This window comes from Bradyrhizobium sp., assembly GCF_027307225.1.
Taxonomy (GTDB): Bacteria; Pseudomonadota; Alphaproteobacteria; order Rhizobiales; family Xanthobacteraceae; genus Bradyrhizobium.
Map to the genome: position 1 here is coordinate 54,682 of NZ_DAHUXJ010000078.1, position 55,722 is coordinate 110,403.

General features: G+C 62.2%; 55 protein-coding genes and 1 riboswitch (2 of these 56 cut by a window edge). Of the genes, 27 read left to right on the plus strand and 28 right to left on the minus strand.

Annotation, left to right across the window (positions count from 1 at the left end; all coding sequences use genetic code 11):
• Both gcvH and gcvT read right to left on the minus strand, forming a co-directional pair.
• Positions 1–136, minus strand: the 5' end (the start) of a protein-coding gene (gene gcvH / locus M6D32_RS13545; protein ID WP_298256914.1) for a glycine cleavage system protein GcvH. Its footprint begins 230 nt before the window's first position; the window shows 136 of its 366 coding nt (coding positions 1–136); the start codon lies at positions 134–136; its stop codon lies beyond the left edge, outside the window.
• Between the two features lie 9 nt (positions 137–145).
• Positions 146–1,303, minus strand: a complete 1,158-nt coding sequence (gene gcvT, locus M6D32_RS13550; RefSeq protein ID WP_298256916.1) for a glycine cleavage system aminomethyltransferase GcvT — start codon at positions 1,301–1,303, stop codon at positions 146–148.
• Positions 1,304–1,445: 142 nt separating this feature from the next.
• Positions 1,446–1,535, minus strand: a riboswitch (glycine riboswitch).
• A gap of 187 nt (positions 1,536–1,722) precedes the next feature.
• Here gcvT and alaS point away from each other — a divergent pair.
• A complete protein-coding gene (alaS, locus tag M6D32_RS13555; protein ID WP_298256918.1) occupies positions 1,723–4,437 on the plus strand; it encodes an alanine--tRNA ligase in 2,715 nt (904 codons plus the stop codon).
• Positions 4,438–4,443: 6 nt separating this feature from the next.
• On the plus strand, positions 4,444–4,926 hold the full coding sequence (locus M6D32_RS13560; RefSeq protein ID WP_298256920.1) for a GNAT family N-acetyltransferase: 483 nt from the start codon (positions 4,444–4,446) through the stop codon (positions 4,924–4,926).
• A gap of 233 nt (positions 4,927–5,159) precedes the next feature.
• Here the strand turns inward: M6D32_RS13560 and ilvD are convergent, their stop codons facing one another.
• The 5 genes from ilvD to M6D32_RS13585 form a co-directional block, all read right to left on the minus strand.
• A complete protein-coding gene (gene ilvD / locus M6D32_RS13565; protein WP_298256922.1) occupies positions 5,160–7,001 on the minus strand; it encodes a dihydroxy-acid dehydratase in 1,842 nt (613 codons plus the stop codon).
• Positions 7,002–7,148: 147 nt separating this feature from the next.
• The gene (locus M6D32_RS13570; RefSeq protein WP_298257067.1) at positions 7,149–7,619 is read right to left on the minus strand and encodes a DUF3455 domain-containing protein; all 471 of its coding nucleotides are present in this window, start codon (positions 7,617–7,619) and stop codon (positions 7,149–7,151) included.
• 37 nt (positions 7,620–7,656) lie between these two features.
• The gene (locus tag M6D32_RS13575) at positions 7,657–8,868 is read right to left on the minus strand and encodes an NADP-dependent isocitrate dehydrogenase (RefSeq protein WP_298256924.1); all 1,212 of its coding nucleotides are present in this window, start codon (positions 8,866–8,868) and stop codon (positions 7,657–7,659) included.
• A 273-nt stretch (positions 8,869–9,141) separates the two neighbouring features.
• Positions 9,142–10,869, minus strand: a complete 1,728-nt coding sequence (locus M6D32_RS13580; RefSeq protein ID WP_298256926.1) for an alpha/beta fold hydrolase — start codon at positions 10,867–10,869, stop codon at positions 9,142–9,144.
• A gap of 388 nt (positions 10,870–11,257) precedes the next feature.
• On the minus strand, positions 11,258–11,434 hold the full coding sequence (locus tag M6D32_RS13585; RefSeq protein WP_298256928.1) for a hypothetical protein: 177 nt from the start codon (positions 11,432–11,434) through the stop codon (positions 11,258–11,260).
• A 398-nt stretch (positions 11,435–11,832) separates the two neighbouring features.
• Here M6D32_RS13585 and M6D32_RS13590 point away from each other — a divergent pair, with 398 nt between their 5' ends.
• Both M6D32_RS13590 and M6D32_RS13595 read left to right on the plus strand, forming a co-directional pair.
• Positions 11,833–12,117, plus strand: coding sequence for a hypothetical protein (locus tag M6D32_RS13590; RefSeq protein ID WP_298256930.1), 285 nt, complete (start codon positions 11,833–11,835; stop codon positions 12,115–12,117).
• 696 nt (positions 12,118–12,813) lie between these two features.
• Positions 12,814–14,007: a TrmJ/YjtD family RNA methyltransferase gene (locus M6D32_RS13595; protein ID WP_298256932.1), complete on the plus strand. Its 1,194-nt coding sequence runs from the start codon at positions 12,814–12,816 to the stop codon at positions 14,005–14,007.
• A 135-nt stretch (positions 14,008–14,142) separates the two neighbouring features.
• Here M6D32_RS13595 and M6D32_RS13600 read toward each other — a convergent pair whose 3' ends face one another.
• Complete coding sequence (locus tag M6D32_RS13600; RefSeq protein WP_298256934.1) at positions 14,143–14,460, minus strand: DUF1476 domain-containing protein; 318 nt, start codon at positions 14,458–14,460, stop codon at positions 14,143–14,145.
• A gap of 307 nt (positions 14,461–14,767) precedes the next feature.
• Here M6D32_RS13600 and purC point away from each other — a divergent pair, with 307 nt between their 5' ends.
• The 4 genes from purC to purL all read left to right on the plus strand — a co-directional run bounded on the left by purC (position 14,768) and on the right by purL (position 19,052).
• A complete protein-coding gene (gene purC, locus M6D32_RS13605) occupies positions 14,768–15,535 on the plus strand; it encodes a phosphoribosylaminoimidazolesuccinocarboxamide synthase (protein WP_156898738.1) in 768 nt (255 codons plus the stop codon).
• A 10-nt stretch (positions 15,536–15,545) separates the two neighbouring features.
• The gene (gene purS / locus M6D32_RS13610) at positions 15,546–15,788 is read left to right on the plus strand and encodes a phosphoribosylformylglycinamidine synthase subunit PurS (protein WP_298256937.1); all 243 of its coding nucleotides are present in this window, start codon (positions 15,546–15,548) and stop codon (positions 15,786–15,788) included.
• Between the two features lie 341 nt (positions 15,789–16,129).
• Positions 16,130–16,834, plus strand: a complete 705-nt coding sequence (gene purQ, locus M6D32_RS13615) for a phosphoribosylformylglycinamidine synthase subunit PurQ (RefSeq protein WP_298256939.1) — start codon at positions 16,130–16,132, stop codon at positions 16,832–16,834.
• Between the two features lie 7 nt (positions 16,835–16,841).
• Entirely contained in the window at positions 16,842–19,052 is a 2,211-nt protein-coding gene (purL, locus tag M6D32_RS13620; RefSeq protein WP_298256941.1) for a phosphoribosylformylglycinamidine synthase subunit PurL, read from the plus strand.
• A 2-nt stretch (positions 19,053–19,054) separates the two neighbouring features.
• Here purL and M6D32_RS13625 read toward each other — a convergent pair whose 3' ends face one another.
• The gene (locus M6D32_RS13625) at positions 19,055–20,257 is read right to left on the minus strand and encodes an acyltransferase (protein ID WP_298256944.1); all 1,203 of its coding nucleotides are present in this window, start codon (positions 20,255–20,257) and stop codon (positions 19,055–19,057) included.
• A gap of 255 nt (positions 20,258–20,512) precedes the next feature.
• Between M6D32_RS13625 and M6D32_RS13630 the strand changes: the two genes are divergently transcribed.
• Positions 20,513–20,686 carry a DUF1328 domain-containing protein gene (locus M6D32_RS13630; protein WP_298256945.1) on the plus strand — a complete coding sequence of 58 codons (174 nt, stop codon included), beginning with the start codon at positions 20,513–20,515 and terminating at the stop codon, positions 20,684–20,686.
• Between the two features lie 22 nt (positions 20,687–20,708).
• Here the strand turns inward: M6D32_RS13630 and M6D32_RS13635 are convergent, their stop codons facing one another.
• Positions 20,709–21,068, minus strand: coding sequence for a DUF427 domain-containing protein (locus tag M6D32_RS13635; RefSeq protein WP_298256947.1), 360 nt, complete (start codon positions 21,066–21,068; stop codon positions 20,709–20,711).
• Between the two features lie 151 nt (positions 21,069–21,219).
• Here M6D32_RS13635 and M6D32_RS13640 point away from each other — a divergent pair, with 151 nt between their 5' ends.
• Both M6D32_RS13640 and M6D32_RS13645 read left to right on the plus strand, forming a co-directional pair.
• On the plus strand, positions 21,220–21,453 hold the full coding sequence (locus tag M6D32_RS13640; protein WP_298256949.1) for a BolA family transcriptional regulator: 234 nt from the start codon (positions 21,220–21,222) through the stop codon (positions 21,451–21,453).
• Positions 21,454–21,508: 55 nt separating this feature from the next.
• Positions 21,509–22,714 carry a low temperature requirement protein A gene (locus M6D32_RS13645; protein WP_298257069.1) on the plus strand — a complete coding sequence of 402 codons (1,206 nt, stop codon included), beginning with the start codon at positions 21,509–21,511 and terminating at the stop codon, positions 22,712–22,714.
• 3 nt (positions 22,715–22,717) lie between these two features.
• Here M6D32_RS13645 and egtD read toward each other — a convergent pair whose 3' ends face one another.
• Positions 22,718–23,689 carry an L-histidine N(alpha)-methyltransferase gene (egtD, locus tag M6D32_RS13650; RefSeq protein WP_298256951.1) on the minus strand — a complete coding sequence of 324 codons (972 nt, stop codon included), beginning with the start codon at positions 23,687–23,689 and terminating at the stop codon, positions 22,718–22,720.
• Between the two features lie 210 nt (positions 23,690–23,899).
• Positions 23,900–25,126, minus strand: coding sequence for an ergothioneine biosynthesis protein EgtB (egtB, locus tag M6D32_RS13655; protein WP_298257070.1), 1,227 nt, complete (start codon positions 25,124–25,126; stop codon positions 23,900–23,902).
• A 337-nt stretch (positions 25,127–25,463) separates the two neighbouring features.
• Between egtB and grxD the strand changes: the two genes are divergently transcribed.
• From grxD to M6D32_RS13670, 3 genes are read left to right on the plus strand one after another with little or no spacing between them, the layout of a single operon-like run.
• Positions 25,464–25,796: a Grx4 family monothiol glutaredoxin gene (grxD, locus tag M6D32_RS13660; RefSeq protein ID WP_298256953.1), complete on the plus strand. Its 333-nt coding sequence runs from the start codon at positions 25,464–25,466 to the stop codon at positions 25,794–25,796.
• Positions 25,796–26,338: an O-acetyl-ADP-ribose deacetylase gene (locus M6D32_RS13665; protein ID WP_298256955.1), complete on the plus strand. Its 543-nt coding sequence runs from the start codon at positions 25,796–25,798 to the stop codon at positions 26,336–26,338. Before grxD ends, M6D32_RS13665 begins: the two co-directional genes overlap by 1 nt.
• 46 nt (positions 26,339–26,384) lie before the next feature.
• Positions 26,385–27,662, plus strand: coding sequence for a serine hydrolase domain-containing protein (locus M6D32_RS13670; protein ID WP_298256957.1), 1,278 nt, complete (start codon positions 26,385–26,387; stop codon positions 27,660–27,662).
• Positions 27,663–27,666: 4 nt separating this feature from the next.
• Here M6D32_RS13670 and M6D32_RS13675 read toward each other — a convergent pair whose 3' ends face one another.
• The 5 genes from M6D32_RS13675 to purB form a co-directional block, all read right to left on the minus strand.
• A complete protein-coding gene (locus M6D32_RS13675) occupies positions 27,667–28,737 on the minus strand; it encodes a threonine aldolase family protein (RefSeq protein ID WP_298256959.1) in 1,071 nt (356 codons plus the stop codon).
• A gap of 185 nt (positions 28,738–28,922) precedes the next feature.
• Entirely contained in the window at positions 28,923–29,540 is a 618-nt protein-coding gene (gene rpsD, locus M6D32_RS13680) for a 30S ribosomal protein S4 (protein ID WP_298256961.1), read from the minus strand.
• Positions 29,541–29,751: 211 nt separating this feature from the next.
• Positions 29,752–30,486, minus strand: coding sequence for an acyltransferase (locus M6D32_RS13685; RefSeq protein ID WP_298256963.1), 735 nt, complete (start codon positions 30,484–30,486; stop codon positions 29,752–29,754).
• Between the two features lie 111 nt (positions 30,487–30,597).
• Entirely contained in the window at positions 30,598–31,395 is a 798-nt protein-coding gene (murI, locus tag M6D32_RS13690; RefSeq protein ID WP_298256965.1) for a glutamate racemase, read from the minus strand.
• 146 nt (positions 31,396–31,541) lie between these two features.
• Positions 31,542–32,849 (minus strand): adenylosuccinate lyase, encoded by a 1,308-nt coding sequence (purB, locus tag M6D32_RS13695; protein WP_298256967.1) that lies wholly within the window; start codon positions 32,847–32,849, stop codon positions 31,542–31,544.
• A gap of 411 nt (positions 32,850–33,260) precedes the next feature.
• On the opposite strand from purB, the gene M6D32_RS13700 reads away from it, so the two are divergent.
• A complete protein-coding gene (locus M6D32_RS13700; RefSeq protein WP_298256969.1) occupies positions 33,261–33,857 on the plus strand; it encodes a TetR family transcriptional regulator in 597 nt (198 codons plus the stop codon).
• A gap of 17 nt (positions 33,858–33,874) precedes the next feature.
• Here the strand turns inward: M6D32_RS13700 and M6D32_RS13705 are convergent, their stop codons facing one another.
• Both M6D32_RS13705 and M6D32_RS13710 read right to left on the minus strand, forming a co-directional pair.
• Positions 33,875–34,525, minus strand: coding sequence for a response regulator transcription factor (locus tag M6D32_RS13705; protein ID WP_298256971.1), 651 nt, complete (start codon positions 34,523–34,525; stop codon positions 33,875–33,877).
• 6 nt (positions 34,526–34,531) lie between these two features.
• On the minus strand, positions 34,532–35,899 hold the full coding sequence (locus tag M6D32_RS13710; protein WP_298256973.1) for a histidine kinase: 1,368 nt from the start codon (positions 35,897–35,899) through the stop codon (positions 34,532–34,534).
• A gap of 250 nt (positions 35,900–36,149) precedes the next feature.
• Between M6D32_RS13710 and M6D32_RS13715 the strand changes: the two genes are divergently transcribed.
• The 3 genes from M6D32_RS13715 to M6D32_RS13725 are packed head-to-tail and all read left to right on the plus strand — an operon-like array spanning position 36,150 to position 38,201.
• A complete protein-coding gene (locus M6D32_RS13715) occupies positions 36,150–36,914 on the plus strand; it encodes a MotA/TolQ/ExbB proton channel family protein (RefSeq protein ID WP_298256975.1) in 765 nt (254 codons plus the stop codon).
• On the plus strand, positions 36,904–37,575 hold the full coding sequence (locus M6D32_RS13720) for a hypothetical protein (protein WP_298256977.1): 672 nt from the start codon (positions 36,904–36,906) through the stop codon (positions 37,573–37,575). The genes M6D32_RS13715 and M6D32_RS13720 overlap by 11 nt, the downstream gene beginning before the upstream one ends.
• Complete coding sequence (locus M6D32_RS13725; RefSeq protein WP_298256979.1) at positions 37,572–38,201, plus strand: hypothetical protein; 630 nt, start codon at positions 37,572–37,574, stop codon at positions 38,199–38,201. The genes M6D32_RS13720 and M6D32_RS13725 overlap by 4 nt, the downstream gene beginning before the upstream one ends.
• 18 nt (positions 38,202–38,219) lie before the next feature.
• On the opposite strand, the gene rpe is transcribed toward M6D32_RS13725, so the two are convergent.
• Positions 38,220–38,921 (minus strand): ribulose-phosphate 3-epimerase, encoded by a 702-nt coding sequence (gene rpe / locus M6D32_RS13730; protein WP_298256982.1) that lies wholly within the window; start codon positions 38,919–38,921, stop codon positions 38,220–38,222.
• Positions 38,922–39,165: 244 nt separating this feature from the next.
• On the opposite strand from rpe, the gene M6D32_RS13735 reads away from it, so the two are divergent.
• Positions 39,166–39,540, plus strand: a complete 375-nt coding sequence (locus M6D32_RS13735) for a hypothetical protein (protein ID WP_298256984.1) — start codon at positions 39,166–39,168, stop codon at positions 39,538–39,540.
• A gap of 38 nt (positions 39,541–39,578) precedes the next feature.
• On the opposite strand, the gene M6D32_RS13740 is transcribed toward M6D32_RS13735, so the two are convergent.
• The 7 genes from M6D32_RS13740 to M6D32_RS13770 all read right to left on the minus strand — a co-directional run bounded on the left by M6D32_RS13740 (position 39,579) and on the right by M6D32_RS13770 (position 48,783).
• Complete coding sequence (locus tag M6D32_RS13740) at positions 39,579–40,574, minus strand: P1 family peptidase (protein WP_298256986.1); 996 nt, start codon at positions 40,572–40,574, stop codon at positions 39,579–39,581.
• Positions 40,575–40,628: 54 nt separating this feature from the next.
• Complete coding sequence (locus tag M6D32_RS13745; RefSeq protein ID WP_298256988.1) at positions 40,629–43,409, minus strand: PAS domain S-box protein; 2,781 nt, start codon at positions 43,407–43,409, stop codon at positions 40,629–40,631.
• Positions 43,410–43,668: 259 nt separating this feature from the next.
• The gene (locus M6D32_RS13750) at positions 43,669–44,787 is read right to left on the minus strand and encodes a branched-chain amino acid ABC transporter substrate-binding protein (RefSeq protein ID WP_298256990.1); all 1,119 of its coding nucleotides are present in this window, start codon (positions 44,785–44,787) and stop codon (positions 43,669–43,671) included.
• Between the two features lie 181 nt (positions 44,788–44,968).
• Positions 44,969–45,709 (minus strand): ABC transporter ATP-binding protein, encoded by a 741-nt coding sequence (locus M6D32_RS13755; RefSeq protein WP_298256993.1) that lies wholly within the window; start codon positions 45,707–45,709, stop codon positions 44,969–44,971.
• On the minus strand, positions 45,706–46,536 hold the full coding sequence (locus M6D32_RS13760) for an ATP-binding cassette domain-containing protein (protein WP_298256995.1): 831 nt from the start codon (positions 46,534–46,536) through the stop codon (positions 45,706–45,708). Before M6D32_RS13760 ends, M6D32_RS13755 begins: the two co-directional genes overlap by 4 nt.
• The gene (gene livM, locus M6D32_RS13765) at positions 46,533–47,858 is read right to left on the minus strand and encodes a high-affinity branched-chain amino acid ABC transporter permease LivM (protein WP_298256997.1); all 1,326 of its coding nucleotides are present in this window, start codon (positions 47,856–47,858) and stop codon (positions 46,533–46,535) included. Before livM ends, M6D32_RS13760 begins: the two co-directional genes overlap by 4 nt.
• A gap of 10 nt (positions 47,859–47,868) precedes the next feature.
• Positions 47,869–48,783, minus strand: coding sequence for a branched-chain amino acid ABC transporter permease LivH (locus M6D32_RS13770; RefSeq protein WP_298256999.1), 915 nt, complete (start codon positions 48,781–48,783; stop codon positions 47,869–47,871).
• A gap of 336 nt (positions 48,784–49,119) precedes the next feature.
• On the opposite strand from M6D32_RS13770, the gene M6D32_RS13775 reads away from it, so the two are divergent.
• Positions 49,120–49,284, plus strand: a complete 165-nt coding sequence (locus M6D32_RS13775) for a hypothetical protein (protein WP_298257001.1) — start codon at positions 49,120–49,122, stop codon at positions 49,282–49,284.
• A 467-nt stretch (positions 49,285–49,751) separates the two neighbouring features.
• Positions 49,752–50,276, plus strand: coding sequence for a hypothetical protein (locus M6D32_RS13780; protein ID WP_298257003.1), 525 nt, complete (start codon positions 49,752–49,754; stop codon positions 50,274–50,276).
• Positions 50,277–50,330: 54 nt separating this feature from the next.
• Here the strand turns inward: M6D32_RS13780 and pcaD are convergent, their stop codons facing one another.
• Positions 50,331–51,113: a 3-oxoadipate enol-lactonase gene (gene pcaD / locus M6D32_RS13785; RefSeq protein WP_298257005.1), complete on the minus strand. Its 783-nt coding sequence runs from the start codon at positions 51,111–51,113 to the stop codon at positions 50,331–50,333.
• A gap of 354 nt (positions 51,114–51,467) precedes the next feature.
• On the opposite strand from pcaD, the gene M6D32_RS13790 reads away from it, so the two are divergent.
• The 6 genes from M6D32_RS13790 to M6D32_RS13815 all read left to right on the plus strand — a co-directional run.
• On the plus strand, positions 51,468–51,914 hold the full coding sequence (locus M6D32_RS13790; RefSeq protein WP_298257007.1) for a carbon monoxide dehydrogenase subunit G: 447 nt from the start codon (positions 51,468–51,470) through the stop codon (positions 51,912–51,914).
• A gap of 219 nt (positions 51,915–52,133) precedes the next feature.
• Positions 52,134–52,619 carry a (2Fe-2S)-binding protein gene (locus M6D32_RS13795; RefSeq protein WP_298257009.1) on the plus strand — a complete coding sequence of 162 codons (486 nt, stop codon included), beginning with the start codon at positions 52,134–52,136 and terminating at the stop codon, positions 52,617–52,619.
• Positions 52,620–52,657: 38 nt separating this feature from the next.
• On the plus strand, positions 52,658–53,464 hold the full coding sequence (locus tag M6D32_RS13800; protein ID WP_298257011.1) for a xanthine dehydrogenase family protein subunit M: 807 nt from the start codon (positions 52,658–52,660) through the stop codon (positions 53,462–53,464).
• Positions 53,465–53,491: 27 nt separating this feature from the next.
• Entirely contained in the window at positions 53,492–54,400 is a 909-nt protein-coding gene (locus M6D32_RS13805; RefSeq protein WP_298257013.1) for a MoxR family ATPase, read from the plus strand.
• Positions 54,401–54,444: 44 nt separating this feature from the next.
• Positions 54,445–55,641, plus strand: coding sequence for a VWA domain-containing protein (locus M6D32_RS13810; protein WP_298257014.1), 1,197 nt, complete (start codon positions 54,445–54,447; stop codon positions 55,639–55,641).
• Between the two features lie 25 nt (positions 55,642–55,666).
• Positions 55,667–55,722, plus strand: the beginning of a protein-coding gene (locus M6D32_RS13815) for an XdhC family protein (protein ID WP_298257015.1). Its footprint extends 268 nt past the window's final position; 56 of the gene's 324 nt are visible here — the first part of the coding sequence; its start codon is at positions 55,667–55,669; its stop codon lies beyond the right edge, outside the window.

Consider the following 55,722-nt stretch of genomic DNA (forward strand, 5'->3'; position numbering starts at 1 on the left):
GGGTGCGGCCGACCTTCGGCAGTTCGACGAACACGACATCGCCAAGCTGCGATTGCGCGTAATCCGTCACGCCAATGGTGGCGACGTCGCCTTCAATGCGGAGCCATTCGTGGTCGGCGGTGTAAAGCGTCGTCATGCAGGGTCCTCAGCGTTTATAGGTATTGGGAACGAAGGGCGTCGGCGTCACGCGCAGCGCGAGGCGCTGACCGCGTACTTCCGCAAAAACAACCGTGTCGGGCGCGGCATGCGATGAAGGCAGATACCCCATCGCGACCGGCGCATTGAGGCTGGGTGCAAAGCCGCCGGACGTGACCTTGCCGATTACTTGCAGTGAGGTCGCATCGGCAAACAGCAATGCACCTTCACGCACTGGCGCGCGGCCATCGGGTTTCAAGCCAACCCGGCGGCGCGGCGCGCCGTGCTCGAACTGCTTCAGGATCTGATCCGCGCCGGGAAAGCCGCCCGGGCGTGCGCCGCCCTTGCGGCGGCTCTTTTGAACGGACCATTCGAGCGCGCCCTCAACCGGTGTCGTCGAAGGATCGAGATCGTGGCCATAGAGACAAAGCCCGGCCTCGAGCCGCAGGCTGTCACGCGCACCGAGTCCGACCGGCAAAACTGCTTCGTCGGCCAGCAACTCCTTGGCAAATTCTTCGGCCGCTTGCGCCGGCACCGAAATCTCAAAGCCATCCTCGCCGGTATAGCCGGAGCGGGAGACGAAACAGTCGAGGCCGGCGAGACGGCGCGCTCCCGCGTCCATGAATTTCATCGCGGATATTTCGGCGTCATATTTCGCCAGCACCGATTCGGCCTTCGGCCCCTGCAAGGCGATCAGCGTGCGATCGCCGAGCGGCTCGATCGCGCAGAGATCGGAAAGATGGCCGCTCAGCAGCGCTTCGTCGTCGGCCTTGCAGGCGGCGTTGACGACGACAAACAGGTGATCACTGAGGTTCGCGACCATGAGGTCGTCAAGGATGCCGCCGGCTTCGTTGGTAAATTGCGCATAGCGCTGCCGCCCTGCGGGCAGCGCCAGAATGTCCTGCGGCACCAGCCGTTCCAGCGCGCGCGCGGCGTCCTCGATGCGGCCGGATTTCGGCCGAAGGGCGATCTGGCCCATATGGGAAACGTCGAACAGCCCGGCGCTCGTGCGCGTGTGCAGATGTTCCCGGAGGACGCCGGGCCCAAACTGCACCGGCATGTCATAGCCGGCGAACGGGACCATCTTGCCGCCGCGCCCAAGGTGCAGCGCGTAGAGCGGCGTTTGCTTCAGGGGAGGCGGGGAGACGGAAACCTCGGGTATCAGCATCACGGAGCCCTCGTGGATTCCAGGAGGGGTGATTCCCTCCAAGGATCCCAAAAGCCCCATCTGTCGCTGTGCCTGAGAGTATTATCCCGTCGGCGGGCACGTCCGGGATCAAACCCGGCAAGTGCCTCTTTCCAGATGTATCGACGTCACGCGGTCCTTTTGCCTGAGAGTTTCCGGGGCGGTTGCTCCTTCGGCGCCGGCCTTATCGGCCGGTCTCTCCCGACGTGACGATGGCAAATAGATAAGCGAAAAAGACGGTTAGGCCAAGCCCGTCAAGGCGAGGCTGCGCCGCTATCAACGTCAAATAGGAGGCAATAGCGCCAAGTCCCTGATCTGTTTGCACTGTTTCTGGACACGGCTTTCCCCCTTGTCTAAAAGCGTTCTCGCCGAGTTCCCGAACAAATTCGCGATTGGACCCTATGAGCGGCGTTAACGAAATCAGGTCGACTTTCCTTAAATTCTTCGCCGACAACGGCCACGAAATCGTGTCGTCGTCGCCGCTCGTGCCACGCAACGACCCGACGTTGATGTTCACCAATGCCGGCATGGTGCAGTTCAAGAACGTCTTCACCGGCGTCGAGAAGCGGCACTATCAGCGCGCCACCACCTCGCAGAAATGCGTGCGCGCCGGCGGCAAACACAACGACCTCGACAATGTCGGTTACACCGCGCGCCATCTGACCTTCTTCGAGATGCTCGGCAATTTCTCGTTCGGCGACTACTTCAAGGAGCGCGCGATCGAGCTCGCCTGGAAGCTGATCACCAAGGAATTCGCCCTGAAGAAAGACAAGCTGCTCGTCACCGTCTACCACACCGACGACGACGCGGCGGCGCTGTGGAAGAAGATCGCGGGCTTCACCGACGATCGCATCATCCGGATTCCGACCTCGGACAATTTCTGGGCGATGGGCGATACCGGTCCTTGCGGTCCCTGCTCGGAGATCTTCATCGACCGCGGCGAGCATATCTGGGGCGGTCCTCCCGGCAGCCCGGAAGAGGATGGCGACCGCTTCCTCGAATTCTGGAATCTCGTCTTCATGCAGTTCGAGCAGGTGACGCCCGAGCAACGCCTCGACTTGCCGCGTCCCTCGATCGATACCGGCATGGGGCTCGAGCGCATGGCCTCGATCCTGCAAGGCGTCGAAAGCGTGTTCGAGACCGATACGTTCCGTCACCTGGTTGAGGCAGCGGCGTCCGCGCTGGGCCAAGGTCCGGGCAAGGACAACATCGCCTCCTACCGGGTGATCGCCGATCACCTGCGTGCCTCGTCGTTCCTGATCTCGGACGGTGTGCTGCCCTCGAACGAAGGCCGCGGCTATGTGCTGCGGCGGATCATGCGCCGGGCGATGCGCCATGCGCAGCTTCTGGGCGCAAGCGAGCCGCTGATGCATCGCCTGGTCTGGGCGCTGGTGCGCGAAATGGGCCAGGCCTATCCGGAACTGGTGCGCGCCGAAAAGATGATTGAGGAAACACTGCAGCAGGAAGAGACCCGCTTCCGCAAGACGCTGGACCGGGGACTGGCGATCCTCGACGAGAAGAGCGCGGGTCTGAAGAAGGGCGACATGTTCGACGGCGACACGGCCTTCACGCTCTACGATACCTACGGTTTCCCGCTGGATCTGACGCAGGACGCGTTGAGGTCGCGCGGCATCGGCGTCGATCTGGTATCGTTTGACGATGCGATGGAACGCCAGCGTCAAAAGGCGCGCGCATCGTGGGTCGGAAGCGGCGATACCGCCAGCGAAGCGATCTGGTTCCCGCTGCGCGAGAAACTCGGCGCCACTGAATTCCTGGGCTACGAGACCGAAACCGCAGAAGGCGTGGTCGGCGCGCTGGTGAGGGACGGCGCGGCGGTCGATCAGCTCAAGCCAGGGGAGAGCGGCGCGATCGTGTTGAACCAGACACCGTTCTATGCCGAGTCCGGCGGTCAGGTCGGCGACCTCGGCGTGATGCTAGGGGAGGGCGTCCGCGTCCGCGTCACCGACACGCAAAAGAAAGCAGGCGATCTCTTCGTTCACCTCGGCACTGTCGAGCAGGGTACGCTGAAAGCCGGCATGGCGTTACAGCTCGATGTCGATCATGGCAGGCGTTCGTCGATCCGCGCGCATCATTCGGCAACGCACATCCTGCACGAGGCGCTCCGCCAGGTGCTCGGCGACCACATCGCCCAGCGCGGTTCGCTGGTCGCACCCGACCGGCTCCGCTTCGACTTCGTACACCAGAAGCCGATCACGCCGGAAGAACTCGCCCGTGTCGAGGACATCGCCAACAACGTGGTGCTCGAGAACGACGAGGTCACCACGCGCCTGATGGGCGTGGACGAGGCCCGCGAAGCCGGCGCCCGCGCATTGTTCGGCGAAAAATATGGCGACGAGGTCCGCGTGGTCTCGATGGGCAAAACTGCGCGCGAGCACGGCCAGAACGCACTTGGCTGGTCGGTCGAGCTGTGCGGCGGCACGCATGTCAGGCGCACCGGCGATATCGGGCTGATCTCGGTGACATCAGAAAGCGCGGTGGCTTCCGGCGTTCGCCGCATCGAAGCGCTGACCGGAAATTACGCGCGCAAGCACGCCAACGACGCCATGCAACTGGCGAAGAATGCGGCCTCTGAGCTGCGTGCTCCGCTGGAAGAAATGCCGGCGCGCATCGCAGCGCTGATGGACGAGCGCAAGAAGCTTGAGCGCGAATTGTCGGATGCGCGCAAGAAGCTCGCGATGGGCGGCGGCGTTACGGGTACCTTTTTGACTTCCGAAGCGCCTGACACGGCGGATTTTCGAGGACAGGTTGGAGACGGGATAATACTTGTTGGAGAAGTTAGGTTTTTCCGACGCTCTGTTAGCGGAATCGAAATGAAGGACCTCAAGAGCCTCGCGGATGAAGGAAAAAGGTTGGTTGGGTCCGGAGTTGTCGCGATTGTAAATACTGCTGGCGACGGCAAGGCCGGCGTCGTCGTCGGCGTCACGTCCGATCTCACCGCGCGCTATAACGCGGTCGATCTTGTGCGCGTGGCGTCCGAGGCGCTTGGCGGCAAGGGCGGCGGCGGCCGGCCCGACATGGCGCAGGCCGGCGGTCCCGACGGTGCCAAGGCGAATGCCGCGCTCGCTGCGATCGAAAAGGCCATGGCGGGGGCGTGACTTGTCGTGCTGACCATCAGGCGCGCCGCACCGGATGATGCGCAGGCAATCGGCGCCGTGTTCGACGCGGCCGTGCGCGAGGGATGGAAGTATCTCGGCGAGCTTGCGGCGCGGCCCATGTTTCCGCCGCAAGAATGGGACGAAGAGGTTGCCAAGCACGCGCCGCCGAATGCGCTGCTGGTTGCGACAAATGAGGCGGATCGTTTGATCGGCTTCGTTGCCGTGCACCCCCCTGAGGGGGAAATGTACCTGCTGTTCGTGCATCCCGATCACGCCGGCCGCGGCGTCGGCAGGGCGTTGCTGGAAGCAGCGCACGAGATACTTCGCTCAGCAGGCTGCCGCGAAGCCTATCTCTACACCCACGAGCAGAACGAGCGGGCGATTGCCGTCTACGAGGCCGCCGGATATCGACGTGACGGTACGGTACGCGAGTCCGAATTTCGTGGTGTCCATCAACGAGAGCCGCGACTGGTGAAGACGCTGAGTTGAGTTTGAAGCGGCGGGGTATGGGGCTTCTTACCTTCTCCCCTTGCGGGAGAAGGTGGCGCGGACGTTCGTCCGCGCCGGATGAGGGGTCTCGATCCGCGAATTTCTTACTTTGATGGAGCGTCGCTGGTGGAGGCAAACCCCTCACCCGAGCGTGTCGATGTCCACCATCGAACTGCCCTCTCCCGCAAGGGGAGAGGGCTCAACGACTGGCAGCGCGGCTGTTATATCCCGGATCAATCCTTCACCACACGTACCGCGCCGCGGGCGGCGCTGGTGGTGAGCGCCGCATAGGCCTTCAGCGCGGTTGAAACCTTGCGGGCGCGCTTGGCCGGCTTCCAGGCGTTCTTGCCCTTGGCCAGCATCGCTTCGCGGCGGCGCTTCAACTCGGCCTCATTGACCGCGAGGTTGATCGAGCGCGAGGGGATGTCGATCTCGATGATGTCGCCGTCCTGCACAAGACCGATCAGGCCGCCTTCCGCCGCTTCGGGCGAGACGTGGCCGATCGAAAGTCCTGACGAGCCGCCCGAGAAGCGGCCGTCGGTGACGAGCGCACAGGCTTTGCCGAGGCCCTTCGACTTCAGGTAGCTGGTCGGATAGAGCATCTCCTGCATGCCCGGTCCGCCGCGCGGGCCTTCATAGATAATGACGACGATGTCGCCGGCCTTGATCTTGTTGGTGAGGATCGCCTCCACCGCGGCATCCTGGCTTTCCAGCACGCGCGCCGGGCCGGAAAACTTCAGGATGCTGGCATCGACGCCAGCGGTCTTCACGATGCAGCCGTCGACGGCGAGATTGCCATGGAGCACGGCAAGACCGCCGTCTTTGGAATAGGCGTGTTCGGCGCTGCGGATGCAGCCTGAGGTGCGATCGAGGTCGAGCTCCTCGAACCGCTTGTTCTGGCTGAACGCCTCCTGCGTCGGCACGTTGCCGGGCGCGGCCAGATAGAACTTGCGCACGCTTTCGCTCCTGGTGCGGGTGATGTCCCAGCGCTCCAGCGCCGCCGCCAGCGATTTCGAATGCACGCTCGGCAGGTCGGAATGGATAAGGCCGGCGCGATCCAGTTCGCCCATGATCGCCAGCACGCCGCCGGCACGGTGAACGTCTTCCAGATGCACGTCGGCGACAGAGGGCGCGACCTTGCAAAGCACCGGGACTTTCCGCGACAGGCGATCGATGTCCTTCATCGTGAAGGGCACTTCGCCCTCATGGGCGGCGGCGAGCAGATGCAGCACGGTGTTGGTCGAGCCGCCCATGGCGATATCGAGGCTCATGGCGTTCTCGAACGCCTTGAAGTTCGCGACGTTGCGCGGCAGCACGCTGGCGTCGTCCTGCTCGTAATAGCGCCGGGCGAGATCGACGATCAGATGGCCGGCCTCGACGAACAGGCCCCTGCGGTCGGCATGGGTCGCCAGCACCGAGCCGTTGCCGGGCAGCGACAGGCCAAGCGCCTCGGTCAGGCAGTTCATGGAATTGGCGGTGAACATGCCCGAGCAGGAGCCGCAGGTCGGGCAGGCCGAGCGTTCGATCACCTCGACCTCGGCGTCGCTGACGGTGTCGTCGGCGGCGGCCACCATGGCGTCGATCAGGTCGACCGAGCGGGCCTTGCCCTTGATGTTGACCTTGCCGGACTCCATCGGTCCGCCGGAGACGAACACGGTCGGGATGTTCAGCCGCAGCGCGGCCATCAGCATGCCGGGCGTGATCTTGTCGCAATTGGAGATGCAGACCAGTGCGTCGGCGCAATGGGCGTTGACCATGTATTCGACGCTGTCGGCGATCAGCTCGCGTGAGGGCAGGCTGTAGAGCATGCCGTCATGGCCCATGGCGATGCCGTCGTCGACCGCGATGGTATTGAATTCCTTGGCGACGCCGCCGGCGTTCTCGATCTCGCGCGCCACCAGTTGCCCGAGATCCTTCAGATGCACGTGGCCGGGCACGAACTGGGTGAATGAATTCGCGATCGCGATGATGGGCTTGCCGAAGTCCTCGTTCTTCATGCCCGTGGCGCGCCACAGGCCCCGGGCGCCTGCCATGTTGCGGCCGTGGGTGGTGGTGCGGGAACGATAGGCGGGCATGGATTCCTCCTGGGGGTGTCGCGTTCCCCGGATGCTGCGCAGCGCTCTTGCGGTGCGCTGCTGATCCGGGGTCCACGCAATGTCGTTGGTTCCCGGCGTCTCGCGTAGCGGCATTACATGCCGCTACGCGTCCGGGACACGAGAGAGTTAGCTGTTCTTCAGGAACACGTATTCCGCGGAGTAGGGTGCCGATTTGAAGGTGCCGGCCTTGTCGCAAGCTCCTTCGAGCTTGCCGCCTTTGGTGTTGATCCGCTGCACCGTGGTGACGCCCGACAGCACGCCCTTGCCGTGCGAAGCCGTGACTTGCAGCTTCAGCCAGGGAATGTCGTTCGCTGTGGCGGCGGGCGCGCTGCCGGCGGACTTGGCGGTGACAGAGCTGCCGTCGACGTGCTCCCACGTTGGGCCGGCATAGTGCCGGCCGACCGTCTTGCCATCGACCAACAGGCTCGCGATCGGTTCACGAAATGCCCAGGCGAGCTTGCCGTCGGCGGTGGCCTTGCATTCGTAGACCTGTGCGCCCTCGGCATGGGCAGTGAGGATCACGGTTTCTCCCGGCGCCGCGATGGCGTCAGGAAGCTTCGTCTCAGCCCGCGCGCTCACATCCAGACCAGAGAGCAGGAGGAGGGCAAGAGCGGCTTTTCGGATTCCCGACACGTTACGCCATCGCCTTGGTGAGGTTGTCGGCGACCTTATCGAGGAAACCGTTGGTCGAGAGCCAGCGCTGGTCGGCGCCGACGAGCAGCGCAAGATCCTTGGTCATGAAGCCGGCTTCAACCGTGTCGACGCAGACCTTCTCGAGCGTGGAAGCGAACTTCGCCAGCTGCGCATTGTTGTCGAGCTTGGCGCGGTGCGACAGGCCGCGCGTCCAGGCGAAGATCGAGGCGATCGAATTGGTCGAGGTCTCCTTGCCCTTCTGGTGCTCGCGGTAGTGGCGGGTCACCGTGCCGTGGGCGGCTTCGGCTTCCACCGTCTTGCCGTCGGGGGTGAGCAACACGGAGGTCATCAGGCCGAGCGAGCCGTAACCCTGCGCCACGGTGTCGGACTGCACGTCGCCGTCGTAGTTCTTGCACGCCCAGACATAGCCGCCGGACCACTTCAACGCAGCCGCGACCATGTCGTCGATCAGGCGGTGCTCGTAAGTGAGCTTCCTGGCCTCGAAATCCTTCTTGAACTCGCGGTCGTAGACGTCCTGGAAGATGTCCTTGAAGCGGCCGTCATACACTTTCAGGATGGTGTTCTTGGTCGAGAGATAGACCGGGTAGTTGCGCATCAGGCCATAGTTGAGGGAAGCGCGTGCGAAATCGACGATGGAGTCGTCGAGATTGTACATTCCCATGGCAACGCCGGAGCCCGGCGTCTTGAAGACTTCCTTCTCGATTACCGAGCCGTCCTCGCCGACGAATTTCATCGTCAGCGTGCCCTTGCCGGGAAACTTGAAGTCGGTAGCACGGTACTGGTCGCCATAGGCGTGGCGGCCGATGATGATCGGCTTGGTCCAGCCGGGCACCAGCCGCGGCACGTTCTTGCAGATGATGGGTTCGCGGAAAATGCAGCCGCCGAGAATGTTGCGGATGGTGCCGTTGGGGGACTTGTACATCTCCTTCAGGCCGAATTCCTTCACCCGTGCCTCGTCCGGGGTGATGGTGGCGCATTTGACGCCGACGCCGACCTTCTTGATGGCATTGGCAGCATCGACGGTGACCTGGTCGTTGGTCTTGTCGCGGTATTCCATTCCAAGATCGAAATACATCAGGTCGATGTCGAGGAACGGATGGATCAGCTTGTCCTTGATGTACTGCCAGATGATCCGGGTCATCTCGTCGCCATCGAGTTCGACGACGGGGTTGGTCACCTTGATTTTTGCCATGGGGGGCCTTTTTGGAATCGCGCGTGAGAGCGGAATTGATTTGCCCCCGCGCTATAGCACCGCGCGAGCGGCTGTAAAAGCTGAGCCGCTATGCAGGTTTGAGCCCGTCTTTGGGAGGTCTTATCCCTCCCCCCACGAGCGTAAGCGAGTGGTGGGGAGGGTCGATGCGAGTGAAGCGAGCATCGGGGTGGGGGGCGTGAAAAAAGCCCCCACCCGACCATCGCTTTCGCGATGGCCACCCTCCCCACGCGTTCCGCGGGGGTGGGATGAGAGTCAAAACGCCGCCTGGGTGGCGGTGCCGGCCACCACATACCAGGTGACGAACAGGCCGCAGATCAGGGCGCCCGGCAGGCTCGAACCGGTGCGCCGCCAGGTGAAGGTCGCGATAACAGCGACAATCGCCAGCAGCGGCACGAACTGGATCGCCACGATCGTCGACAGCGGCACGAAGCCGGGATCGGGGATCGGGTTGAACAGTTTTCCCGACAGCCACAGCGTCAGGTATTGCGCGCCGACCAGCACGATGAAGCCAAGCGTCATGGCCAGGATATTGGTCAGATAAAGCGCGCCGCGCGAGGCGCCGACCGTGGAGAAATTGCGGTGCAGGACATGCAGCGCGATCACGAAAAACGCCGTAATCGGCAGGAGATAGATCAGGAAGATCAGGAATTGCTTCGCGCTCATCAGTTTCAGGGCGACAATCCAGAAACGGAAGTCGGTCGTGAAAATGAGGCCGGACAGCCAGAGCGCGGCGTAGCCGGCCACGACCGTGATCAGCGCGATCAGGACCGACGGTCCGATGATCCCGGCCCGCCGCGCGCGTTTCGGCGCAAAGGGCATCAAAGCGAGCGCGATCAGGCCATTGATCGCGGCCCAGACCAGGATCTGGTTGGTGATGCCCTGCGGCAGGAAGCGCGAGGGGGCGACGAAAGTGCCGCCCAGCGCGAACGCCGGATAATAAGTCAGCGCCGGGATGAAGGCCGATAGCAGCAGGGCGGCGAGCCACCGGCCACCCGTGGTGGACGTTTCCTTCTGCACGAAACCATCGGCCGGCTGCGGCAGCCTCAGGCGAGCGAAAGCCGGCGCTTCGACGAGCCCGTCAAACATTCCGAGCAGCAGGGCAACAAAGCCGATCGCCGCGATCAGCGTGCCCAGTTCTTTCCGGAACCAGATCTGGTCGCTGGAGGGACGCGGCGTTCCACCCTTCAAGGTCCGCGCAAACCAATCGAGGCTGTAGCCGATGGCTTCCTTCGAGATATGTTCGGCCGGATGGGTCATCGCGGGCGCATACAAGACGCGCGCGGTGCCCTGCGCGACATCGCCATATTGCTTGCCGGGTTCGACCGCGCCTTGCGTGCCGAACAACGCCCAGAGTTTCGGGCTTTGCATGACGTCACGGGCGCGCTCGACGCCCCACATCAGGGTCGAGAATTCTTCATACTGTGCGAAAACCAGCGCCATATTGCGGGGCCAGGACGTCGTTCCTTCGGCGGCGAAGGGTTTGCCCGTGGACGAGCCCTCCAGCACCATCGATCTGTAGTCGTTGGGCATCGCAGCGGCGGCGGCCAGCACCGTCCAGCCGCCCATCGAATGACCCTCGAGCCCGATATTGTCCTTGTCGACAAACGGAAGACCGCGCAGATAGGCAAGACCGTCGGGGCCGCCGAATCCGTTGGCGAAGGCCGGAGGGTCGCTGTAGCCATGGCCGGTCTGGTCGAGCGCCAGCACGACATAACCGCGGCGGGCGAATTCGATGGCAAAGCCGTCCTGGGTTTCGCGCGAATTGATATAGCCGTGAACCGCGAGAATGCCGGGCGCCGGGAGTTGGGGCGTTGCGTTCGGCGGAATATAAAGAAGGGCGCTCATGGTGTTGCCCTTGACGCCGGTGAACCTGATATCGCGGACTTGAATGCCGCCGGAGGTTTGCGTGAAGTGTGCCAGCGCACCGCCCGCTAAAATCAAAACCAATCCGATAATCGCCAGAGTCCATCTGCGATGCATGGCCGCCCTCCCTTGAATCTTCCCCGATCGTTGAACGATCCCGATCTTTGATGCGTCGGGTGCGTTTTTATTTCGGGAGAGAGCCTAGCCGAAAGCAAAACGCGCGCAAGCGACGTTGTGGCATTCCACATTGCGGCTCAGACAAAAAAAGTGGATCGGCCGGCTCAAGAAATTTCGCCAAGCGAAATGTGAAGCGATCAAGACTCTCTCGCGTCGTCATTCCGGGGCGCGTCGAAAGACGCGAACCCGGAATCCATCGTACCGCACGAATGGTGGAGAAATGGATTCCGGGCCTGCTCCTTCCGCGCAAAACAGCTTCGCTATTTTGTCGCGACGGCGCATCCCGGAATGACAGATCGAGCAGCCGATGGCTCGACGGGGGCGCGGCTTACGTCCGAAACAGCGCGAAGTAGATCACGTACAGCCAGCCCAAAATGCCGTCGATGATCGCCCAGAGGATCGAATGGTTGTTGGCGTACGATATCGCGATGGCAAGAGCGCTGCCAAAGCCAACGCCATACTTCGCACCCTCTAGTCGAATTCCGTAGTAGCGATTTCCGTTCATGTTGCTGCCCTCTCAGCCAAGGTGGGTATTCATAAACTTCGGTCATGTCGGCTTCGCGCCATTTAGCAGGCACCCGCGGCTGGTTGATGTCCGCTTTGCCCTGAAATGACAACACGTCCGTTCCCCGGATGCTGCGCAACGCCTTAAGCGCGTTCACGCGCGTCGTGGACGCGCTATGGTGTTGCGCTGCTGATCCGGGGTCCATATTCCCCCATCTCTGTATTAGGTCCCGGATCTGCGTCGCATCACAAGAGATGCTGCGCCGCGTCCGGGACACGCGATCGAGCAAGACAGGGGAACACCAGATAGTTTCCCTCAAACTCAAAAAGAATCCGCATCGGTTCCGGCAACGACCTCTTTTCGCGGATGTTGAACCTCCTGTTGAAAGGAGCAGTCTCATGCGGAAAATCATCTTGACGCTTGCAGCTATAGCGGCTGTCGGAACTGCGGCTGTTGCGCCAGCAGAGGCCCGTGGCCTCGGCAGAGGCGCTGCGATTGGTGCCGGCATTGCGGCCGGTGCAATAGGCGCCGCAGCGGCGGGCGCGGCTTACAATAATGGCTATGGCTACGATTATGGCTATGCCTCTGGCGACGGATATTACGCCGACCCCGGCTATGGTTATTACGATGACGGACCGGCCGTCTATCATCGCCGGGTCTATCGCCACTACGACAACTGGTAAGACGGAAGAGCCCGGCTTCGGCCGGGCTTTTCTTTGTTTGGCGCAGTGGCAGCCGGGTCACCGGGCCACAGATCGCTTGACAGGTTTCTCCGCAACCCAGGTGATTTGCCCGTCGTGTTAATCTGTCGCAGGCATTTTCGCTTGCGTCGTCGGGCAAATCATTTTTAGAAGCCTCGCCGTCTCGCGCCCCTGGATTGAGGGGCGTTTCGCGATCGTCACTGAACGTTGGGCGCGGGATGCGATGGACGCGATGCGTGCGCCTGACGAGAGCGCGTTTCGCGGACGGCCAAGCCGTGTGGTCCTGATATCTCGACGCTGATATCAACCCACGACAACGCTTCGCGTTGCGCCGGGGATGGTGACAAGAAAGCCCGATCACCAGGGAGAGCCCGGAGGAAGCCGTAAAACCATCGCGCGGGGAATGCCGGAATGTTCGGCGTACCTGTGGTGGACTTATCTGCGTGCTTTCATTCTTTGCACGTGGAGCTATGGGTGCGAAAAACACCCGGCATTCCCTGCCCCCTCTCACTTCGGAGGGACCTGTTCTTGAAAACTCGGGCCGCATGCGGACCGCGAGACGGCGGCGCATGTGTGGAATTGGCTTGGATTATCAGGGCATCCGTCATAACGACTACCTGATTCACCCGCCCCGCTGGTCGGGAGGGGAGCTGTCTTCCGATTTGAAAAGAAGCGTTGATGTCCGGCACCGATAAAACCAAGGCGGGCCTCGAGCTTGCCGGCCCCGTCGTCATTCTGGTCGAGCCGCAGCTCGGCGAGAATATCGGCATGGCTGCGCGCGCGATGGGTAATTTCGCGCTTGATCGGCTTCGCATCGTCAATCCGCGTGACGGCTGGCCGAACGTTGCCGCGCAACGCGCCGCGGCCGGCGCCGACCACATCCTGGGCAGCGCCGAACTGTTCGAGACGGTTGAAGCGGCTGTGGCCGATTGTTCGCTGTTGTTTGCGACCACCGCCCGCGCCCACGATCAGGCCAAGCCGGTGGTCGGGCCGGAAGCGGCGGCCGCCGAGATGGTCGGCCAGATCAACGCCAGCGGCACGGTTGGTATTCTCTTCGGCCGCGAGCGCTGGGGGCTCACCAACGAGGAGGTCGGGCTTTCCAACCGCATCATCACCTTCCCGGTGAATCCAGGCTTTGCCTCGCTCAATTTGGCGCAGGCGGTGCTGCTGGTCGGTTATGAATGGTTCAAACTGTCGACCGCAGGCTCCTTGCCGTTTGCGATGCCCGAGCGCTCCGAGCCGGCGTCGCAGCATCAGATGCAGGCCTTCTTCGACAATCTCGTGCGCGAACTCGACAAGGTCGAGTTTTTGCGGCCCGCCGAGAAGCGCGACACCATGCTCGTCAACCTGCGCAACATCTTCACAAGGATGGAGCCGACCAAGCAGGACATGCATACGCTGCACGGCGTGGTGATGGCGATTGCGGAGGGACGCAAAGGCCCGGCCAAAGGCGGCGTGCTCGATGGGGAGCAGGCGACGCGGCTGCGCGCGCTGCTGGCCGAGCAGGGGCAGGGCGGCGCCGTTTCCGATGGCAGTGGCACCGTGCGGGGGCTGGCGCGCCTGTTACGGCGCAATCCGACCGATGCCGAGCGCATCCTGTGGCAGGCGCTGACGCGCGACCGCCGTTTTGCCGGCCAGTTCAAGCGGCAGACACCGGTGGGCCGCCAGATCCCCGACTTTGTCTCGTTCGTGCACCGCATCGCAATCGAGCTGACCAATCCGCAGGAAACCGAGGTCATCATGAAGGACCGTGCTGAGCGGCGGAGTTGGCTTGAGGAGCGCGACTATCAGGTGCTCGATATCGCGGTCGCCGACGTCGAACGCGATCTGGAGGCCGAACTTGAGCGGCTCCAGCGGCTTTTGCCGATCTAACGGCGCGCCTTTTTCTTTTGGATTCCGAAATCAGGCAGAGGTGCTCATTGTCGGCGCCATCCTTGGCCAGATGAAGCTGACCAGGCCGCAGGCCGCCAACGAGGGGTAGAGGGACGAATAGCGGATAAGGAGCGCTTACACGCCCGCCTTCACCTGAACGATGGCCTGTGCCAGCAGTTCGATCATTTGCGCGCGGACGGCGTCCTCGGTGACGCCCTTCGCCGCCAGATCGCTGGTGACCCTGGCGATGACGGCCCTCTCGCCACCTTCCGCAAAGGCGCCCGCGACCGCCTCACGGGCGTAAGCCGTGGCTGCATCGCCCGCGAGGCCCAGTTTCCCGGCGGCCCACAGGCCGAGCAGGCGGTTGCGGCGGGCTTCCGCCTTGAACTTCAGTTCCTCGTCGATGGCGAATTTCTTCTCAAAGCCTTCCTCGCGCTTGTCGAAGGTGGTCATGGCAAAAGTTCCTCCGCGTACGGCCGTTTCGGCCTCATTGCGGCGGGAAGGCCGCATGCCTAAATAATACTGTGAATTCAGAAGGTCACGTGCCGCAAAGCCGCGGCTTAAACACGGTAAAACTGGCCCCTCCGAGGGCCGCATCGGATTGTACTGGAAAGACCAATCGGATAGGTTCGATTCTAGGCTTGGTTCTCGTTCTGTTTCTTTGTCCCTGGCCTTCACGGCAGCTCCGTCGTGGGTCGTCCCCTTCTTGGCATCCGGAGCACCCAAATTCATGGATTTCAACAACACACGGTACATCCCAATGAGCCGTCGACGCCGCATCTATGAAGGCAAGGCCAAGGTCCTTTATGAAGGGCCGGAGCCGGGAACGCTGATCCAGCACTTCAAGGACGATGCGACCGCGTTCAACAAACAGAAGCATCAGGTGATCGAGGGCAAGGGCGTCCTCAACAACCGGATTTCGGAGTACCTGTTTCAGCACCTCAACGACATCGGGGTGCCGACCCATTTCATCCGCCGTCTCAACATGCGCGAGCAGCTCATTCGTGAGGTGGAGATCGTGCCGCTGGAGGTGGTGGTGCGGAACGTCGCGGCCGGATCGCTGTCGCAGCGGCTCGGCATCGAGGAAGGTACCCAGCTGCCGCGCTCGATCATCGAATTCTATTACAAGAACGACCAGCTCAACGACCCCATGGTCTCCGAGGAGCACATCACGGCGTTCGGCTGGGCCACGCCGCAGGAGATCGACGACATCATGGCGCTGGCCATTCGCGTCAATGATTTCCTCACCGGGCTGTTTCTCGGCATCGGAATCCGTCTGGTCGATTTCAAGATGGAATGCGGCCGTTTGTTCGAGAACGAGATGATGCGGATCATCGTGGCCGACGAGATCTCCCCGGATTCGTGCCGGCTGTGGGATATCAAGTCGAACGAGAAGCTCGACAAGGATCGCTTCCGCCGGGATCTCGGCGGTCTGCTCGAGGCGTATACGGAAGTGGCCAAGCGCCTGGGCATCCTGATGGAGAACGAGCGGCCGGCGGGATCAGGCCCCGTGCTGGTGAAGGGATAAGGGAAATCTCGTGAAGGCGCGCGTCACTGTCACGTTGAAGTCGGGCATTCTCGATCCGCAAGGCAAGGCCATCGAAGGTGCGCTGAAATCGCTCGGCGTCGATGGCGTCGCCAGCGTCCGCCAGGGCAAGGTGTTCGACATCGAGCTCGCCGGTGGCGACAAGGCGAAGGCGGAAGCTGTCTTGAAAGAAGCCGCTGACAAGCTTCTCGCCAACACCGTGATCGAGAATTACCGCGTCGAAGTTTTGAGTTAGATCTTCTCCCTCTCCCCTTGTGGGCTAAGGCGTGCACACATCATGAAAAGCGACTCAAATACAGAGACTTAGATGATCCTTGGTTTTGGAAGCGCCTTTATGTCCGTCGTGCAGGGACCATTGATAAGATTCGCGTTTTCTTACTTGGCGATCGTCGATTAAAAGATGTGTGCACGCCTTAGCCCCTTGTGGGAGAGGGTGGCGAGCGGAGCGAGCCGGGTGAGGGGTTCGCACGTTTCGTCTTAAAGCAAACCCCTCACCCGGTCCTCATTGCCGTAGACGGCATTTCGGACCACCCTTTCCCACAAGGGGAGAGGGGAAGGAAGCAGGTTCTTCTGAGCATGAAATCCGCCGTTCTCGTCTTTCCCGGAATCAATCGCGAGCGCGATATGGCGCGCGCCCTGAAGCTCGCCTCCGGAAACGAAACCGCGATGGTCTGGCACGCCGAGACTTCGCTGCCCAAAGGCACCGACCTTGTGGTGGTGCCGGGCGGCTTTTCCTATGGCGATTATCTGCGCTGCGGCGCGATTGCGGCGCGTGCGCCTGTGATGGACGCCGTGCGCGACTTCGCCGCCAGTGGCGGCCTTGTGCTCGGCGTCTGCAACGGCTTTCAGATCCTCTGCGAGGCAGGCCTGTTGCCGGGCGTGTTGATGCGCAACGCGCGGCTGAAGTTCATCTGCAAGGACGTGCACCTGCGCGTCGAGCGTTCGGATTCGCCGTTTACCCGCGGCTACAATGCCGGGCAGGTCATTCGCGTGCCGGTCGCCCATGGCGAAGGCAATTACGAGGCCGATGAAGAGACGCTGAAGCGGCTCGAAGGCGAGGGGCGGGTGCTCTATCGGTATTGCTCCGAAGATGGCGCCATCGACGAGCCTGCCAACATCAACGGCGCGGCGCATTCGATCGCGGGCGTCGTCAACGAACGCGGGAACGTGCTCGGCATGATGCCGCATCCGGAAAACCATGTCGAAGACATCATGGGCTGCACTGACGGCCGCGGCCTGTTTGCCGGTCTCGTCGCTCATCATTTGAATCGGGCGGCCTGATCGTCCGATGGCTACCAACGAACCGCACATCACGCCCGAACTCATCGCTGCGCACGGCCTCAAGCCGGACGAGTATGAGCGCATCCTGAAATTGATCGGCCGTGTGCCGACCTTCACCGAACTCGGCATCTTCTCGGCGATGTGGAACGAGCATTGTTCGTATAAATCTTCGCGCATCCATCTGCGGGGCCTGCCGACCAAGGCGCCTTGGGTGATCCAGGGGCCGGGCGAGAACGCCGGTGTCATCGATATCGGCGATGGCCAGGCCGTGGTGTTCAAGATGGAGAGCCACAATCACCCAAGCTACATCGAGCCTTATCAGGGCGCGACCACCGGCGTGGGCGGTATCCTGCGCGACGTCTTCACCATGGGCGCGCGGCCCATTGCCTGCCTCAACGCGCTATCGTTTGGCGCGCCTGAGCATCCGAAGACGCGCCATCTGGTGTCTGGCGTGGTCGCCGGCGTCGGCGGCTATGGCAATTCGTTCGGCGTGCCGACGGTCGGCGGGCAGGTGCGTTTCCACACCCGCTACGACGGCAACATTCTCGTCAACGCGATGGCAGTCGGCCTCGCCGACACTGACAAGATTTTCTACGCGGCCGCCTCCGGCGTGAACATGCCGATCGTCTATCTCGGCTCCAAGACGGGGCGCGACGGCATTCACGGCGCGTCGATGGCGTCAGCCGAATTCGACGACGACTCCGCCGAGAAGCGCCCGACCGTGCAGGTTGGCGATCCCTTTGCCGAAAAGCTGTTGCTGGAAGCCTGCCTCGAAATCATGGCGGCGGATTGCGTGATCGCGATCCAGGACATGGGCGCGGCGGGGCTCACCTGTTCGGCGGTCGAGATGGGCGCCAAGGGCGATCTCGGCGTCGACCTTGATCTCGATGCGGTGCCGACGCGCGAAACCGGCATGAGCGCCTATGAGATGATGCTCTCGGAAAGCCAGGAGCGCATGCTCATGGTGCTCAAGCCAGAAAAGGAAAAAGAGGCCGAGGCGATCTTCCGCAAATGGGGGCTCGATTTCGCCGTGGTCGGCTACACCACGCCGACGAAGCGTTTTCGCGTGAAGCACGGCGGCGACATCATGGCCGACCTGCCGATCAAGGAACTCGGCGACGAAGCGCCGCTTTACGACCGGCCGCATGTGGCGCAGTCCGCAAAGCCGGTGATTGCTGCGCGCGAGGTGAAGCCGCCCATGGGCATCGCGCAGGCACTCGCGAAGCTGATCGCGACGCCCGAACTCTGCTCGAAGCGCTGGGTCTGGGAGCAGTACGACCACGTCATTCTCGGCAATACCGTGCAGCGACCCGGCGGCGATGCCGCGGTGGTGCGTGTGCAGGACGGACCCAAGGGCCTTGCCCTCGCTGTCGACGTCACGCCACGCTATTGCGAGGCCGATCCGATCCAAGGCGGCAAGCAGGCGGTCGCCGAGGCCTGGCGCAACATCACCGCCGTCGGCGGACGGCCGCTCGCGATCACCGACAATCTGAATTTCGGCAATCCGGAACGGCCCGAAATCATGGGTCAGTTCGTCGGTTGTCTTAAAGGCATATCCGAAGCCTGCCGCGCGCTCGACTTCCCGGTCGTGTCCGGCAATGTCTCGCTCTACAACGAGACTAACGGCCGCGGCATCCTGCCGACGCCCTCGATCGGCGGCGTCGGTGTGCTCGATGATTTCACCAAGTCAGCCACGCTCGCCTTCAAGACCGGGGGTGAGGCAATTCTTCTGATCGGCGAAACCCAAGGCTGGCTTGGCCAGTCCGTCTACTTGCGCGAGGTCTGCGGCCGCGAAGACGGCGCCCCGCCGCCGGTCGACCTTTCGGCCGAAAAGCGCAATGGCGACGCCGTGCGCGGCATGATCCACGCCGGCACGGCGACCGCGGTGCACGACCTGTCCGACGGCGGTTTGTTGATCGCGCTGGCCGAGATGGCGATGGCAAGCGGTATCGGCGCGCAGCTATTGGCCGCGCCAGCGTCGATCGTGCCGCATGCGTTCTGGTTCGGTGAGGACCAGGCGCGCTATATCGTGACGCTCCCGGCCGATCAGGCGGGCCTGGTGCTGGCGAAGATGAAGGGCGCGCGCGTGCCCTGCGTTCGGATCGGCACCACCGGTGGCGACGCGATCCTCATTGCCGGCGAAGAAGCAGTGTCGGTGGCCTCGCTGAAGGATGATTTCGAAGCGTGGCTTCCGGCCTATATGGCGGGCCAAGCTTAAATCTACAGCACGTGCTTCACGCCGGGAATCCGGCGCAAGGCGAGCGTCGCACCCCAACTGATCGCAAGCGCCAGCACAAACACGAGCAGCGCTTTCAGGATCGCGGTCACTTGCGGTATCGGCGTCAGCGTGAAGCCGAATAGCAGGTATTGCAGCCAGAGCACCGGGACATAGTGGATCAGGAAAATCCCGAATGAGCTTTCGCGCAGCGGATCGAGGATGCTCGAGCCGCTATTGTCGAATCTCAGAAACAGCGCGAGCAGATTGACCGTTTGCGCCGCGCTGAAGCTCGCGAAAAGGAAGGCATGCACGTTGTCCCACCCCTGCGGCGGATTGTTGGGGTCGGGCAGGAATTCGCGCTTGTAAAAGATAAGCCCGATAAGTGCGGCATAGGTCACGATGGTGGCCGCAAGCCATAGCGGCCATCGCCGCGCCAGCGCGCCATCAGGGGATAGAAGGCTGCGATCACCGTGGACCGCGCCGATGCCGACGCCGACGAAGAAATAAAGCAGGTAGAGGAGAGCCCGGTCCGACTGGACCGCAAGCGGCCCCAGCGTGAACCATTGTGCGATCCCGTAATGATGATCGAGGGGTACGTAGACGACGACCGACGCGGCGAGAAACATGCAGAAGGCGTAAGTCGGATGTTCCAGTTTCGCGGTCGACACGCGTCCGAGGGCTTCGACAATGCCAGGCGCGACGAGATAGACCGCGGCCGCCAGCATGTCGAAGGCTAGCAATACGCCCAGGAACCAGATCGGGCCGCTCTCCCACGGTCCGACCGTCACCGTTTTCCACCAGAACGCGATGAAGCCTGCGCCCGGGCCCGAGTGGCGAAGCTCGACCGCGTAATAGGCTGATGGCATCAGCATCCCGGCGCCGATCGCAAACGGCAGGCCGAGACGCAACCAGCGTCCCCGCAGAAAATCGCTTACCCCCTTGCGTTGCAGGCTGGACCAGGTGAACAGCCCCGACAGCAGAAACATCGCAGCCATGAAGAAGCTGTCGTTGAAAGTCACGACCGCATCGAAAAGCAGAAACGACTGACGGTCGGTGTGGCCGTAATAGGTGTAGGGAATGACCGAGTGGTGGATCAGTACCAGCAGGATGATGAAACTACGGGCGCGGTCGAAGGCGGCGTTCCGCGCGCCCGTAACCGGCGCGGTCCTTTTGCCCTCCGCCACTGAACTGACAATAACCACCATCCGCGCACCCCGGTGCCAGATCGCGCAGATGTTGATTCGGATCAATCGATTCAACAAGGGGGCGGTGCAGCACAAAACCCCCATGAAAGAAGGTTGGCGCAGGGCTTCAAGGCCCCAACCGGGACATGCCAGGTTTTCTGAAAATCGAACGGGGTTCTGTGGCTGCAGTGCCCGCTTCCCGAAGGAACTTTGGTGAAAGGCCCGAAGTTAGACCGGCGAGACCGCCAGCCGGGCGGCTGACGGTGGAGGAATCCCATGACGCTTTTGAAGTGGGCGCTGATCTTCTTCGTGATATCCGTGATCGCCGGTATTCTTGGCTTCACGGGCATATCGGCGGCATCGGCCGACGTCGCCCGGTTTCTGTTCTATATATTCGTCGTGATTTTCCTGATCCTTTTGATCCTGGGTCTCACGATCTTTCGGGCTTAGCGGCGCCGGCCCTGTTCGGGGCCTACGGCACTTCCTCGATCTTCACCTTGTCGGGATAGAAGGCAAGGTGACCCGAGATTTGTTCCATGGCTGGAAACGGAGTCTCGTACGTCCAGATGGCGTCTGCGATGGTCTTTCCGTCGGCCTCGATGCTGAAGTAACTCGCGTCCCCTTTATAGGGGCAGTGCGTCACCCGTTCGCTGCGCTTGAGAAGCCCCATATTGGCGTCCTTGCGCGGCACGTAGTTCACCGCGGGATAGCTTGCTTCCTTCAGCGACAGTGCATTGCTCGTCTCGGCGATCACGACGCCGCCCGCGGTGACGCGCACGCGGCGCGGGTTTGCCGAGATCGTGATCGGATGGTCGGGGCCCGGTAATTTCATGGTTCTCCGCCTTTCAGCCCGCACAAATGGCCAGGCCTTGCTGTGATCGTTGATCGAATATAGTGCGAGAAGGCGTGACCCAGAAGGCCATTCGCGCTAAATTGGCGAAGGCCGAAGCAGGCCGCGCTCCGAGGAGAGGGAGAAATCTGGGATGCCGATGGACGCCCGCGATATCGAGTCGATGATCAAGGCTGCGATTCCTGATGCCAGCGTGACGATCCGGGATCTCGCCGGTGATGGCGATCATTACGCGGCCACTGTCATTTCGGAGTCGTTTCGCGGCAAGTCGCGCGTCCAGCAGCACCAGATCGTCTACCAATCGCTGAGGGGCCAGATGGGTGGCGTGCTCCACGCGCTCGCCCTGCAGACCGGCGTGCCGGAATAGTCCGGTCTGTCGGCGGGGGAATTTGCGCAAACGACGTTGAGGCTGAGCGGACGTGATACCGTCGGGCACCGAGCGCGGGCCGCTGTTTCGTCCCATTGTGCCGAACCAGCACAGCCGGGTCACCTACGCCGAACTGCTGTTCGACCTCGTGTTCGTGTTCGCGGTGACGCAGGTGTCTCACACCCTGCTCGCGCATTTCACTCCGCTCGGCGCCATACAGACCACCTTGCTGATGCTCAGTGTGTGGTGGGTCTGGGTCTACACCTCCTGGATCACCAACTGGCTCAACCCTGAACTCACGCCGATCCGCATCCTCCTGTTCCTGTTGATGCTGGGCGGCCTCGTGCTTTCCACCTCCATTCCGCTGGCCTTCGATTCGCGCGGGCTATGGTTTGCGATCGCCTATGCCGTGATGCAGGTCGGCCGCACCATCTTCTGGCTGTTATCGACGCCGCGGCAGCGCACGGCGGCGCGCATGAACGCTATCCGCATTCTGGTCTGGCTGTCGATTTCAGCGATCTTCTGGATCGCAGGCGGCGTAACGGAAGGGCAGACGCGGCTTGTGTTGTGGGCGGTGGCGCTCGCGATCGAGTACGTGTCGCCGGCAGTGCGGTTCTGGATTCCCAAGTACGGCGCATCGTCGGTGGCGGACTGGTACATCGAAGGCGGCCATCTGGCCGAGCGCTGCGCCGGCTTCATCATCATCGCGCTCGGTGAATCCATCGTCGTCACCGGCGCGACACTTGCCGATCTGAAATGGACCTCTGAGGTGATCGCCGCATTCCTGTCGTCGTTCGTGGCCGCATTGGCAATGTGGTGGCTTTATTTCCACAAGGGCGCGGAGGCCGGCTCCGAACTGATCTCGAATTCAAGTGAGCCCGGACGGCTGGCGCGGCTCGCCTATACCTACCTGCATCTGCCGATCGTCGCCGGCATCATTCTGTCTGCCGTCGCCGACGACGTCGTGCTGCTACATCCTGCCGGCCATTCCGATGTGAGGGTGGTGGTGAGCGCGGTCGGCGGCCCCATGCTGTTCCTGGTCGGCACGATCCTGTTCAAGCACGCCATTCGCGGCTGGCTTCAATTGTCCCACGGCGTCGGCATCATCGCGCTCGGCGCGCTGGGTTGGTTCGGCAACGAACTGTCGCCGCTCGTACTGTCGATTGCGACAACGCTCGTGATGGTGATCGTCGCAATCTGGGAATCGCTCTCATTGCGGTCGAGGGCTGCTGAGGCGCGGCCGGAGCAGGCCGCGCCTTAGAGCTCAGTCCGAAGCCACCAGCGCGTGAACCGAAAACATCCCGTTTCGATCCGTCCAGGTCTCGGTCAGCCTCCAGCCCGAGACCCGGGCGAGCAGGGCAAAGCGCTCGATCGAATACTTGTAGCTGTTCTCGGTGTGAATGCTCTCGCCGGGCCGGAACGAGAATTTCTGGCCGAGCACCTCGCAGGTCAAAGCTTTCTTGCTGATCAGATGCATCTCGATGCGATGGCGGTCGCGATTGTAGATCGCGCGATGAATGAATGCGCCGACATCGAAATCGCCCCCGAGCTCGCGGTTGATCCGATGGAGCACATTGAGATTGAAGCGCGCGGTCACGCCTGCCGTATCGTTATAGGCGTCGTACAGCGTTCGTTCATCCTTTTCGAGATCGACGCCGAGAATCATGCGCGCGTTTTTGCCGAGAATCGTGCGGGCCCCCTTCAGAAAGGTGCAGGCCTCGCCGGGCTCGAAATTGCCCAGCGTCGAGCCCGGGAAGAAGCCAACCTTCGGCATGCCGCGCACCGCCTCCGGCAGTTCGAACGGCGCCGTGAAATCGGCCGTGACGGGGTAGACGCCCAATCCGGGATAATCCGCGCGTAAAGCGCTGGCTTGTGCGCTCAGGAAGTCACCGGAGATGTCGACGGGAACATAGGCGCCGAGCCGGCATTCGCCCAGCAGCAGCCGCACCTTGGTGGTGGCGCCGGCGCCGAATTCGACTAGCGCCGCGCCTTCGGGAATGAACCCTGCGATCGCGCGACTGTGGTCGCGCAGGATCGAAAGCTCGGTGCGTGTCGGATAGTATTCCGGCAAGACGGTGATCTGCTCGAACAATTCGGACCCGGTCGCGTCGTAGAAATATTTCGGCGACAGCCGCTTCGGCGCCCGCGACAGATCGTCGATCACATCGCGCGCGAAGGCTGATGTCGGCTCATCGAGATGGTGCGTTTCGGCCAGAGCGGTGGCGTGCACATTCATGACAATCTCCCGGACGCGGGTTTTCTTGCGCGCTTGAAGTCGAAAGGCTAGTGCGGTGATTTGAAGTTCCGATCAGTTTCGCGGTGACCTCGTGATAGGAACTTCAAATTCCAAACCCGCACTAGAATCATATAATTGGCTAGTGCTCCTTTGATTCCGAAGTTCGTAAACGTGGAGCCGCAATATGATACGAACTTCGGAATCGGAGCACTAGGTAGCGTAGTCCGCGAGCCTCAGGCCCGTGAACTGCCAGCGGTGGTGCGGATAAAAGAAGTTGCGATAGGTGACACGGCTATGACCGTCCGGCGTCGCCAGCGATGAGCCGCGCAGCACCAGTTGGTTGACCATGAACTTGCCGTTGTATTCGCCGAGCGTGCCCTCGATGGCGCGATAACCGGGGTAAGGCGAATAGGAGCTGCGGGTCCACTGCCAGACAATGTCGAAGGCGTCGTTGAGAAGGCCCGCGCGGCCCGCAACTTCCCATTCCGTTTCGGTCGGCAGATGCTTGCCGCGCCAGCGCGCAAACGCGTCGGCCTCGTAATAGCTGACGTGACAGACCGGAGCGGCGGGATCGACCGGCTGTAATCCGGCCAGCGTCATGACGTGCCACTTGCCGTCGATCTCACGCCAATGGCCGGGCGCCTGCCACTGCTCGTTGGTTGCGGCGGCAAAGCCATCCATCAGCCAGAGCGTTGGCGTCGTGTAGCCGCCATCCGCCATGAAGGCGATCCATTCCGCGTTGGTGATGAGGTGGCGCGAGAGCCGCACCGGCCCCACCAGCGCGCGATGGGCCGGCTTTTCATTGTCGAAATGAAAGCTGTCGCCGGCATGGCCAATGCTGTGGATGCCCTCGTTGAGGTCGATCCAGTCGTCGCCCGCGCCGCTCGCGGCGGGGAAGCGCCATGACGGGTCATAGGCCGGGTAAATCGGATTCTGCGCAAAGGCATGCAGGATGTCGGTGAACATCAACTCCTGGTGTTGTTGCTCGTGATTGAGGCCGACCTCCATCAGCGGCGAGATTTCGGCCAGCTTTTTGTCATCCGCTTCATGAAGAAATCTCACCACTGCCGCATCGACATGGCGCCGATAGGCGGTGACTTCATCGGCGCTTGGCCTGGTCAGATCGCCACGGCGGCCACGGGCATGGCGCGGTCCGGCGCTGACGTAATAGGAATTGAACAGGAAGGCGTAGTCGGGATGGTAGGACTGGTAGCCCGGACTATGCTCGCCGAGCAGAAACTGCTCGAAAAACCACGTGGTATGTGCGCGATGCCATTTGGTGGGGCTCGCATCCGGCATGGACTGAATCAGCTGGTCCTCGGGGCTCAACGGCGCAGCGCGGCGTTCTGTCTCGTTTCGCACTGCAAGAAAGGCCTCGGTGAGGTCATCGGCGAGGCCTGATTCTTTGGAAAACAACGACGGGCGAGAGGCGGCAATGGCGGATACGGGCTTCGTCACTGGGGTCTCCGGGGTCGCAATAAGGAGAACGTCGGCCTCGAAGGGGCGTTCCTCGAGAACAGCCCGTCCTAGATAGGGGTTCCTATCTGGGAAAAAAGCCTCCGACCCCGGAGAAATACGGACCATCGGCGCGCCTTACCTGACCCCCGCTGCCCGAAGGTCCGGGGAAACCGTCCCGGCATGGCAGGTCCGACCGCCAAATTGCTTTGGGTGCACAATCGTTTGGGTTACATATATGGGAGTCGCGGGGCTATCAGGCGTGATGCCGGAAAGCCCGATCGGAGTGGGCGTTTCACCCGCCCAAGAGGAAGAGAATATGAGCATCGAGCAATTCATCGACAACGAAGTGAAGTCGAACGACGTGGTGCTGTTCATGAAGGGCACGCCACAGTTTCCGCAGTGTGGATTCTCTGGCCAAGTCGTGCAGATCCTCGACCACATCGGGGTCGGCTACAAAGGCCTCAACGTGCTGGAGTCCGCTGACCTTCGTAACGGCATCAAGACCTACTCGAACTGGCCAACCATTCCCCAGCTCTATGTGAAGGGCGAATTCGTCGGTGGCTGCGACATCATCCGCGAGATGTTCCAGGCCGGCGAATTGCAGCAGCTCTTTACCGACAAGGGCGTACCGGTTTCCACCGCCGCCTGATGCGCCAAATCGGCGGCTTGCGGCTCGAAGTCCTCGTCGCCGACATCACGACATTACGCGTCGATGCCATCGTCAACGCCGCCAACACGTCGCTGCTTGGCGGCGGTGGCGTCGATGGTGCTATCCACCGGGGCGCGGGGCCCCAGTTGCTGGATGAATGCCGAACACTCGGCGGCTGCGCGACCGGCGATGCCAAAATCACCAAAGCTTATCGGCTGGCCGCGAAGCATGTGATCCATGCGGTCGGGCCGGTGTGGAATGGCGGCAACCGTGGCGAGGACGAATTGCTCGCCTCCTGTTATGCCCGCGCCATTGCGCTTTGCGCTGAAAATAAGCTCACATCGGTTGCCGTTCCGGCGATTTCTACCGGCGTCTATCGATTTCCCGCCGATCGTGCGGCCCGGATCGCGGTTTCGACCACGGTCGACGCCGTGAAGTCGGCGCCATCGTTGCGACGCGTGATCTTCTGCTGCTTCTCGCGTGAGAGTGGGCGCCTGCACGAAGTGGCCTTGGCTGGTTTCGGCGAGCCTTGTGCCGATTGAAACGGCCGCTACACTTTTGCCCAAGGCGGCAGGCAGCGGGTAGATCATGACATTTCGAGGCATCGGCGCTCTGCGTTTTCATTTCGCGGCGCTCGTGCTTTTGCTGGTCGCGACCGCGGGCAGCATCGCGTCGGCGGAAACTCCGCTTACCGCTTCTCGCCGATTTTCGCAGGACGGCCTCGCGCATGTCCGCGACTACCTGACCAACGAGGTTGCGACCGGCAAGATTCCAGGCGCCGTGCTTTTAATTCAGCAGCATGGCCGGCAGGTTCTGTTCGAAACCTTCGGCGTGAAGGACGTCGAGACCCGGCGTCCGATGACAAAGGATGCGATCTTTCGGCTTTATTCGATGTCGAAGCCGGTCACGTCGGTCGCCGCCATGATGCTGGTCGATGACGGCAAGATGTCGCTCGACGATCCCCTGTCGAAGTTCATTCCCGCTTTCGCCGACACGAAGGTGGCCGTCGAGAAGCGTGACGCGAACGGCAAGGTTGAGTTGGCGACCGAGCCGCTGGCGCGCCCGATCAAAATCCTGGACCTTCTGCGCCAGACCTCCGGCATCACTTACGGGTTTTATGGCGATAGCGCCGTTCGGAAACTCTATGGTGCCGCTCGGCTGTACGCTGGCGATGTCGATAACGCACAGCTTGCCGAACGGATCGCGAAGCTGCCTCTCGCCGAGCAGCCCGGCACGTTGTGGGATTATGGGCATTCGACCGACATCCTCGGCCGCGTCATCGAGGTCATCTCCGGAAAATCGCTTTATGAATTCGACAAGGAGCGGCTGCTTGATCCCCTCGGCATGCCTGATACGGCTTTCAAGGTCGACGATTCTAAACGCTCGCGCATCGCGGAGCCGCTACCCGGCGATATCGCGTTGAGCACGATCAAAGGACTCGGCGATCCGGTTCGGCGGCGCCGCTGGCAATCGGGCGGGGGAGGGATGGTCGGGACGGCAGCCGATTACGCGCGCTTCGCGCAGATGCTGCTGAATGGCGGGACGCTCGACGGCAGACGGTATCTCAAACCCGAGACGGTCAATCTGATGACGTCAGATCTCGTGCCGCCGCAATCCGGGATCGCGCGCGACTACTATTACTTTCCGAGCGGCGACAGCGGCTTTGGGCTCGGCTTTGCCGTTCGAGTGGTTCAGGATCCGCTGCTGCCGACGGGAGAATATCGCTGGGACGGCGCCGGCGGCACGTTCTTCTTCGTCGATCCCAAGGATGACCTGTTTGCAGTCTGCATGATGCAGTCGCTTTCGCAACGCCAGCGTATTCAGATCGAATTGAAGAAGCTGATCTATCAGGCGTTGGAAAAGTAACGCCTTAAACCACCCGCGCGATCTCGCGGACGTGGCCGATCATTTCCTCGATCTGGGCAGCCGTGACGTCGAGATGGGTGCAGGCGCGGATGCGGCCGTCCATCACGGCTATCTGCACACCACGCTTGTTCAAGGCGGCGACCATGTCGGCGGCGCTGATGCCCGCGCCGTCCGGCTTGAAGAAAACAAGGTTGGTTTCGGGCTCCTGCACTTCGATGCCCTGGATTTGCGATAGTCCCCGCGCCAAAGTGCGCGCATTGGCGTGATCTTCCGCCAACCGGTCGACGTGATGGTCGAGCGCGTAGGTGCAGGCGGCGGCGCAGATGCCGGACTGGCGCATCGAACCGCCCAGGCGCTGCTTCCAGCGCCAGACCTCGTCGATGAAATCACGTGTGCCGGCGATGACCGCGCCAATCGGCGCGCCGAGACCCTTGGAAAAGTCGATCCAGGCCGAATCCCAGCCGGCGGTCATGTCGCGCGCACTGATGCCGGTCGCGACGGTGGCGTTCAACAGCCGCGCGCCGTCCATATGGGTGGCAAGTCCGTTGGCTTTCGCGATCTTCACGACCTCGTCGAGATCGGCCTTTTTCCAGATTGTCCCGCCGCCGATATTGGCGGTCTGCTCGGCACTGACCAGCGTCTGCGGCGGCTGGTAGCGCGTGCGCGGATGAAGCGCGGCGCGGAAGGTGTCGGGCGTAAACTTGCCGTCCGCGCCGTGTAGCGGCGTGATCTGGAATCCGCCAAGCGCGGCATGGGCGCCGCCTTCGCGCGCGATGATGTGGGCGGAGAACTGCGCCAGGATTTCATCGCCCGGGCGGCAGTGCACCAGCGTTGCCGTCACATTGCACATGGTGCCGGAGGGCAGAAAGACCGCGGCCTCTTTCCCCATCAGCTCGGCAACGCGATCGCAGAGCAGGTTGGCGGAAGGATCGTCGCCGACCTGCTCGTCGCCGACTTCAGCGCGCGCCATCGCTTCGCGCATTCCCGGTGTGGGTCGGGTCTGGGTGTCTGACAGCAGGTTGATGCGGACGGGCGGCGCCTTGAGATCGCGGCGGGCGGGGGTGTAGTAGGTCATGGGATGATGTCTCTCAGCATGGTCATTCCGGGATGGTCCAATGGACCAGACCCGGAATCTCGAGATTCCGGGCTCGCTCGCTTCGCTCGCGCCCCGGAATGACTTTGTTTTACAAAGTCATCTTACCGAAACAAAAGGCCCCGGCGAAACCGGGGCCTTGATCTCACGTCATATGCAAAATCACATCAGCGCGAATAGAATTCGACGATCAGATGCGGCTCCATCTGCACCGCGAACGGCACGTCCGCCAAAGCGGGGATACGGACGAATTTCGCGGTCATCTTGCCGTGATCAACTTCCAGATAATCGGGCACGTCGCGCTCGGGAAGCTGGTTCGCTTCAAGGACGTGCGTCAGTTGCTTGGAGGATTCCTTGACCTCGACGAGATCTCCGACCTTTAGCTTGTAGCTCGAGACATTGACCTTGCGGCCGTTCACCTTGACATGGCCGTGATTGATGAACTGGCGGGCGGCAAACATCGTGGCGACGAACTTGGCGCGGAACACGACGCTGTCGAGACGGCGCTCGAGCAGGCCGATCAGGTTCTCGCCGGTGTCGCCCTTCATCCGACCGGCCTCGACGTAGACACCGTGGAACTGGCGTTCGCTGATGTTGGCGTAATAGCCCTTCAGCTTCTGCTTGGCACGCAGCTGCACGCCGAAATCTGACAGCTTGCCCTTGCGGCGCTGGCCATGCTGACCGGGGCCGTATTCCCGGCGGTTCACGGGGCTCTTGGGGCGGCCCCAGATATTCTGGCCCATACGGCGGTCGATCTTGTATTTAGCCTCACTGCGCTTTGTCATCGCGTCCTCTTAACGGTTGGATTTGAGGAGACGCGCCCTCCTGTGCAGCCGGGATTTCCCCGGGATGCCGACAGGTCCGAGCCCTAAAGCTTGAAGGGGCGGACCACGGGTCGCGAAACGCTTCGCGGGCCGAAGCCGGCCCGCGAGCAAGGCGGTTTCTAGGGCAGAAACGGCCGAACTGTCAACGCAAATGGCGCCGCGTTTGGGCAGTTTATGCCAGGATTTCGGCCGAAATCTCGGTATTCAGCACCTGTTCCAGCCGGCTCAGCACCCGCGCGATAACAGCGGCGTCGGTAACCCGGTGATCCCAGCGCAGGACGACGTCGATCTTGTTGTCCGGCCCGGCCACGCCATAACTCAGCAGGAACGGACCTGTGCTGAGCGCATGAAGCTCGCCGGTGCCGAAGGCCGACACGGAGGTCACCCCGAAACTTCCGAAGTTGTTGGCGCGCATGCGCCCGACATTAAGCCCAATGGTCCAGCTCAGGCGGCGCAACAGCAGCGGCAGGCGGCTCGCCACCAGGATCTTGCGGAAGGAGGGGATTTGGTCGATCGGCGCATTCTTCGCACGCCGGATCGCTGCGTCGATATCAGCCAGCGGCTGCTCCTCGGGCGAGGCGACCTTCTCCGGTAGAATGCATTCTTCGCCATCTTCGACCCGCGCCACCGCGACCATGGCGATGCTGCGTGGCAGCTCGAAGAAATGCGGCCAGGGCAATTTGACATAGAGCGTGCGCAGCACCGGCTCGTCTTTCGCGACGATCGCAAATGCCTTGACGAACATCGCCGCCCAGCCGGGTGCGGAAGCAGCCTTGGCGCGCGCGGCCATCAGAGGAGCGATATCAAGCGAGCGCGACAGCGTGATAAAGGGCACACGCATCGACGCGTGCATGAGGTCGACGATGAAGATGCGCAGCAGTGATATTTTTCGCGTCGTCCCACGCATCGTTCAGCTCAGTTGCCTTTGGTGGTGAGGTTTTCGGGCGCGACTTTATCGACCGTGAGATGAACCGTCGATAAACATATGAAACATATATGGAAATATAAGAAACGTGGCTTAGGCCGGGACGCGGCCGCCGAAGAAGGGCGTCAGCGCCGCATTAAGCCGGTGCGGCCGCCCCGAGGTAAAAATCATTTTGGCCTCGACCTCGTCCGGCGTGCCAAGGGCCTTGGGAAGCAGGCTGGTCACCCGCCTTGCGATGGCCGGCGCCGGGTCGATCCAGTCGACCGGCCAGGGCGCCAGTTTGTTCAGCCGGTCCAGCAACAACGGATAATGGGTGCAGGCGAGCACAATCGTATCTGTTCGCTTTGAAGCATCAGCGCCGGCACCGACGAAACACGGCATAAACTCGGCCAGGATTTCCTCATCGCTGACTGCGCCGCCGCTTAGCGCCGTTTCAGCCAGCGCCGCCAGTTCCGCCGAGCCCACCAGCGTCACCTCACAGCCCTGCGCGAAATCGCGGATCAAGGCTTGGGTATATTCGCGTTTCACCGTGGCTTTGGTGCCGAGCACGGAAACCCGCTTGGTCTTTGAACTGGCGCAGGCCGGCTTGATCGCGGGGACGGTCCCGACAAAGGGCCCCGCGTAGGCGGAGCGCAAATGGGCCATGACCGAGACGGACATTGTGTTACAGGCGATCACGACGAGATCGGGGTGATGCTTTGAAATCAGATCGCCGATCAGGGGCACCACGCGGTCGATGATTTCGTCCTCGCTGTGATGGCCGTATGGAAAAAATGCGTCATCAGCGACGTATAGATATCGTGCGTCAGGGCGTGCCCGCACGACCTCGCGCAACACCGTCAGGCCGCCAAGGCCGGAATCGAAAACAAGAATGGTCGGGCGCTGTTTCATGAAAAAATTATCGTAGCTGATCCGTGGTTACCTTTCAGTTGTTTTTGCGAGCGGGGGGCTGGAGGGATAACTATCGCTTTGCAGCGGTTTTAAGAAAGTGCCGCTAAATCGGGCACGGCCAGTCATGATTTAATGTAGTCACGAGTTCAGGCTTTGCCGAACACGCGCTTGAAGATCGTGTCGACGTGCTTGAGGTGATAGCCGAGGTCGAATTGCTCCTCGATCTCGGCATCCGTCAGATATTTTTTGACGCCGGTGTCGTTCTTCAGAAGCGTCTGGAAGTCGCCTTCGCCGCGCCAGACCGGCATCGCGTTGCGCTGCACGAGCTTGTAGGCGTCCTCTCTGCTCGCACCCTTTTGCGTCAACGCGATCAATACCCTCTGCGAATGCACGAGGCCGCCGAGGCGATCGAGATTCTTCTGCATGTTTTCCGGGTAGACCAGCAGCTTCTCGACGAGTCCGGCGAGGCGGTTGAGCGCGAAGTCGAGCGTCACCGTCGCATCGGGTCCGATCATGCGCTCGGCAGAAGAGTGCGAGATGTCGCGCTCATGCCAGAGCACGACGTTTTCCAGCGCCGGCGTCACATAGGCGCGCACCATCCGCGAGAGGCCTGAGAGATTCTCCGACAGCACCGGATTTCGCTTGTGCGGCATCGCCGAGGAGCCCTTCTGGCCCTCGGAGAAGAACTCTTCGGCCTCCAGCACTTCGGTGCGCTGCAGATGGCGGATTTCGATGGCCAGACGCTCGACCGAAGAGGCGATGACGCCGAGCGTGGCAAAATACATCGCGTGGCGGTCACGCGGGATTACCTGCGTGGAGATGGGCTCCGGCCGCAGGCCCATCGCTTTCGCAACGTGCTCCTCCACGCGCGGATCGATCTGGGCAAAGGTGCCGACTGCGCCCGAAATCGCGCAGGTCGCAACTTCGTGGCGCGCGGCGAGTAGCCGTTCGCGGGCGCGCGAAAATTCGGCATAGGCGTAAGCGAGTTTCAGCCCGAATGTCACAGGCTCGGCATGGATGCCGTGCGAGCGGCCGATGGTCGGCGTCATCTTGTGCTCAAAGGCGCGCTTCTTCAGAGCGGCGAGCACCTTGTCGATGCCGATGACCAGAAGGTCGGCGGCGCGAGTCAGCTGCACGTTGAGGCAGGTGTCGAGCACGTCCGATGACGTCATGCCCTGGTGGACGAAGCGCGCTTCGGGGCCGACGATTTCGGCGAGGTGGGTGAGAAAGGCGATGACGTCGTGCTTGGTCTCCCGCTCGATCTCGTCGATCCGCGCCACGTCGAAGGTCGCATTCTTCGCTTTGGCCCAGATGGTCTTTGCCGCCTCCCTGGGAATGACCCCCAATTCTGCCAGTGCGTCAGCGGCATGCGCCTCGATCTCGAACCAGATCTTGAAGCGGGTCTGGGGCTCCCAGATGGCTGCCATTTCCGGGCGGGTGTAGCGGGGGATCATTGGGTGGCTCAGAGGTTTTTCGAGGGGATTACCGGGCTTTAGCAGAGCGGGTGAGGGGTGACAAACGAGGCTCCGAAGGCGCGCCGCTTTTCCCCATGGAAGCGTCCGGACAGCTTTCAATCACATAATATTGACTGACAGATATTGAAATCTGTTAGCGAGAAGTCCTATATTGGCCGTGACGCCTTATCCAGGGTCCCCCGGCCGGGCCGTTAACAGCGGCAAGCCGGGGCAAGTTACGAGGACTTCGCCATGACATTCGAAATTTTACACCTAACCGCCCAGATCCAGCGCTGGCTCAACCAGCGGATCGCCCGCCATCTGGCCGAACAGGCCGAGAGGTTTGCCCGCTAAGAGCCGAAATTACCGGCCAGATATAGGGACAGGCTGACGCCAACAGGAGGTGCGCCGATGAACGAGAACGTGGTTTTGACCCCCGAACGCATTCTGGAGGTCACCGAAGACGTTCTGCGCCGTTTTGGCCTCGCCAAAGCCACCGTTGTGGACGTTGCGCGTGCGCTCGATGTGAGCCACGGCAGCGTCTATCGCCATTTCCCGAGCAAGGCTTCGCTCCGCGAGGCTGTCGCCCAACGGTGGCTTGAGCGCGTCTCAACGCCGCTCCGCAGGATCGCCGAGGGCACGGGCCCGGCGCCCGCCAAGTTCGACAAATGGCTTCGCGCCCTGTTCTCGGCCAAACAGAAACGCTGTCTCGAAGACCCCGAGATGTTTGCAACCTACCTGACGCTGGCGCGCGAAGCCTGCAAGACGGTGAAGGGACACCGCGCTTGCCTGACCGACCAGCTCGAGCTGATCCTGTCCGATGGCGTCAAACAGGGCGCGTTCCAGATTGTCGACGTCAAGGTGACCGCGCAGTCGATCTTCGACGCCGTCACGCGCTTCCATCATCCCGCCCACGCCGACGAGTGGAACGATCCGCAGTTGCCGGCGCGGATCGACGCGGTCATCGCGCTGGTCCTGAGGGGCATCGAAGCCCCGCGCAAGCGCTAAGCCAGTAACGGGGCCGCTTACGGTCCCATCAGGCCACAATCGGCGGCCAGACGCACGAGCTGGGCGTCAGTCTTGAGGCCGGTCTTGGCCTTGATCATGTAGTGATAGTTTTGAACCGTCTTCAGGCTGAGATTGAGGTTTTGCGCGACCTCTTCCTTGGTAGCGCCGGCCGCGATTTGCCGCAGGATCTCGATCTCGCGTTCGGCAAGCTGATCAAGCGCGGAGCCTGAAGGCGCAAGACTCTCCAACGCCAGCACCTGCGCGACGTCGTCGCTCATGGCCCGCTGGCCACGCGCGACGGAGCGGATCGCGCGGATCAGTACCGCGGGCTCGCTGCTCTTGGTGACATAACCGCCGGCGCCGGCATTGAAGGCCGCTTTCACCAGCGGTGCTTCGCTATGCATGCTGAAGACGAGGATGTGCGCGTGCGCGTCCCGCGCGCGGATATTCCTGATCGCTTCCAGTCCGCTCGCGCCGGGCATCGAGATGTCCATCACGACGATATCGGGCGAGTGGGCCTTGAAGGCGCTATAGGCGCTCACCGCATTGTCGGCTTCGGCGACGACCTGGAAGTCGCTCTGGGTTTCCAGTACACGCCGGTAACCCTGGCGTACGATCGGATGGTCGTCGACCAGCAGGATGGAAATGCCGTTGGGCGAGGCGGACATCATCCGTCAGGCGGCTAGCGGAATGGTCGCGTCGATGCTCAAGCCCCGCGTCGCGCGCGCAACCGACACTGTGCCGCCGAGCGCAGCCAGCCGCTCACGGATGCCTGTGAGCCCGAAGCCCGAAGCTTTCGCAATACTGATGGCATCACCCCCGCCATCGTCCTCGACGCGGATCAGGAGCGCATTCTCAGACCCGCTGCGCCGCTCGATCCGCAGCAGGATTTCGCGCGCCGAGGTGTGTCGGAGCGCATTGGTCAGGCATTCCTGCGCGACGCGATAAGCGGTGGCGGCCACCGTGCCGCTGATATCGGCAAGATCGCCCTTGAGGTCGAGCTGGATCATCGGCCGTGCCTCATGCTGCGAGCGCCAGTTGTCGACCAGGCTGATGAGGCTCGCTTCCAGCCCGAGTTCCTCCGCCAGCGGATGACGCAACCGGTTGAGGGTGCCACGCAGGCACGCCATGATCGCCAGCGCAGCTTTCGAGATCATCCGTGCGTCCTGCGCGACGGCACCGTCCTTGGCCTCAGTGCCGGTCGCCTCGATCGCGTTGGCGAAGGCGAGAATGGCGGTGAGGTTCTGGCCGAATTCGTCATGCAGCTCGCGCGCCAGCGTGCGCCGCTCGTCGTTGCGGATCTCGAGCAAGCGTCGCGTCAAGGTGGCGCGCTCTTCCATGGCCTTCGCCAGCCGCTCGCCGAGGTCGCCGACGGCCTGCCCGATCATCGCGAACTCCATGGAGCGGAAGCGGGGCAGCGACGTCCGGTACTCGCCGTGTGCCATGCGCTTGAGTGCGGCCACGATCGACTGTGCCGGCGCCAGCGTATGCGCGATGGCGAGCGAGGCCAGGACAGCAATCGCCGCGGCCATCAGCAGAGCGACGCCGATATTGTCGAGGATGTGTTGCCAGGCGAGCCGGATCGAGGCGTCGGGATCGGGCGCCGCCGATACGGTGCCAAAAGTAGTCGCGCGGGCGCTGATCGGCTTGGCCACCGCTGCGTGGCGGCCGAGCAGCGTCTGAGCCGTGCTGGCGAACCAGGCCGGTGGCGAGGTTCCCAATCCCTTGTCCTGGCCGCACAGCGGCTTCTCGAAGGCAGTGGCCGGCTCAAAGCGGACGCAGACTCCCGGCGAGATCAGTTTCATGGTCTCGATGGTGCGCCATTCCGGCACTGGGAGCAGATGCTCGCGCATTCTGCTGCCGTGCAACATGAGCTCATGCCAGTACAGCCCCCGGAGGGCTTGAGAGACGCGCTCGGCGGAAGCCTCTGTGGCGCGATCGACGCTGCGATAGGCGTCGATAGTGGCCCAGACGGTGGCGGCTCCAAGGCACAGCATCACGACCACGAGCAGACGGGCGACGAGTTGCAGGACCAGACGCATGCGACCTCCCACTATAGTGTGGAACGCGGTTATTATCCGAGCATGATCTTTTCGGAAAACCGCTACACACTTTTCCGGATCATGCTCTAACAACATCGCCAATCCCTGCCAATTGCAAGCATCAGGCTCCGCACCAATCGGGAAATTTTCCCAACCGTTTCAGGGCATCCGTCTTTGGACGGCGGGCTATCGCTTTGCTTTAACAATCCGGTTCGCAAGCAAGAAAGTAGCCGATCGGGAGCAAAGCGGAATGAGTTCCGAACAAGGCGCGGCGATCGCAGCATCTGATACCAGCGCGCCGGAGCGCCGCGCGCTGCTGTTCTGGATGATCTTCACCGGTCTTTCGGTGTTTGCCGCAGTGCTGTTATGGCGCTACGGCCTCCTGCATTTGATGGTGACCTCGGACCGCACCTATATTTCGAGCGTCATCGCCGTCCTTTACGTCGTCACCTGCGTGCACTGCTTTCTCCGCACCCGCGCGATTGCGCGCGAAGCGGCGGTGGGAGAGCGCTGCCGCGCGATCCTCGCAGCAGCAGTCGACGGCGACGCCGAGCTGGAAGCGGATGCGAAGTCGCTGCCGAAGGGACTGGTGACCGATCATATCCAGAGCCTGATCGAGAAGGCGAAAGCGCAGACCAGAGGCCGCATCGACCAGACGCTTCTGTTGCGCGCGCTCGCCGACCGCTTGCGCGGCTCCAATGGTTTCGGTTCCTTCGCCTCCGACACGCTGATGAAGCTCGGGCTGCTTGGCACGGTCATCGGCTTCATCATCATGCTGGCGCCGATCGCCACACTCGATGCCGCGGACAAGGTAGCCATGAAATCGTCCATGGGACTGATGAGCGACGGCATGGCGGTCGCGATGTACACGACGCTGGCGGGCCTGGTCGGCTCGATCCTGGTGAAAATTCAGTATTACATGCTCGATGCCGCGACCCAGCGGGTGTTTTCCGATGCGGTCACGCTCACCGAGACCCGCGTGACGCCGGTGCTGGAACGCCGCAATGTTGGATGATTTCGGCCTCTATCCACACGAGGAAACTTTCGATCCGTTCGGCGTCATGCTGTTCAAGGCGCTGCAGGTCGTCTCCTTCCTGTTTTTCCTGGCGCTGCTCGCGGTCTCGCCGGAATCGAAGGACGGCAAGATCGACTCCAAGGCCGAGTTCATCATCACCATGGACTGGCCCGACAACCACCCCGACGATCTCGACCTGTTCGTGCAGGATCCGGCGGGCAATATCGCCTGGTACCGCCATCGCGAAGCCGGCTTTCTCACGCTCGACCGCGACGACCGCGGCGGCGCCAACGATTTCATCACCGTCGCCGGGCGGAAGATCCCATCGCCCATCCGCGAGGAAATCGTGACGGTGCGCGGGATCCTCGCCGGCGAATACACCGTCAACGTCTCGCACTTCCAGGCCAAGACCGGCCAGCCCGTTCCGGTGAACGTGAAGGTGCAGAAGCTCAATCCGACCGCACAGGTGATCTTCGACGACAAGCTGTTCGTCGATCACACCGGCGAGGAGAAGACCGCGGTGCGCTTTACCCTCGATGCCGAAGGCAAAGTGATCGACGTCGAGCAGCGGCAGAAATCGCTCCTGGAGACGTTCCGTCGAACCTGGGCGAACGGCGCGGATCGCGATCCCAAGACCGGTGTCAGGATGAGAACGCCGTGAGCAACCTGCAATCCGTCATTCTCATGCTCTCCGTCGCTTACGCGTTGATCGGGGCGCTTTTGCTGGTGGTGCTGGTCTATGTGCGGCTGCCCTGGCCGTTGAAAGCCGTCGCCGTGGTCGTGACCAGCTCGTTCTACGTCGCAAGCTTCCTCGGCATGCGCGGGCTGCTCGGCTGGGCCAGCGTCGACCGCTTGCCGCCGAGTTTCAAGTTGCTGCAGGCGCGCATCGTCGAGCCGCATTCGCTCGAGGGCGATCCCGGCGCGATCTATCTCTGGGTCGAGGCGCTGGACGAGGGCAACCGTCCGAGCGGCGTACCGCGCGCCTATCGCATTCCCTATAGCGACAAGCTCGCCGACAAGACCGACAAGGCGCAGAGCGAAATCGCCGCGGGCCGCGCGCAAGGGGGCCGCGCCGCCGACTTTGGCAGCGGTGAGGGCGGGCTGCTGGACGCAGCGCGCGCCTACATTACGCCGAATACCATCATCGAAACCTCGGGCGGCGATCCCTCCACCGGCGGCGGATTGACCGCGGTGCCGCAAGCCGGCGACGAAGTATCCTTCACGCCGCTGTTGCCGCCGCGGATGCCGCCCAAGGATGTCATGGAACCGCCGGAAAGCAGGCAGTGATCGAAACTGGAATTCTAATTAGACCGCTTCGCCGCGCGCGATCGCCGCAACGTTGCGGATCGCCGAGATGTTGGCCTTGTAGGCTTCCTTCGTGCCGCCCTTGAACACGGCTGAGCCCGCCACGAACGCATTGGCGCCGGCGGCGGCGAGTTCGCCGGAATTCTCGGCGCCAACGCCGCCATCGACTTCGATATCGATGGGCCGGCCCGCCGTCATGGTGCGCAGGTCGCGAACCTTGGCCAGCGTCGACGGAATGAAGGCCTGCCCGCCGAAGCCCGGATTGACCGACATCACCAGCACCAGGTCGATATTGTCGAGCACATACTCGATCGCCGAGATCGGCGTCGCCGGGTTGAGCGAGACGCCGGCCTTCTTGCCCAGTGCTCGGATCGCCTGCAGCGAGCGATGCAAATGCGGGCCCGCTTCGGCATGCACCGTGATGTGGTCGCATCCGGCTTTCGCGAAAGCCTCGAGATACGGATCGCACGGCGAAATCATCAGGTGCGCGTCGAAGATCTTCTTGGTGTGGGGCCGCATCGCCTTGATGATATCGGGCCCGTAGGAGATGTTCGGAACGAAATGTCCGTCCATCACGTCAAGGTGGATCCAGTCGGCGCCGGCGGCATCGACCGCGCGCACCTCTTCGCCGAGCCTGGAAAAGTCGGACGCCAGGATCGATGGCGCAATGACGAGGGGACGTGGCGTGAAGGAAGCGGACATCTGCGCTGTCTTTCGAAAGCTGGCTCGGTTGCCGAGGCGCTTTTCCGCCTAACACGCACAAGCATTCCCGGCAATGTGCGTCAGAAACAAGTGAGAAAAATCTGCCGGAAGCGGCACCAATTGCCGATCGGAAGCGGCGTTTCCGAGCGGCGAACGCCATCATTTCATTGGCTTTTTATCATGGCACGGCGCTTGCTTCCAAATCTGGAGGGACGTTCAAAGCGGTCCCTTTGGAGCTAAAGTCATGTTGCCTGTTATCGGCGCCTCGCTCGCACTCGATGCCATCCAGTCGCTGACTTCGCCGTCACAGGCCTCGTCGCAGCCAGCCGGTTCGGGAGGCTTCGACCTGGGCGACAGTTCCGGTGTATCGCCGCCGGCCTCCGGCCCTCTTTCCGGGTTCAGCAGCGCCCAGATTTCGTCCGATAATTTCAACACGCTGCTCGGTGCCCAGAGTCAGGACTCCCGTGGTCTTGCTTCGGCCCTCGATCCCGGCAGTTCGTCGTGGGATTCGTCTCAAGGCCAGTCCGGCACGGCCTCTTCGGCCTATAACACGGTCAACCAGCTGGTTCAGTCGACCGCCGTTCCGCTCGGCTTCAGCCCGGTCTCGATCAGCGCCTGATCTCGATCTGGTGGTCTTAAAATCCACTTCACCAGCCGTTAACCGAAACGATCCCGCCACGCCGGTAAAGCGCCGGGGTGGGGCAGCGCGGTTGCCGCATGCACGCCACGCGCGATCGCGCGCGCCACGGTATTGGCGGCGACCATGCCAAGCTCGGTAAGGCCGATCAGCGGATCGATCGGCTTTTCGCCGGTTGCGGCAGCGAACAGCACATCGCCATCCATCGGTGCGTGCACCGGATAGATTGCGCGTGCAAAGCCGGTCTGGGCGATCATGGCCAGCCGTTTGGCTTGCGCCTTGGTGAGGACGGCATTGGTGACGACCACGGCCAACGTCGTGTTTTCGGCCTCGGTCGCGGTCGGGCCGCCCTTGATGCGCATGTTCAGCATGTCCGGCGTAAACGAATCTGGAAAGCCGCGGCCGCCATATTCGCCGTCGATTTCGAAAGGCGCGGCCCAGAACCATGGTCCGTCGCCGATTGTCACGCTGCCGAGCGCATTGACCACGGCAAGCGCGGCGACTTTTGTGCCGTCGCTAATCTCGGCGGAGGCGGAGCCCAACCCGCCTTTCAGGTTTGCGGTCAGGGCGCCAAGGCCGGCGCCGACGCTGCCGAGCGCAAAGCTGGTCGTGGCCGCCGCCGCCGCGGCGTAGCCGAGATCGCGGTACGGCGCGAAGCGTCCCCATTTCTTGTTGCCGCCGTTGAGAAGGTCGAAGCAGATTGCGCCGGGAACAATCGGAATCACGGCGCCGCGAACATTGAGGCCTCGGCCCTGTTCGGCGAGCCGCGCCTGGACGCCGCCACCGGACTCAAGCCCAAAGGCTGAACCGCCGGAAAGCGCAATCGCATCGATCTTCTCGACCGTATTGGCGAGATCGAGCAGGGCGCCTTCGCGGGTTCCGGGCCCACCGCCGCGCACATCCATCGCCGCGACCACCGGCTGATCGAACACCACCGCCGTGACGCCCGATGCAAGAACGGCATCGTCGGCGTGGCCGACGCGAACGCCTGCGATGTCGGTGAGGAGGTTATTCATCGCGAATGCACCTGCTGAGACGGGATGCGAATGTTAGAATCGGACCACTGACCACTAGCTATCGAGGGCAAGCCGGACCATGCGCGCCAGATCCGCCTTGCGGTAAGGTTTCGCCAGCAACAGGACGCCGGTGTCGAGACGTCCGTGATGGACGATGGCGTTCTCGGTATAGCCTGAGGTGAACAGCGTCTTCAATCCGGGCCGCCGCACCAGCGCCTCATCGACCAATTGCCGGCCGTTCATCGACCCGGGCATGATGACGTCGGTGAAGAGAAGGTCGAGGTGGTCAGGACCGTCGATGATCTCCAGGGCTTCCGATGCCCTGCTTGCCTCGAGCGTCCTGTAGCCAAGGCTTTGGATCTGGGTGACGACGTAGCGGCGCACGAGATTGTCGTCCTCGACCACCAGGATCGTTTCGCTGCCGCCAGAGGCGCTCATCGACGCCAGCGACTCCACCGGCGTGTCGGGCAAACCGGTCGCGCGCGGCAGATAGATCTTCACCGTGGTGCCGTGACCGACCTCGCTGTAAATCTTGATATGGCCGTTCGATTGCTTGACGAAGCCGAACACCATGCTGAGCCCAAGACCCGTGCCCTTGCCGACCTCTTTGGTGGTGAAGAACGGATCGAACACCCGCTCCAGATTGGCGGGCGAAATTCCCGTTCCGGTGTCGCTCACGGCAATCATGATATAGTTGCCGACGACGACATCCCGGTTCATCACGGCGTAGCCCTCGTCAAGGTGGACATTGCCGGTCTCGACCACGAGTTTGCCGCCGGTGGGCATCGCGTCGCGGGCATTCAGCGACAGGTTCAGGATTGCCGTGGTGAGCTGGTTCGGGTCGACCAGCGCGGGGGAAGCGTCCGCAGCCAGCTGAGGATTGATCTGGATATGCTCGCCCAGCGTCGGTCGCAACAGCTTGAGGGTTTCGATGACCAGCGCATTGACGTCGACCTCGCGCGGCTGCAGCGGCTGCTTGCGTGCGAAAGCCAGCAAATGCTTGGTCAGGCTGGCGCCGCGTTCAGCGGCATCGTCGATCATTCTGGCGATGGCCGAGAGCTGCGGATCGTCGACCACAGCGTCCGCCAGAATGCCGATTGTACCCGTGATGACGGTCAGGATGTTGTTGAAGTCGTGGGCGACGCCGCCGGTTAGCTGGCCGATGGCGTCCATCTTCTGAGCTTGACGGAACTGGGCCTCGGCCGCCTGCTTCTCGGTAAGATCGCGGCCGACGAAGAAATGGCGCCGGACGGGTTCCGACCAGCTACCCATCCAGAACAGGCTGACCGGATGACCATCCCTGTGCACATAGCGGGTCTCGAAGTTGCGCATCAGATGTCCGCGCCGCGCCGAGCGCATTTCCTCGCGCGTGCTGTCGAGATCGTCGGGATAAATGAACTCCGTCGCGCTGTGGCCGATCATTTCCTCCGGCTTTATTCCGAGGATTGCCGTCGAGCTTGGGCTGACCTGGACGAACGTCCCCTTGGTGTCCGTGACCAGGATCAGGTCCTGCGACGTCTGGAAGATGCGCTCGCGCTCCTCGATTTCCTGGGTGAGGGCTGCCTGCGTGCGCCTGTTTTCGGTGACGTCGCGGGCGATCTTGGATGCGCCGATGATCTGGCCGGAACTGGAACGTAGCGGGGAGACCGAAAGCGAAACGATCACGCGCCGGCCGTCTCTGGTCACGCGCGAGGTTTCGTAATATTCGATAGTCTCGCCTCGGCCGATGCGACCGAGAATGTCGTTCAGTTCGTCGAGCTTCTCGTTCGGGACGATCAGGTCGATGTGACGGCCTATCGCCTCAGCCGCGGTATATCCGAACAGGCGTTCGGCCCCCGGATTCCAGCCGGTGATGGTGCCGTCGAGCTTTTTGGTGATGATGGCGTCGTTGGAGGACTCGACCACCGCAGTGAACAGGCGCTCACGTTCGGAATGGCGTTGTTGTTCGGAAAAACTCTCGCGGCGGAGAGTGTGGAGCAGGCGGGACAGCCGCGCTTGCAAATTGATGTTTTGCAGCAGCAAAACCCCGAGTACGAAGCTGGCGGCAGTAAGCCCGTAGAGGCGACCTATGTAAAAGCCCAGATCGTACCGGTTCGAATTGAGCAGCGCCGAGGAGGCCACGTCGAACAGCCAGGCGCACAAGACGACCATCAGCCAGACATCGAGCACCGAATGCCGTTGCCGCAGCCGCAGCACGGCCAGCGCCGCAAGGTTGAGGAGCCACACCGTCAGCGCGGCGTGAAACAGCGCCGGAGCGAAGCCATGCTCCGTGATCAGCGCCGGCAGACGATCGTGCTCTTTCGTAGCCACGAAAATCGCCGCCGCCATTGCCGCGAAGACCGCGATCAGCATCCAGACAATCGCTAGTCCGACCGATCCCTTGATTTGGGAGCCGCCGCTTTCATCCTTCAGCAAGGCGTAGCCGAGCACGAGCAGCGGGAAACCGCCGTGCCAGATTATATAAAGCCAGACCGTGGTCTGCGGACCCGCATTCAGAAGTCCGCTGGTGGCGAAAAGGTTCGGAAAGGTCAGTGCGTGAACGACCGTGGCGACCGCGGTGAAGAGATATCCGCTCGCCAGGATCAAGAGCGCCCACGACCGCAGCAACGAAAATTGCGAAAGCAGCAGGATCGTCGTGATCACGTCGCAGATGGCGAGCGCGGACTGATAACTGGCGACGAAAGCCGGGACCGCCGGCAACTGCAAGCGGCAGAAGGGAAGGGCGGCGGCGAAGAAAATGGCCGACGCGGCAACGACCCCGAAGGCAATCTTGCGGTCGCGGGCGGTGGCGGGCAGCGTCGAAAGAAAGATATTGCGGTCGTCGCCTGCTTCCACCTTCGTCTCCAGACCCCTTACGTCTAAGGCTCGTGGCCGGTGTTCCAGTTCTGACCTTCGCATCGCGGCAATGTCCATATTGTCCTTATTGCCACTCAGAGGAAATGCCTGCCGGATTTTTTTGGTGCGCGCCGGCTGCCGGCTGCGAACAGTCGTGTCCCGTTTCGTGATGGAACTTTTCACAGCGCACAAAAATTGAAAACGCCCCGGCGAACCGGGGCGTTTGACTGAGACTATTGCCGAGAGAAGATCCTTGGGATCAGGACCCCTTGGGGCTGATCTCGGTGTAGTTGCCCTTGGCGTCCCACTTGTAGACGACGTAGTCGATCTGCTTGATGTCGCCCTTGGCGTCGAATTCAAGCTTGCCGATCACGGTATCCCAGGAGCCGGCCTTGATCGCGTCCATCACCTTCTTCGGATCGGTGGTGCCGGCCTTCTTGACCGCCTGCGACCACACCTGGAACGCCGCATAGGTGTAGAGCGTGTAGCCTTCGGGGTCGATGTTTTCCGACCTGAACTTCTCAACGATCGACTTGGCGGTCGGCTTGTTGCGCGGGTCGGGACCGAAGGTGAAGAGGGTGCCTTCGCCGGCCGGCCCGGTAATGGAAGCGAATTCCTTGTCGGCGAGCGCGTCGCCCGCCATCAGCACGGTCTGCATGCCCTGGTCGCGCATCTGGCGCACGATCAGGCCGGATTCCTGATGGTAACCGCCGACATAGACCAGATCGATGTTCTCGCGCTTCATGCGCGAGACGATCGCGGTAAAGTCCTTGTCGCCCTTGTTGTAGGACTCGAACATCTTTTCCTGGACGCCGGCCTTGTTGAGCGCCTTCTTGGTCTCATCGGCGAGGCCTTTGCCGTAAGTGGTCTTGTCGTTGAGGATGGCGATGTTCTTGCCTTTGTAGTTCTTGGCGATGAAGTCGCCGGCGACCTGGCCCTGCTGATCGTCGCGGCCGCAGACGCGTGCGACATTCCAGAGCTTGCGTTCGGTGAACAGCGGATTGGTCGAGGCCGGCGTGATCTGCAGGACGTTGCCGTCGGCATAGGCTTCCGAGGCCGGGATCGACGAAGACGAGCAGTAATGACCAGCCACGAACGGGATTTTCGCGCTGGCGATTTTCTCGGCCACCGAGCGCGCCTGTTTGGGGTCACAAGCGTCGTCCTCGACGTCAAGTGCGAGCTTCTTGCCGAGGACTCCGCCGGCGGCATTCAGATCCTTGATTGCCATTTCGGCGCCGTTCTTCATCTGACGACCGAACGCGGATTCGCCGCCGGTCATTGGGCCCGCCACGGCCACGGTGACATCCTGCGCAAACGCTGGCGTCGAGAACGCAAGCGATGCACCAATTGCCAGGCCAAAGAGCTTTACTGATTTCATAAGGGATCCTCGCAGGTTCGCCATGGGACTCCCCCGGCAGACAGCCGGGTTCTGGAAAGCCTCGGTGTATTGTCGGCTGATTTTACGGCGAAGTCATCGGATAATTTGGGGCAAACGGGGCGTCCATTTGTCCTTTTTGGACGGCTGAGATGGGACGCGAATGTTAGAATCGGACCGCTGGTTAACGCCGGCCGCCTTCGAGATAGGCAGCGCGGATTTCCGGGCGCTGCAGCAATTCAGCGCCGGTCCCCTGGAGGGTGATCAGGCCGTTGACCATGACATAACCGCGATGGGCGAGCTTCAGCGCATGGTTGGCGTTCTGTTCGACGATCAGGACGGTGAGGCCGTCCTGCCGGTTCAGCGTGCGAATGGCGTCGAAAATCTGGCGCGCGATCAGGGGAGCAAGTCCGAGCGAAGGCTCGTCAAGCAGGAGCAGCCGGGGGCGGCTCATCAGCGCCCGGCCGATCGCCAGCATCTGCTGTTCGCCGCCCGACAGCGTGCCGCCGCGCTGGGTCAGCCGCTCTTTCAGCCGGGGAAATAATGTCAGCACGCGCTCCAGCCCGGCCGCGCGTTCGACGTCGCTGGATTCGGTGGCGTCGGCTCCCATTTGCAGGTTTTCCGCCACGCTCATGCGCGAGAAAATCCGGCGGCCTTCCGGCGATTGCGCGATGCGAAGCCGCGCGATCTCGTGGGTCGGCACCCCAGTGATGTTCCGGCCGTCGAACATGACCTGGCCGGCCTTCGCCTTCGGCCGGCCGAAGATCGTCATCATCAGCGTCGACTTGCCGGCGCCGTTGGCGCCGATCAGGGCAACGATTTCGCCGGACTGGATGTCGAGATCGACACCCTTGAGCGCCTCGATCTTGCCGTAGGCCGCGCGAACGCCGCGCATCGCGAGCAGGGGAGGAGCAGGTGCAGTCATGCGCCGCTCTCCATGACGGCCGCGGCTTCCTCTTCATCGGCGCCGAGATAGGCGGCAACCACCTTGGGATCGTCGCGCACCGCTTGCGGCGCGCCTTCGGCGATTTTCATGCCGTAATCCATCACCACGATCTGGTCGGAGATCTCCATCACCACCGACATGTCATGCTCGATCAGAAGAATGGAGGTGCCCTGACTGCGGATCGAGAGCAATAGCTCGCTCAGGCTGGCGCTTTCGCGCGCGTTCAGTCCGGCTGCGGGCTCGTCCAGGCAGAGTAGTGCCGGCTCGGTGCACATCGCGCGTGCAATTTCCAGACGGCGCTGATCGCCATAGGGGAGATTGCCGGCGGCATCGTCGGCACGCTCCAAGAGGCCGATCCGGTCGAGCCATCCCTTGGCCTGATCGATCGCGTGCAGTTCGGCGGCGCGATAGGACGGCGCGCCGATCAGCCCCAGAAAAGTGAACCCGGACGCCTTCATCAGCGCGTTGTGCTGAGCGACCATCAGGTTTTCGAGCGCCGTCATGCCGGGAAACAGGCGGATATTCTGGAACGTGCGCGCGACTTTTGCCTGCTTGGAAATCCGGAAGTCGTTTAGCCGTTCGAGCCGGAAGTTGCGGCCGTCATCATGGGTGAGCCGGATCGCACCCGAGGTCGGCTTGTAAAATCCGGTGATGCAATTGAACACCGTGGTCTTGCCGGCGCCGTTCGGCCCGATCAACGCAGTGATCCTGCGCCGCTCGGCGGTAAAGGAGAGGCCGTTGACGGCCACCACGCCGCCGAAGCGCATGCTGAGGGCGTCGACGGTAAGGATAGTGTCGTCGCTCATCCCCGTCCTTCCCGGGCAAGCTCGGCGGAAATGGCCGTGTTTTGCTTGAGGAAGACCGTCGGCGCTCGATGGCTGATCAGACCGCGTGGCCGCCAGATCATCAGAAGCACCATCGCCATGCCGAACACCAGCATGCGGTACTGGTCGAAGCCGCGGAACAGTTCGAAGCCGCCGATCAGCGCGATGGCTGCGAGCGCGACGCCAAGCTGCGAGCCCATGCCGCCGAGCACGACGATCGCCAGCACCAGGGCCGATTCCTGGAAGGTAAAGGATTCAGGGCTGATAAAGCCCTGCCGCGTGGCGAAGAAGGCGCCAGCAATGCCGCCGAACATGGCCCCGGTCGCGAATGCCGTGAGTTTGGTTGTGGTGATGTTGATGCCGAGCGCGCGGCAGGCGACTTCATCCTCGCGCAACGCTTCCCAGGCGCGACCGATCGGCAGGCGGCGCAAACGGATCGTGACCCAATTGGTCAGAAGGGCGAGCGCCAGGATCACGTAAAACAGAAACACGATGCGATGGGTCGGCGAGTATTCGATGCCGAGCCTTGCCGCAAAACCATCGTCGCCGCGCGTGAACGGGATGCCGAAGAAGGAGGGCCGGGGGATGCCGCTGACGCCGTTGGGGCCGCCGGTCAGGCTTTGCCAGTTGATGATGACGAGGCGAATGATTTCGCCGAACGCCAGCGTCACGATGGCAAGATAGTCGCCGCGCAAGCGCAGCACCGGAAAGCCCAGCATGACGCCCCAGCAGGCTGCGAGAATACCGGCAAGCGGCAGGCACATCCAGAACGACAGACCGAAATTGGTCGACAGCAGCGCATAGGAATAGGCGCCGACCGCGTAGAAGGCGACATAACCGAGGTCGAGCAGCCCCGCGAGGCCGACCACGACATTCAACCCCCAGCCGAGCATCACATAGGTCAGGACCAGGATGCTGAGATCGAGAAGGTAGCGCTGATCGTAGAAAATCACCGGCACCAGAAACGCGAAGATCAGAAGCAGCGGCGGGAAGGCTTTGCCTGCAAAATCCAGCGTGCGCTGGACCGAGGGTGGAACGGCGGTGGCGATTCCGACCGGACCCCACCATTGCCGCAGCAATTCGACGACAATGCTGCCGACGAATACGACCGCAACGATGATGGCGAGATCGTCGAACCGCGTCCAGTAGATCAGTTGTCCGGTCGGACCTGCCTCGGTGCGGATGCCGATCATCAGCGAGAAAAGCACCAGCGCAACGAGGGCGCTGATGAAGGCTTTCTTGAAAATAAAGGCGATGGCTTCGCGGCGCGAGGCTTGGGTGAGATCGGACGTCAACACCGCCACGCGCTTGTCCTTATACTTTTTCGACTTCGGGACGGCCGAGCAGCCCGGTCGGCAGGAAGATCAGGACCACGATCAGGATCGAGAACGCCGCGACGTCTTTGTATTCGACCGAGAAATAGGCCGACCACATGGTTTCGATCAGGCCGATCAGAAGTCCGCCCAGCATCGCGCCAGGCAGCGAGCCGATGCCGCCGAGCACCGCAGCGGTGAATGCCTTGATGCCGGCGATGAAGCCCATGTAGAAATCGACGAGCCCGTAATAGAGCAAGTACATCATGCCGGCGACCGCCGCGAGCGCGGCGCCGATCAGGAAGGTCATGGAGATGGTGCGGTCGACGTCCACGCCCAGCAGTGCCGCCATGGTCTGGTCCTGTTCGCAGGCGCGCATGTCGCGCCCCAAACGTGTGCGCGATACCAGCCAGGTGAAGATAGCAAGCAGCACGACCGTGGTGAGGACGACGACGATCTGCGCGTTGGAGAGGCGGACCACAAAGCCGTTGCTTTCGAGCAAGCTATAGCCGCCGGTGATGACCGGCGGTATCGGCTTCACCCGCGCGCCCTGGCTGACCTGGGAGAAGTTCATCAGCACGAACGACATGCCGATTGCCGACAGCATCGGCGCCAGGCGGAAAGAATGCCGAAGCGGCCGATAGGCGATGCGCTCCACGGTCCAGCCATAAAGCGAGGTAATCGCCATCGACACCAGCAGCACGATCAGAAGAATCAGCGGCACAGTGGTGAGCCCGATTGAGACCAGGATCAGGAAGGTGATCAGCGCGATGAAGCCGCCGATCATGAAGATGTCGCCATGGGCGAAGTTGATCATGCCCACGATGCCGTAGACCATCGTGTAGCCAATGGCGATCAGGCCATAGATCGAGCCTAAGACGATGCCGTTGATCAGTTGCTGGGCGAAATAATCCATGCGCTGCCAACCGTTGGCGCATTTTCCGGCAAAAAGGAATCCGGTTTGCCGCCCGCGAAAATGCCGATTTCAACTCCTGACACAGCGATGGCCCTGGCAGCCGGACGTCGCGTCGATGTATTTTCTAACAGCGGGAACCCATCGCGGCAACTCCACCTAAAGGGGGACTAAGGGCTTGTGCAGAGATAGTTTTCGCCGAGGAACGCCAGGACAACAGGGGAACTCAGGAGTTTTCTGGGCTGCTCCCAAACGTTTGAGAGGGAACCGATGTTTTCGCGCAACCAAATCGGTGCTCCCGGGTTGATCGTCTTGCGACTTTGAACGAGGGAGATCGCAATGGCTAATCCGAACGAGAAACCCGGCCAGCAGAATCAGAATCCCGGCCAGCAGAACCAGAGCCCCGGACAGAAGCCGGGCCAGCAACAGGGTGGCGGCCAGAAGCCCGGACAGCAACAGCAGGATCCGAGCCGTCAGGGCCAGAAACCCGATCAGGGTCGCTAGCCTCTTTGGAGGTTCGGCCGGATTCCGGATGTGAACGAATAGAGTAGATTAGGAGTCCCTCAAGGAAGGTCTCGCCGCAAATGGCGGGGCCTTTCTTGTGATCGGCATCATCCGTTTGCCCCAGCGGTGTCCCAATCTGGCCTTCGGTGGTGCCAAAAAAAGAACCGCTTGTATTTGGCGGGTTCGCACTCGCTTTACGCGCATTAAGTCGAGGCGCACGGCGCGGTCCCGGCGACTGGCCTTGATGGTCATCCGCGGGCTTGACCTGCGGATTCATCTTTTTTTGAAAACATTCTTGCGGGTGTGATGGGTTGCCGGGTCAAGCCCGGCAACAACGCCAGCTTGCCTTTGCGTCCCTCCCGCGCTACCCGGATTAAGGTAAACAAAGGGTTTAAATTGCCGATCGCAGTTTAAGGGCGTTACTTCCCGAACAAATCGCACGCGTTGCGAACAACAAGGGAAGCGTCATGTCAAACTGGCGTATCAGTTCATTCGGCGGCGTTCTGCTCGCCGGCTATTTCATTCCAACCTGGGCGACGGTCGCCTGGCACATCGTGACGTCACCGGTCCGCGGTCTCTTCGAGCGGCCTAGCGTGGCGGTCGCGCTCTATGCCACCGATCACCTGCAACTGTCGACCATGACTGCGGTACGTTTTGCGTGGCTGCTGGCGCTCGGCCGGCTGACCGTCGTCGCCTTCTTTGCGCTGTTTCTCGTACTCGCCGTTCGCTGCTTCATTCGCAAACGGGGCAACGGCAGCGAGGCGCTGGCCATCGCGCTCACCATCGGTAGCGTGATCAGCTTTGCCAGCGTGCTGATGGCCTCGAAAGTCGGCGAGATCGAAGCACTTCGGCTGCATGCCTCCGAGCTGCTCGTGATGCTCGGCACCGGCATCGTGATGCTGTTCGAACAGCCAGCGCAGGCGCAAACACAGGCCGTGGCGGTGCCGCCGGAGCTACCCGCTGAGGAGCCCCAGCTCAGCTACAATAGCTGAGCCTTCCTTCACAGCGCGGTTGGCGCTTGTGCTCCGCAAATGACGATGCCGATGTTACTTCTGCGTCAGAAAGCCGATCACCGCATCGGTGAATGCGTGCGGCTGTTCGACGTTGGAGATATGCGCGGCATCCAGGATCGTCAGCGATGCGCCGGGAATGTGGCTGCGGATCAATTCGCCGGCGGCAATCGGCGTCGAGGTGTCGTGGCGACCGGCAATCACCAGTGTCGGGTTCTTGATCTTCGGCAACAAAGCGCGCTGGTCGAGCGTCGAGAGCGCTTCGCAGCAGGCGATATAACCTGCCGCCGGCGAGGCGAGCAGCATGGCTTTCAGGTTCTGCGTGATCTGCGGCTCGCGTTCGCGAAAATCCGCGGTCAGCCAGGCCGCAATGACAGCGTCGGCAACAGCGGCGATGCCACCTTCCTTCACCGCTTTGATGCGGTTGAGCCAGTTGGTTGGATCAGGGTAATAGCACGACGTATTGGAAAGAATGAGCTTGCCAAAACGCTCCGGCGCGTTCGCGCCTAGCCACTGTCCGACCATGCCGCCCATCGACAGCCCGCACCAATGCGTCTTCGCGATGTTGAGGTCATCGAGGATGGCCAGCACGTCGCGGCCAAACCGCTCCATCGAATAGGGCCCCGCCGGCACGCCCGATCTGCCGTGGCCGCGCCGGTCATAGCGGATCACGCGAAACACCTGCGTGAGCGCCTTCATCTGCGGCTCCCACATTGCCATCGTCGTTCCCAAAGAATTCGACAGCATCAAGGTGGGACCGCCGTCGCGGCCCTCGACCGATACGTTGAGCAGGCAGCCGCCGGCGTCGATCATCGGCATGGAATGAAGTCCTCCGCTGTCACGCGCGGACCTGATCCGCGCATCCATCAAGATCAATCAATTCAAGAAGATGGATTGCCGGGTCAAGCCCGGCAACGACATCTCACGGGTTATCTTCAAGCGAGGCCGGCAGGCGATCGATCAGGGTTTGCGAAGCGCGCTGGAGAGCATGGGTGCGAGCAAAGGCGAGAGCGAGGTGCTCATTCCGCGGGACCTAACCATCGTTGCGGCCCGCTGCCAATCCAAAAAGCCAACGCAACCCAGCCGCGCTGCAAATACGAGCGCTGGTACTCTTCCTTTTGGGGCCGTGGTGCATTAGTTCATGGCTGAATATCGGGAAGAAAGGGGACGCACATGGCCATGACGATGAACGGAGAGGTCCAGCTTCCCGCGTCGCGCGAGGCGGTCTGGGCCAAGCTGAATGACCCCGCGGTGCTCAAGGCCTGCATCCCCGGATGCGAGGAATTGGAAAAGACCGAGGACAACGGTTTTCGCGCCGTCGCTAAAATGAAGGTTGGTCCCGTGTCCGCCCGCTTCAAGGGACGTGTCGCGCTGAGCGATCTCGACCCGCCGAACGGCTACAAGATATCGGGTGAAGGCGAGGGCGGAGTGGCCGGCTTCGCCAAGGGCGGGGCGACCGTGGCGCTTTCGGACAAGGACGGCGGCACGCTTCTGACCTATGACGTCGAGGCCCAGATCGGCGGCAAACTCGCCCAGCTCGGGCAGCGGCTGATCAACGGCGCGGCCAAGAAGCTGGCCGATGAATTTTTCGCGAACTTTGCCAAGGCGGTGCAAGGCTGATTTTGGAGGCTGATTTTGAAGGTTGATTTTGGAGGGTGATTCTCAAAGCTGATTTTCACGCCTTGGCCCGAAAGGGGCAGCCCGTCTAATGTCCGTTGGTCTAATCGAGCCATGCGGCGATGAGGTTGCTCATTGCCCCCATGGCCCATATTATGGCCTTGAAACAACTGAAATGACTGCGCCGCCGGGCTGCGTCGGCGCGGATAAAGAGAGCCCGGAATGGCGAAAATATCCCTGATCGTGAACGGCAATCCCGTCAATGCCAATGTCGATCCCCGTACGCTTCTCGTGCAATTGCTGCGCGAGAATCTGCGGCTGACCGGCACCCATGTCGGCTGCGACACCTCGCAATGCGGTGCCTGCGTCGTGCATCTCGACGGCAAGGCGGTCAAATCCTGCACCACACTTGCAGTGATGGCTGACGGCCACGAGATCCGGACGATCGAGGGGCTGGCGGCCGATGGCGCGCCGCTGCATCCGATGCAGGAAGCCTTTCGCGAAAATCATGGCCTGCAATGCGGCTTCTGCACGCCCGGCATGATCATGACCGCGATCGATATCGTCCATCGCAAGGGCCACGATCTCTCCGACCACACCATCCGCGAAGAGCTCGAAGGCAATCTGTGCCGCTGCACCGGCTACCAGAACATCGTGCAGTCGATTGCGGCTGGCGCCAAGGCGATGGCCAATTCCGATCTCGCGTAAAACGCTCACCTCGATCAGAGACACTTCGGGGAATACCCATGTATGAATTCAAATATCATCGTCCCGAGACCGTGCGGCAGGCCGCCAATCTCCTGGTCAAGAACGAGGACGCCAAGGTGATCGCGGGAGGCCACACGCTCGTGCCGGTCATGAAGCAGCGGCTGGCCAGCCCACCGCATCTGGTGGATCTCTCGCATATCGAAGGCCTCGACGGCATCGAGATGAAGGGCCGCTCGCTCGTCATCGGTGCAACCGCTACCCATTATGCAGTGTCGACCTCGGCGATCGTCGGCGAAGCGATTCCGGCGCTTGCTGAACTCGCCGGCATGATCGGCGACCCGGCGGTGCGTCATCGCGGTACCATCGGCGGCTCGCTCGCCAACAATGATCCGACCGCCGACTATCCGGCGGCTGTCCTCGCACTGGGCGCGACCATCGTTACCAACAAGCGTCGGCTGAAGGCGGAAGAGTTTTTTCAGGGCATGTTTGCAACCGCGCTCGAGGGCGACGAAATCATCACCAAGGTGATGTTCCCGCTGCCGAAGAAGGCCGCCTACGTCAAATTCCGCAACCAGGCCTCGCGCTATGCGTTGGTGGGTGTGTTCGTCGCCAAGCGTCCGTCGGATGTGCGTGTTGCCGTCACCGGTGCGGGCTCGGACGGCGTGTTCCGCCTGACCGCTTTTGAGGAGGCGCTGAAGAAGCGTTTTTCACCGAAGGCGCTCGACGGTCTGACGGTGCCGGCCGACGGCTTGAACAGCGACCTTCACGGCAGCGCCGAATACCGGGCGCATCTGATCGCCGTGATGGCGCGGCGCGCGGTCGAGGCCGCGACCGCGAAATCCTGAAGACCGGTTATTCAATAAGGTTTGCTCATGACTGCATCGGCGCTGCCCAAATCCGTCGATGCCATGCTGGAGCTGTTGGCATCGCGCGGCTACCTGGCCGAACGTTCGCTCGCAACCGTCGGTTATCTCTCGCTGCGCATGGGCCGGCCGCTGTTTCTCGAAGGCGAGGCCGGCGTCGGCAAGACCGAGATCGCCAAGGTGTTGGCGGCAGGTCTTGGACGCAAGCTGATCCGCCTGCAATGTTATGAAGGTCTCGACGCGGCGTCTGCCGTCTATGAGTGGAACAGCGCTGCGCAGATGATCGCGATCCGCCTGGCAGAGGCAGCCGGCGACACCGACCGCGAGCAGCTCTCCGGCGATATTTTCGCCGAGCGTTTTCTGATCAAGCGACCGCTGCTGCAGGCGCTTGAGCCGGATGCCGCCGGCGCGCCGGTGCTGCTGATCGACGAACTCGATCGCGCCGACGAGGCCTTTGAAGCCTATCTTCTGGAAATCCTGTCGGATTTCCAGATCACGATTCCGGAGTTCGGTACCGTGAAGGCGCCGGAGCCGCCGATTGTGATCATTACCTCCAACCGTACCCGCGAGATCCACGACGCGCTGAAGCGGCGTTGTCTCTATCACTGGGTCGATTATCCTTCCGCCGAGCGTGAGCTTGCGATCGTGAAGTCGCGCGTGCCCGGCATTTCCGAAAAACTGTCGCAGCAGGTGGTGCGCTTCGTGCAGGCGCTGCGGCATCAGGACTTCTACAAATCGCCGGGCGTCGCTGAGACACTCGATTGGGCAACGGCGCTCCAGGAACTCGATGCGCGCTCGCTGACGCCGCAGGTGATCGGCGACAGCCTCGGCGCGCTGCTGAAGTACCAGGACGACATCGCGCGCGTGCAGGGCGACACGCTGCAGAAGGTCTTGAAAGAGGCGACAAGCGAGAATTAGGTTCTGGTGCTTCGGACCATCCCGGAACTAGAGAGGTTAGGGCAATGGCGATCAATCACCTGAATGCCCCGACCGGCCGGGCAGCCGACAACATCATCGGATTTGCCCGGGCCTTGCGCGCGGCGGGCGTTCCGGTCGGCCCCGGAGCCGTGATCGATGCCATGAATGCGCTCCAGCTCGTCGATATCGGCAACCGGACCGACGTGTTCACGACGCTGGAGGCGATTTTCGTCAAGCGCCATGAGCATGCGCTGATCTTCGCGCAGGCCTTCGACCTGTTCTTCCGCGCCGCCGATGAATGGAAGCATATGCTGGATTCGGTGCCGCTGCCCGATCATGCCAAAAAGAAGCCGCCGCCGGCATCACGCCGGGTGCAGGACGCGTTCTCGCAAACGCAGATGACCGAGACGCCGCAGACGCAGGCCGATGAGCTCCGCCTTGCCGTCTCCGACAAGGAGATCCTGCAGAAGAAGGACTTCGCGCAGATGACGGCGGCCGAAATCGCCGAGGTCACGCGGGCCATTGCCAACATGAAATTGCCGCAGGCCGAGTTGCGGACCCGCCGCTACCGGCCCGATGCGCGCGGATTGCGATTCGACATGCGACGGACGCTGCGCGGATCGCTCCGCACCGGCGGCGACATCATCGACATCCACAGGCTCGGACGGGTCGACAAGCCGGCCCCGATCGTGGCGCTGCTCGATATCTCCGGGTCGATGAGCGAATACACCCGCCTGTTCCTGCATTTCCTCCACGCCATTACCGACGCTCGCAAGCGCGTATCGGTATTCCTGTTCGGCACGCGCCTGACCAATGTAACGCGCTCCTTGCGCGCGCGAGATCCCGACGAGGCGCTCGCGAGTTGCTCCTCGCAGGTGGAGGATTGGGCCGGGGGTACCCGGATTGCCACCTCGCTCCATACCTTTAACAAGCTCTGGGGGCGCCGCGTGCTGGGGCAGGGCGCGATCGTCCTGCTGATTTCCGATGGGCTCGAGCGGGAGGCCGATGCCCGCCTGGCCTTCGAGATGGACCGGCTGCACCGCTCCTGCCGCCGCCTGATCTGGTTGAACCCGCTGCTGCGCTATGACGGTTTCGAGCCCAAGGCGCAGGGCGTCAAAATGATGCTTCCGCACGTTGACGAATTCCGCCCGGTGCATAATTTGAAGTCTATCGAAGGCTTGATCGAGGCGCTGTCGTCGATGCCACAGCCCCATCACAGCGTGATACGATCCGCTGCTTGAACGAGAAATACAGGTGAGGCCCGCCATGCTCGATCGCGACGAAGATATCCTCAAAGCAGCCGAAGACTGGCAGAAGGCCGG

Excerpts from the sequence above, each read along its gene's own strand:
- M6D32_RS13710 (WP_298256973.1), bottom strand. The coding sequence starts at position 35,899 with ATGCGTCTGGTCCTGCAACTCGTCGCCCGTCTGCTCGTGGTCGTGATG.
- M6D32_RS13670 (WP_298256957.1), top strand. The coding sequence starts at position 26,385 with ATGACATTTCGAGGCATCGGCGCTCTGCGTTTTCATTTCGCGGCGCTC.
- M6D32_RS13665 (WP_298256955.1), top strand. The coding sequence starts at position 25,796 with ATGCGCCAAATCGGCGGCTTGCGGCTCGAAGTCCTCGTCGCCGACATC.
- M6D32_RS13685 (WP_298256963.1), bottom strand. The coding sequence starts at position 30,486 with ATGCGTGGGACGACGCGAAAAATATCACTGCTGCGCATCTTCATCGTC.
- purL (WP_298256941.1), top strand. The coding sequence starts at position 16,842 with ATGGCTACCAACGAACCGCACATCACGCCCGAACTCATCGCTGCGCAC.
- rpsD (WP_298256961.1), bottom strand. The coding sequence starts at position 29,540 with ATGACAAAGCGCAGTGAGGCTAAATACAAGATCGACCGCCGTATGGGC.
- M6D32_RS13750 (WP_298256990.1), bottom strand. The coding sequence starts at position 44,787 with ATGAAATCAGTAAAGCTCTTTGGCCTGGCAATTGGTGCATCGCTTGCG.
- purQ (WP_298256939.1), top strand. The coding sequence starts at position 16,130 with ATGAAATCCGCCGTTCTCGTCTTTCCCGGAATCAATCGCGAGCGCGAT.
- M6D32_RS13740 (WP_298256986.1), bottom strand. The coding sequence starts at position 40,574 with ATGAATAACCTCCTCACCGACATCGCAGGCGTTCGCGTCGGCCACGCC.
- gcvT (WP_298256916.1), bottom strand. The coding sequence starts at position 1,303 with ATGCTGATACCCGAGGTTTCCGTCTCCCCGCCTCCCCTGAAGCAAACG.
- M6D32_RS13735 (WP_298256984.1), top strand. The coding sequence starts at position 39,166 with ATGTTGCCTGTTATCGGCGCCTCGCTCGCACTCGATGCCATCCAGTCG.
- M6D32_RS13805 (WP_298257013.1), top strand. The coding sequence starts at position 53,492 with ATGACTGCATCGGCGCTGCCCAAATCCGTCGATGCCATGCTGGAGCTG.
- M6D32_RS13600 (WP_298256934.1), bottom strand. The coding sequence starts at position 14,460 with ATGACCACCTTCGACAAGCGCGAGGAAGGCTTTGAGAAGAAATTCGCC.
- purC (WP_156898738.1), top strand. The coding sequence starts at position 14,768 with ATGAGCCGTCGACGCCGCATCTATGAAGGCAAGGCCAAGGTCCTTTAT.
- M6D32_RS13755 (WP_298256993.1), bottom strand. The coding sequence starts at position 45,709 with ATGACTGCACCTGCTCCTCCCCTGCTCGCGATGCGCGGCGTTCGCGCG.
- M6D32_RS13635 (WP_298256947.1), bottom strand. The coding sequence starts at position 21,068 with ATGAAATTACCGGGCCCCGACCATCCGATCACGATCTCGGCAAACCCG.
- rpe (WP_298256982.1), bottom strand. The coding sequence starts at position 38,921 with ATGTCCGCTTCCTTCACGCCACGTCCCCTCGTCATTGCGCCATCGATC.
- M6D32_RS13720 (WP_298256977.1), top strand. The coding sequence starts at position 36,904 with ATGTTGGATGATTTCGGCCTCTATCCACACGAGGAAACTTTCGATCCG.
- egtD (WP_298256951.1), bottom strand. The coding sequence starts at position 23,689 with ATGAATGTGCACGCCACCGCTCTGGCCGAAACGCACCATCTCGATGAG.
- M6D32_RS13790 (WP_298257007.1), top strand. The coding sequence starts at position 51,468 with ATGGCCATGACGATGAACGGAGAGGTCCAGCTTCCCGCGTCGCGCGAG.
- M6D32_RS13595 (WP_298256932.1), top strand. The coding sequence starts at position 12,814 with ATGTCCGGCACCGATAAAACCAAGGCGGGCCTCGAGCTTGCCGGCCCC.
- M6D32_RS13775 (WP_298257001.1), top strand. The coding sequence starts at position 49,120 with ATGGCTAATCCGAACGAGAAACCCGGCCAGCAGAATCAGAATCCCGGC.
- M6D32_RS13770 (WP_298256999.1), bottom strand. The coding sequence starts at position 48,783 with ATGGATTATTTCGCCCAGCAACTGATCAACGGCATCGTCTTAGGCTCG.
- M6D32_RS13800 (WP_298257011.1), top strand. The coding sequence starts at position 52,658 with ATGTATGAATTCAAATATCATCGTCCCGAGACCGTGCGGCAGGCCGCC.
- M6D32_RS13715 (WP_298256975.1), top strand. The coding sequence starts at position 36,150 with ATGAGTTCCGAACAAGGCGCGGCGATCGCAGCATCTGATACCAGCGCG.
- M6D32_RS13585 (WP_298256928.1), bottom strand. The coding sequence starts at position 11,434 with ATGAACGGAAATCGCTACTACGGAATTCGACTAGAGGGTGCGAAGTAT.
- M6D32_RS13780 (WP_298257003.1), top strand. The coding sequence starts at position 49,752 with ATGTCAAACTGGCGTATCAGTTCATTCGGCGGCGTTCTGCTCGCCGGC.
- M6D32_RS13580 (WP_298256926.1), bottom strand. The coding sequence starts at position 10,869 with ATGCATCGCAGATGGACTCTGGCGATTATCGGATTGGTTTTGATTTTA.
- pcaD (WP_298257005.1), bottom strand. The coding sequence starts at position 51,113 with ATGCCGATGATCGACGCCGGCGGCTGCCTGCTCAACGTATCGGTCGAG.
- M6D32_RS13575 (WP_298256924.1), bottom strand. The coding sequence starts at position 8,868 with ATGGCAAAAATCAAGGTGACCAACCCCGTCGTCGAACTCGATGGCGAC.
- purB (WP_298256967.1), bottom strand. The coding sequence starts at position 32,849 with ATGATCCCCCGCTACACCCGCCCGGAAATGGCAGCCATCTGGGAGCCC.
- alaS (WP_298256918.1), top strand. The coding sequence starts at position 1,723 with ATGAGCGGCGTTAACGAAATCAGGTCGACTTTCCTTAAATTCTTCGCC.
- M6D32_RS13760 (WP_298256995.1), bottom strand. The coding sequence starts at position 46,536 with ATGAGCGACGACACTATCCTTACCGTCGACGCCCTCAGCATGCGCTTC.
- M6D32_RS13675 (WP_298256959.1), bottom strand. The coding sequence starts at position 28,737 with ATGACCTACTACACCCCCGCCCGCCGCGATCTCAAGGCGCCGCCCGTC.
- ilvD (WP_298256922.1), bottom strand. The coding sequence starts at position 7,001 with ATGCCCGCCTATCGTTCCCGCACCACCACCCACGGCCGCAACATGGCA.
- M6D32_RS13640 (WP_298256949.1), top strand. The coding sequence starts at position 21,220 with ATGCCGATGGACGCCCGCGATATCGAGTCGATGATCAAGGCTGCGATT.
- grxD (WP_298256953.1), top strand. The coding sequence starts at position 25,464 with ATGAGCATCGAGCAATTCATCGACAACGAAGTGAAGTCGAACGACGTG.
- M6D32_RS13625 (WP_298256944.1), bottom strand. The coding sequence starts at position 20,257 with ATGGTGGTTATTGTCAGTTCAGTGGCGGAGGGCAAAAGGACCGCGCCG.
- murI (WP_298256965.1), bottom strand. The coding sequence starts at position 31,395 with ATGAAACAGCGCCCGACCATTCTTGTTTTCGATTCCGGCCTTGGCGGC.
- M6D32_RS13590 (WP_298256930.1), top strand. The coding sequence starts at position 11,833 with ATGCGGAAAATCATCTTGACGCTTGCAGCTATAGCGGCTGTCGGAACT.
- M6D32_RS13810 (WP_298257014.1), top strand. The coding sequence starts at position 54,445 with ATGGCGATCAATCACCTGAATGCCCCGACCGGCCGGGCAGCCGACAAC.
- M6D32_RS13705 (WP_298256971.1), bottom strand. The coding sequence starts at position 34,525 with ATGTCCGCCTCGCCCAACGGCATTTCCATCCTGCTGGTCGACGACCAT.
- M6D32_RS13795 (WP_298257009.1), top strand. The coding sequence starts at position 52,134 with ATGGCGAAAATATCCCTGATCGTGAACGGCAATCCCGTCAATGCCAAT.
- M6D32_RS13630 (WP_298256945.1), top strand. The coding sequence starts at position 20,513 with ATGACGCTTTTGAAGTGGGCGCTGATCTTCTTCGTGATATCCGTGATC.
- M6D32_RS13700 (WP_298256969.1), top strand. The coding sequence starts at position 33,261 with ATGAACGAGAACGTGGTTTTGACCCCCGAACGCATTCTGGAGGTCACC.